This window comes from Solitalea longa, from assembly GCF_002920915.1.
Lineage (GTDB): Bacteria > Bacteroidota > Bacteroidia > Sphingobacteriales > Sphingobacteriaceae > Solitalea > Solitalea longa.
On record NZ_PQVF01000009.1, the window covers coordinates 1 to 57,671 of the forward strand.

The 57,671-nt window shown below is 39.4% G+C and carries 58 protein-coding genes (1 of these 58 running past the window's edge); 36 read left to right on the plus strand and 22 right to left on the minus strand.

The features are described from left to right. The first annotated feature begins 443 nt into the window (after nucleotides 1–443). On the plus strand, nucleotides 444–1,193 hold the full coding sequence (locus C3K47_RS13205; protein WP_103789625.1) for a hypothetical protein: 750 nt from the start codon (nucleotides 444–446) through the stop codon (nucleotides 1,191–1,193). A 91-nt stretch (nucleotides 1,194–1,284) separates the two neighbouring features. Here C3K47_RS13205 and C3K47_RS13210 read toward each other — a convergent pair whose 3' ends face one another. From C3K47_RS13210 to lpdA, 4 genes are all read right to left on the minus strand, one after another. Further along, complete coding sequence (locus tag C3K47_RS13210) at nucleotides 1,285–1,821, minus strand: sigma-70 family RNA polymerase sigma factor (RefSeq protein ID WP_103789626.1); 537 nt, start codon at nucleotides 1,819–1,821, stop codon at nucleotides 1,285–1,287. Nucleotides 1,822–1,923: 102 nt separating this feature from the next. Beyond that, nucleotides 1,924–2,367 (minus strand): SRPBCC family protein, encoded by a 444-nt coding sequence (locus C3K47_RS13215; protein WP_103789627.1) that lies wholly within the window; start codon nucleotides 2,365–2,367, stop codon nucleotides 1,924–1,926. Nucleotides 2,368–2,427: 60 nt separating this feature from the next. Further along, entirely contained in the window at nucleotides 2,428–3,441 is a 1,014-nt protein-coding gene (gene murB / locus C3K47_RS13220; protein ID WP_103789628.1) for a UDP-N-acetylmuramate dehydrogenase, read from the minus strand. 138 nt (nucleotides 3,442–3,579) lie between these two features. Further along, on the minus strand, nucleotides 3,580–4,983 hold the full coding sequence (lpdA, locus tag C3K47_RS13225) for a dihydrolipoyl dehydrogenase (RefSeq protein WP_103789794.1): 1,404 nt from the start codon (nucleotides 4,981–4,983) through the stop codon (nucleotides 3,580–3,582). A gap of 225 nt (nucleotides 4,984–5,208) precedes the next feature. On the opposite strand from lpdA, the gene C3K47_RS13230 reads away from it, so the two are divergent. The 22 genes from C3K47_RS13230 to C3K47_RS13335 all read left to right on the plus strand — a co-directional run bounded on the left by C3K47_RS13230 (nucleotide 5,209) and on the right by C3K47_RS13335 (nucleotide 26,000). After that, entirely contained in the window at nucleotides 5,209–5,643 is a 435-nt protein-coding gene (locus C3K47_RS13230; protein ID WP_103789629.1) for a CBS domain-containing protein, read from the plus strand. A 42-nt stretch (nucleotides 5,644–5,685) separates the two neighbouring features. Further along, nucleotides 5,686–6,108, plus strand: coding sequence for an NADH-quinone oxidoreductase subunit A (locus C3K47_RS13235; protein ID WP_103789630.1), 423 nt, complete (start codon nucleotides 5,686–5,688; stop codon nucleotides 6,106–6,108). A 65-nt stretch (nucleotides 6,109–6,173) separates the two neighbouring features. Continuing rightward, nucleotides 6,174–6,812 carry a NuoB/complex I 20 kDa subunit family protein gene (locus tag C3K47_RS13240; protein WP_103789631.1) on the plus strand — a complete coding sequence of 213 codons (639 nt, stop codon included), beginning with the start codon at nucleotides 6,174–6,176 and terminating at the stop codon, nucleotides 6,810–6,812. A 17-nt stretch (nucleotides 6,813–6,829) separates the two neighbouring features. Further along, on the plus strand, nucleotides 6,830–7,273 hold the full coding sequence (locus C3K47_RS13245) for a hypothetical protein (protein WP_103789632.1): 444 nt from the start codon (nucleotides 6,830–6,832) through the stop codon (nucleotides 7,271–7,273). Between the two features lie 31 nt (nucleotides 7,274–7,304). Next, on the plus strand, nucleotides 7,305–7,628 hold the full coding sequence (locus C3K47_RS13250) for a hypothetical protein (RefSeq protein ID WP_103789633.1): 324 nt from the start codon (nucleotides 7,305–7,307) through the stop codon (nucleotides 7,626–7,628). Nucleotides 7,629–7,640: 12 nt separating this feature from the next. Beyond that, a complete protein-coding gene (gene nuoC / locus C3K47_RS13255) occupies nucleotides 7,641–9,389 on the plus strand; it encodes an NADH-quinone oxidoreductase subunit C/D (RefSeq protein ID WP_103789634.1) in 1,749 nt (582 codons plus the stop codon). 3 nt (nucleotides 9,390–9,392) lie between these two features. Beyond that, nucleotides 9,393–9,896 carry an NADH-quinone oxidoreductase subunit NuoE gene (gene nuoE, locus C3K47_RS13260; RefSeq protein ID WP_103789635.1) on the plus strand — a complete coding sequence of 168 codons (504 nt, stop codon included), beginning with the start codon at nucleotides 9,393–9,395 and terminating at the stop codon, nucleotides 9,894–9,896. 4 nt (nucleotides 9,897–9,900) lie between these two features. Next, a complete protein-coding gene (nuoF, locus tag C3K47_RS13265) occupies nucleotides 9,901–11,175 on the plus strand; it encodes an NADH-quinone oxidoreductase subunit NuoF (protein WP_103789636.1) in 1,275 nt (424 codons plus the stop codon). An 85-nt stretch (nucleotides 11,176–11,260) separates the two neighbouring features. After that, entirely contained in the window at nucleotides 11,261–13,960 is a 2,700-nt protein-coding gene (nuoG, locus tag C3K47_RS13270) for an NADH-quinone oxidoreductase subunit NuoG (RefSeq protein WP_103789637.1), read from the plus strand. After that, nucleotides 13,953–14,915: an NADH-quinone oxidoreductase subunit NuoH gene (gene nuoH / locus C3K47_RS13275; protein ID WP_103789638.1), complete on the plus strand. Its 963-nt coding sequence runs from the start codon at nucleotides 13,953–13,955 to the stop codon at nucleotides 14,913–14,915. Before nuoG ends, nuoH begins: the two co-directional genes overlap by 8 nt. Nucleotides 14,916–14,958: 43 nt before the next feature. After that, complete coding sequence (nuoI, locus tag C3K47_RS13280) at nucleotides 14,959–15,474, plus strand: NADH-quinone oxidoreductase subunit NuoI (RefSeq protein ID WP_103789639.1); 516 nt, start codon at nucleotides 14,959–14,961, stop codon at nucleotides 15,472–15,474. Nucleotides 15,475–15,476: 2 nt separating this feature from the next. Further along, on the plus strand, nucleotides 15,477–16,004 hold the full coding sequence (nuoJ, locus tag C3K47_RS13285) for an NADH-quinone oxidoreductase subunit J (RefSeq protein ID WP_103789640.1): 528 nt from the start codon (nucleotides 15,477–15,479) through the stop codon (nucleotides 16,002–16,004). Beyond that, nucleotides 16,001–16,327: an NADH-quinone oxidoreductase subunit NuoK gene (gene nuoK / locus C3K47_RS13290; protein WP_103789641.1), complete on the plus strand. Its 327-nt coding sequence runs from the start codon at nucleotides 16,001–16,003 to the stop codon at nucleotides 16,325–16,327. Before nuoJ ends, nuoK begins: the two co-directional genes overlap by 4 nt. Beyond that, on the plus strand, nucleotides 16,324–18,198 hold the full coding sequence (gene nuoL / locus C3K47_RS13295) for an NADH-quinone oxidoreductase subunit L (protein ID WP_103789642.1): 1,875 nt from the start codon (nucleotides 16,324–16,326) through the stop codon (nucleotides 18,196–18,198). Before nuoK ends, nuoL begins: the two co-directional genes overlap by 4 nt. Continuing rightward, nucleotides 18,195–19,739, plus strand: a complete 1,545-nt coding sequence (locus C3K47_RS13300) for a complex I subunit 4 family protein (RefSeq protein ID WP_103789643.1) — start codon at nucleotides 18,195–18,197, stop codon at nucleotides 19,737–19,739. The genes nuoL and C3K47_RS13300 overlap by 4 nt, the downstream gene beginning before the upstream one ends. 7 nt (nucleotides 19,740–19,746) lie before the next feature. Beyond that, nucleotides 19,747–21,174 carry an NADH-quinone oxidoreductase subunit N gene (locus tag C3K47_RS13305; protein WP_103789644.1) on the plus strand — a complete coding sequence of 476 codons (1,428 nt, stop codon included), beginning with the start codon at nucleotides 19,747–19,749 and terminating at the stop codon, nucleotides 21,172–21,174. A gap of 171 nt (nucleotides 21,175–21,345) precedes the next feature. Continuing rightward, on the plus strand, nucleotides 21,346–21,639 hold the full coding sequence (locus C3K47_RS13310; protein ID WP_103789645.1) for a hypothetical protein: 294 nt from the start codon (nucleotides 21,346–21,348) through the stop codon (nucleotides 21,637–21,639). Between the two features lie 232 nt (nucleotides 21,640–21,871). Then, the gene (locus C3K47_RS13315; RefSeq protein WP_103789646.1) at nucleotides 21,872–22,669 is read left to right on the plus strand and encodes a DUF4382 domain-containing protein; all 798 of its coding nucleotides are present in this window, start codon (nucleotides 21,872–21,874) and stop codon (nucleotides 22,667–22,669) included. A 149-nt stretch (nucleotides 22,670–22,818) separates the two neighbouring features. After that, nucleotides 22,819–23,136: a hypothetical protein gene (locus C3K47_RS13320; RefSeq protein ID WP_103789647.1), complete on the plus strand. Its 318-nt coding sequence runs from the start codon at nucleotides 22,819–22,821 to the stop codon at nucleotides 23,134–23,136. A 14-nt stretch (nucleotides 23,137–23,150) separates the two neighbouring features. Then, nucleotides 23,151–23,972, plus strand: coding sequence for a hypothetical protein (locus C3K47_RS13325; RefSeq protein WP_103789648.1), 822 nt, complete (start codon nucleotides 23,151–23,153; stop codon nucleotides 23,970–23,972). A 1-nt stretch (nucleotide 23,973) separates the two neighbouring features. After that, nucleotides 23,974–24,651: a response regulator transcription factor gene (locus C3K47_RS13330; protein ID WP_103789649.1), complete on the plus strand. Its 678-nt coding sequence runs from the start codon at nucleotides 23,974–23,976 to the stop codon at nucleotides 24,649–24,651. 14 nt (nucleotides 24,652–24,665) lie between these two features. Next, on the plus strand, nucleotides 24,666–26,000 hold the full coding sequence (locus C3K47_RS13335) for a sensor histidine kinase (RefSeq protein WP_103789650.1): 1,335 nt from the start codon (nucleotides 24,666–24,668) through the stop codon (nucleotides 25,998–26,000). On the opposite strand, the gene C3K47_RS13340 is transcribed toward C3K47_RS13335, so the two are convergent. Beyond that, on the minus strand, nucleotides 25,997–26,413 hold the full coding sequence (locus C3K47_RS13340; RefSeq protein WP_103789651.1) for a DUF1801 domain-containing protein: 417 nt from the start codon (nucleotides 26,411–26,413) through the stop codon (nucleotides 25,997–25,999). The two genes, C3K47_RS13335 and C3K47_RS13340, sit on opposite strands and share 4 nt — an antisense overlap. A 96-nt stretch (nucleotides 26,414–26,509) precedes the next feature. Beyond that, nucleotides 26,510–27,373, minus strand: coding sequence for a helix-turn-helix domain-containing protein (locus C3K47_RS13345; protein WP_103789652.1), 864 nt, complete (start codon nucleotides 27,371–27,373; stop codon nucleotides 26,510–26,512). 230 nt (nucleotides 27,374–27,603) lie between these two features. Between C3K47_RS13345 and fucP the strand changes: the two genes are divergently transcribed. From fucP to C3K47_RS13375, 6 genes are read left to right on the plus strand one after another with little or no spacing between them, the layout of a single operon-like run. Further along, on the plus strand, nucleotides 27,604–28,884 hold the full coding sequence (gene fucP, locus C3K47_RS13350) for an L-fucose:H+ symporter permease (RefSeq protein ID WP_103789653.1): 1,281 nt from the start codon (nucleotides 27,604–27,606) through the stop codon (nucleotides 28,882–28,884). Nucleotides 28,885–28,920: 36 nt separating this feature from the next. Continuing rightward, nucleotides 28,921–30,561 carry a UxaA family hydrolase gene (locus C3K47_RS13355; RefSeq protein ID WP_103789654.1) on the plus strand — a complete coding sequence of 547 codons (1,641 nt, stop codon included), beginning with the start codon at nucleotides 28,921–28,923 and terminating at the stop codon, nucleotides 30,559–30,561. A 23-nt stretch (nucleotides 30,562–30,584) separates the two neighbouring features. Beyond that, nucleotides 30,585–31,349 carry an SDR family NAD(P)-dependent oxidoreductase gene (locus tag C3K47_RS13360; RefSeq protein ID WP_103789795.1) on the plus strand — a complete coding sequence of 255 codons (765 nt, stop codon included), beginning with the start codon at nucleotides 30,585–30,587 and terminating at the stop codon, nucleotides 31,347–31,349. 28 nt (nucleotides 31,350–31,377) lie between these two features. Continuing rightward, on the plus strand, nucleotides 31,378–32,238 hold the full coding sequence (locus C3K47_RS13365) for a fumarylacetoacetate hydrolase family protein (protein WP_103789655.1): 861 nt from the start codon (nucleotides 31,378–31,380) through the stop codon (nucleotides 32,236–32,238). Between the two features lie 14 nt (nucleotides 32,239–32,252). Then, the gene (locus C3K47_RS13370; protein WP_103789656.1) at nucleotides 32,253–33,089 is read left to right on the plus strand and encodes an amidohydrolase family protein; all 837 of its coding nucleotides are present in this window, start codon (nucleotides 32,253–32,255) and stop codon (nucleotides 33,087–33,089) included. Next, complete coding sequence (locus C3K47_RS13375; RefSeq protein ID WP_103789657.1) at nucleotides 33,086–33,868, plus strand: L-fucose dehydrogenase; 783 nt, start codon at nucleotides 33,086–33,088, stop codon at nucleotides 33,866–33,868. The genes C3K47_RS13370 and C3K47_RS13375 overlap by 4 nt, the downstream gene beginning before the upstream one ends. Before the next feature lie 140 nt (nucleotides 33,869–34,008). Here the strand turns inward: C3K47_RS13375 and C3K47_RS13380 are convergent, their stop codons facing one another. The 6 genes from C3K47_RS13380 to C3K47_RS13405 all read right to left on the minus strand — a co-directional run bounded on the left by C3K47_RS13380 (nucleotide 34,009) and on the right by C3K47_RS13405 (nucleotide 40,571). Beyond that, a complete protein-coding gene (locus tag C3K47_RS13380) occupies nucleotides 34,009–34,995 on the minus strand; it encodes an NAD-dependent epimerase/dehydratase family protein (protein WP_103789658.1) in 987 nt (328 codons plus the stop codon). Nucleotides 34,996–35,072: 77 nt separating this feature from the next. Beyond that, nucleotides 35,073–35,645, minus strand: a complete 573-nt coding sequence (locus tag C3K47_RS13385) for a Crp/Fnr family transcriptional regulator (RefSeq protein WP_165784703.1) — start codon at nucleotides 35,643–35,645, stop codon at nucleotides 35,073–35,075. 89 nt (nucleotides 35,646–35,734) lie between these two features. Then, nucleotides 35,735–36,106, minus strand: coding sequence for a type II toxin-antitoxin system death-on-curing family toxin (locus C3K47_RS13390; RefSeq protein ID WP_103789660.1), 372 nt, complete (start codon nucleotides 36,104–36,106; stop codon nucleotides 35,735–35,737). Further along, nucleotides 36,103–36,291, minus strand: coding sequence for a hypothetical protein (locus tag C3K47_RS13395; RefSeq protein ID WP_103789661.1), 189 nt, complete (start codon nucleotides 36,289–36,291; stop codon nucleotides 36,103–36,105). Before C3K47_RS13395 ends, C3K47_RS13390 begins: the two co-directional genes overlap by 4 nt. A gap of 118 nt (nucleotides 36,292–36,409) precedes the next feature. Then, complete coding sequence (gene odhB, locus C3K47_RS13400; protein WP_103789662.1) at nucleotides 36,410–37,642, minus strand: 2-oxoglutarate dehydrogenase complex dihydrolipoyllysine-residue succinyltransferase; 1,233 nt, start codon at nucleotides 37,640–37,642, stop codon at nucleotides 36,410–36,412. 145 nt (nucleotides 37,643–37,787) lie between these two features. Then, nucleotides 37,788–40,571, minus strand: coding sequence for a 2-oxoglutarate dehydrogenase E1 component (locus C3K47_RS13405; protein WP_103789663.1), 2,784 nt, complete (start codon nucleotides 40,569–40,571; stop codon nucleotides 37,788–37,790). A 194-nt stretch (nucleotides 40,572–40,765) separates the two neighbouring features. Between C3K47_RS13405 and C3K47_RS13410 the strand changes: the two genes are divergently transcribed. Then, a complete protein-coding gene (locus tag C3K47_RS13410; protein WP_103789664.1) occupies nucleotides 40,766–41,515 on the plus strand; it encodes a hypothetical protein in 750 nt (249 codons plus the stop codon). A gap of 2 nt (nucleotides 41,516–41,517) precedes the next feature. Here C3K47_RS13410 and C3K47_RS13415 read toward each other — a convergent pair whose 3' ends face one another. Beyond that, a complete protein-coding gene (locus C3K47_RS13415) occupies nucleotides 41,518–42,432 on the minus strand; it encodes a MerR family transcriptional regulator (protein WP_103789665.1) in 915 nt (304 codons plus the stop codon). Between the two features lie 395 nt (nucleotides 42,433–42,827). Between C3K47_RS13415 and C3K47_RS13420 the strand changes: the two genes are divergently transcribed. The 4 genes from C3K47_RS13420 (at nucleotide 42,828) to C3K47_RS13435 (ending at nucleotide 46,287) form a co-directional block, all read left to right on the plus strand. Continuing rightward, on the plus strand, nucleotides 42,828–43,484 hold the full coding sequence (locus C3K47_RS13420) for a TetR family transcriptional regulator C-terminal domain-containing protein (protein ID WP_103789666.1): 657 nt from the start codon (nucleotides 42,828–42,830) through the stop codon (nucleotides 43,482–43,484). Nucleotides 43,485–43,496: 12 nt separating this feature from the next. Beyond that, nucleotides 43,497–44,813: an ABC1 kinase family protein gene (locus C3K47_RS13425; protein ID WP_103789667.1), complete on the plus strand. Its 1,317-nt coding sequence runs from the start codon at nucleotides 43,497–43,499 to the stop codon at nucleotides 44,811–44,813. A gap of 34 nt (nucleotides 44,814–44,847) precedes the next feature. Beyond that, on the plus strand, nucleotides 44,848–45,765 hold the full coding sequence (locus C3K47_RS13430; protein ID WP_103789668.1) for an NAD-dependent epimerase/dehydratase family protein: 918 nt from the start codon (nucleotides 44,848–44,850) through the stop codon (nucleotides 45,763–45,765). A 78-nt stretch (nucleotides 45,766–45,843) separates the two neighbouring features. Next, nucleotides 45,844–46,287, plus strand: a complete 444-nt coding sequence (locus C3K47_RS13435) for a CBS domain-containing protein (RefSeq protein WP_103789669.1) — start codon at nucleotides 45,844–45,846, stop codon at nucleotides 46,285–46,287. Between the two features lie 38 nt (nucleotides 46,288–46,325). On the opposite strand, the gene C3K47_RS13440 is transcribed toward C3K47_RS13435, so the two are convergent. Next, nucleotides 46,326–46,673: a (2Fe-2S) ferredoxin domain-containing protein gene (locus tag C3K47_RS13440; RefSeq protein ID WP_103789670.1), complete on the minus strand. Its 348-nt coding sequence runs from the start codon at nucleotides 46,671–46,673 to the stop codon at nucleotides 46,326–46,328. Nucleotides 46,674–46,765: 92 nt separating this feature from the next. Between C3K47_RS13440 and C3K47_RS13445 the strand changes: the two genes are divergently transcribed. Continuing rightward, nucleotides 46,766–47,680 (plus strand): TIGR01777 family oxidoreductase, encoded by a 915-nt coding sequence (locus C3K47_RS13445; protein WP_243392554.1) that lies wholly within the window; start codon nucleotides 46,766–46,768, stop codon nucleotides 47,678–47,680. A gap of 6 nt (nucleotides 47,681–47,686) precedes the next feature. Beyond that, nucleotides 47,687–49,000, plus strand: coding sequence for a cryptochrome/photolyase family protein (locus C3K47_RS13450; protein WP_103789672.1), 1,314 nt, complete (start codon nucleotides 47,687–47,689; stop codon nucleotides 48,998–49,000). Here C3K47_RS13450 and C3K47_RS13455 read toward each other — a convergent pair. The 8 genes from C3K47_RS13455 to ggt all read right to left on the minus strand — a co-directional run. Further along, a complete protein-coding gene (locus C3K47_RS13455) occupies nucleotides 48,983–49,498 on the minus strand; it encodes an FKBP-type peptidyl-prolyl cis-trans isomerase (protein ID WP_103789673.1) in 516 nt (171 codons plus the stop codon). The two genes, C3K47_RS13450 and C3K47_RS13455, sit on opposite strands and share 18 nt — an antisense overlap. 65 nt (nucleotides 49,499–49,563) lie before the next feature. Continuing rightward, the gene (locus tag C3K47_RS13460; RefSeq protein ID WP_103789674.1) at nucleotides 49,564–50,049 is read right to left on the minus strand and encodes an FKBP-type peptidyl-prolyl cis-trans isomerase; all 486 of its coding nucleotides are present in this window, start codon (nucleotides 50,047–50,049) and stop codon (nucleotides 49,564–49,566) included. Between the two features lie 147 nt (nucleotides 50,050–50,196). After that, complete coding sequence (locus tag C3K47_RS13465; protein ID WP_103789675.1) at nucleotides 50,197–50,700, minus strand: FKBP-type peptidyl-prolyl cis-trans isomerase; 504 nt, start codon at nucleotides 50,698–50,700, stop codon at nucleotides 50,197–50,199. 202 nt (nucleotides 50,701–50,902) lie between these two features. Beyond that, the gene (locus C3K47_RS13470; RefSeq protein WP_103789676.1) at nucleotides 50,903–52,696 is read right to left on the minus strand and encodes an acyl-CoA dehydrogenase family protein; all 1,794 of its coding nucleotides are present in this window, start codon (nucleotides 52,694–52,696) and stop codon (nucleotides 50,903–50,905) included. 103 nt (nucleotides 52,697–52,799) lie between these two features. Then, nucleotides 52,800–53,975 (minus strand): acetyl-CoA C-acyltransferase, encoded by a 1,176-nt coding sequence (locus C3K47_RS13475; RefSeq protein WP_103789677.1) that lies wholly within the window; start codon nucleotides 53,973–53,975, stop codon nucleotides 52,800–52,802. Nucleotides 53,976–54,063: 88 nt separating this feature from the next. Further along, nucleotides 54,064–56,469, minus strand: coding sequence for a 3-hydroxyacyl-CoA dehydrogenase/enoyl-CoA hydratase family protein (locus C3K47_RS13480; RefSeq protein WP_103789678.1), 2,406 nt, complete (start codon nucleotides 56,467–56,469; stop codon nucleotides 54,064–54,066). Between the two features lie 56 nt (nucleotides 56,470–56,525). Further along, on the minus strand, nucleotides 56,526–56,972 hold the full coding sequence (locus C3K47_RS13485; RefSeq protein WP_103789679.1) for a MarR family winged helix-turn-helix transcriptional regulator: 447 nt from the start codon (nucleotides 56,970–56,972) through the stop codon (nucleotides 56,526–56,528). Nucleotides 56,973–57,182: 210 nt separating this feature from the next. Continuing rightward, nucleotides 57,183–57,671: the 3' portion of a gamma-glutamyltransferase gene (gene ggt / locus C3K47_RS13490; RefSeq protein WP_103789680.1), read on the minus strand. The gene runs 1,239 nt beyond the window's last position; 489 of the gene's 1,728 nt are visible here — the last part of the coding sequence; its start codon lies beyond the right edge, outside the window; its stop codon occupies nucleotides 57,183–57,185.

Below are 57,671 nucleotides of genomic sequence, written 5' to 3' on the forward strand. Positions count from 1 at the left end.
TAACACTAAAAAAAGTAACTTCGAAAAACAGCCTGTATAGGTTAATTAGGATTAACAACATCCAGTGTATAGTTAATCCAGGATTTATTCACTAATCTGTATAGTTATTTCAGGACGGGTCATTTAGAAATCAACCACAGTATTACACCGAGTATGCGTCGAGTATGCGTCGAGTATACGTCTAGTATGCGTCGAGTATATCCCGAGTATAAACTGAGTATTTAACTCGGGACAAGTTTGTGAAACTCTTTGGTTAAAACTTTTATTTCATTTAACAAACTTTAAGCTTTATGCTCCATCTCCACTATATGATAAGCCTACTCTTTTCGTAACTACCGACCTTGTATAGAGACCGCTCCAAAATGGAATCATATATCTGCCTCTCCTTCTTACCGATAATCCACTGAAAATTACTAACTTAACACACAACTAATTGTATAATCATGAACGACAACAAAACAGATAACACAAATGACAACCTGGAAGAAAAAGCCCAGGAGTTAAAAAAAGACCTGCAGGATAATGCAGATGCAGCAAAAGAAACCCTCAAAGCCGAAACTGATAATTTAAAGGAAACTGCTACAGACAACGTTTCATCAGCAAAAGAAACAATAAACGATTTAGGAGAAACAATCGCGGATAAAGCATCAGCTATAAAAGATACAGCTGCAGAAAAAGCTGCAGAGGCAGGAAATACTGTGGAGAATATTGCAGAAAAGGCTACAGACTCTTTAGGAAACATTAAAGAAACTGTAGCAAGTGCAGCAAGTGGTGCAGCTGCGTATGCTGCCGACAAAGTGGAAGACCTGAAAGAAACCTTTAGTAGTGAAAACCTCAACAATTTAAAAGATAAAGCTGCCGATAAAATTGATGATCTTTCGAATGCCGCGGCCGAAAAAACAGAGCAGATAAGTGCCAAGGCTTCTGAGATTGCCGGTAAAATTAAACAAGAGGCAAACGAAAAAGTGGAGGATATAAAAGAGGCATTTAGCAAAGAAAACATCGATGAGTTTAAAGCTAAAGCTGAGGCTAAGTTTGAGGACCTGAAATCAGACGTGGCCGAAGCAGCTGAAAACTTTAAAAACAAGGCTGAAGAAGTTCTAAATGTTGATTTTGATAAAAAAGTGGAAGAAACAAAGGTCGCTTCCAAAGGCTTTTGGGGAAAAGTAAAAAGCCTTTTTGGAGGGAAATAAATTAAAAATAAAGAAGGGTAGTAAACAATTGATTACTACCCTTAACTAACTTAAATAAACACACAAATTATATCAATTCTACCTATCAGAATTAATCTTCATAAACTACCTTACCGGTTCTGCCGGCAGAATAATCCTTTAATTGCCCCTTTAACAATTTACGCGCAACATGAATACGAGTTTTTACCGTACCAATTGGAATCTTTAATTCTTCTGCAATTTCATGGTATTTATAACCTTCGAAATACATAGTGAATGGCGTATAATATTCTTCCGATAAATTCGAAAGCGCCTGATTGATGTCTTCAAGAACAAATTTACCCTCAGCATTATTACTGGCGGCACTATATAACAAATTGGCAGGTAAAATATCATCTGACTGAATAACCACATTATTAACCTTCACCAATCGCCGATAGTTGTTTATGAAGGTGTTTTTCATGATGGTATATAACCAGCCCTTTAAATTCGTCCCCTCTTTAAATTTATTGTAATAGGTAATGGCCTTTAGTAAAGTATCCTGAACAAGGTCATTTGCATCGTCTGAATCCTTAGTAAAGTGCAGCGCATATAACTTTAGCGAAGAAGACTGGCGGAGTACGAGTGTGTTAAATTCGATGCGAGTCATATTGTTTAACCTTTCATGTATATTGTTAAACAAATTTACGTAATACTTAAACAAAGTCAAATCTTTTGTTTAACATTACTGTTACACATTTAAACAATATGTTTAAACATCTAAATATTTCTTATAAATCGGTTTTCGATATAAAAACGAAGAATACAATAAGGGATAAATAAATAGTCCAATAATAAAACTGCTGGGTTCAAAGTTTATATCATCAATTACTTCTGTGCATTTCTTATCCTCCACCCATTTAATTGTGTGCACATGCTTCCATTTCTTCAAAAAGAATGGCAGCACAAACCCTTCATCTGTAAAGGAATAGCATGAATGCGTGCAATTATCATCCGTGATTTTACTGAACCATTTTTGCTTAAAAAAGGGAAACTTAATGACAAGATGAACCTCATCTCCGGTTTTGCAACCATCAAATCGTAAAAGCTCAGTTTTTAATCCTGGAGGTTGTAAGGCAACGAAAAGTGCTTTGTTAAACTGGGAGAACACCTTTTCGGGAGGTTGTTTAACATTGGTGGTAATATAAATATGCATTTGAAGCTAAATATCACTAATTATCTTTGAACTAGTGATATTTAGCTTTCTATAAGTTCATTAAAAAATATTGACCTCTCGCTCAAGCGAAACACCAAACTTCTCTTTAACTGATTGAATAATTACTTCTGAAAAATCAAAGATCTCTTGTCCTGAAGCACCACCGTGATTTACCAGAACTAAGGCTTGATTTTTCCATGTGCCTGTATTTCCTACCACCATACCTTTCCAGCCGCATTGCTCAATCAAATAACCGGCAGCCAGCTTTACACTTCCGTTTGCAGTAGGGTAGTTTACTACATCAGCATGCTTTTGTTTAACCGTTTCAAATTCAGCTGATGAAATTATCGGATTTTTAAAGAAACTACCGGCGTTGCCAATCGTTGATGGATCGGGTAATTTAGAAACCCTGATATGAGAAACAACCTTACTCACGTCATTTATAGTTGGGTTTTCAATTCCTCTTGCTACAAGTTCAGCTTCAATTGCGCCATAAGAGGTATTTAAATTGGACGTTTTTGATAGTTGAAGGGTAACGGAAGTCACAATGTACTGACCTTTAGCTTTGCCTTTAAAGATACTTTCACGATACCCAAACTCACACTCCTGCTTATTAAAGCTTTTAATTGTACAAGAACTAATTTCAAAGGCTTCCAAAGAATAAAAAACATCCTTCAGTTCCACACCATAGGCTCCAATATTTTGTATAGGAGAAGCCCCTACCGAACCAGGTATTAAACTCAGGTTTTCAATACCGGAATAACCGTTATCAACACAATAGTTCACTAAATCATTCCATACTACACCCGCTCCGGCTTTAACAAATACTTCATCTCCTTCTACCCTATCTTGGATACCTTTTATGCTCATCTTAATAACCAAGCCATTAAAATCACGGGTAAAAAGCATATTGCTTCCACCTCCTAAAAAAAGCAAGGGCTGATTTACTACATCCTTGTTTGAGAATAAGTTCACAAGTTGATCAGGGTGTGATATTTCTACGAAGCTGTTTGCATAAGCATCAACGCCGAAGGTATTTAGTCGTTTTAAAGAATGATGATGATGGATGACCATGAGACGTTTGGTAATTTGAAACTAGGTGCGAAGGTAATAAAAATAGAATAGTCCATAGACCATAGTCGATATTCAATAGCAGATTAAACCATTGAATCAAAACTATGGACCATGGACTATGATCTGTTTATTTATTGCTTAAATATGCAATGCTCTGTTAGCAGTTGCAGCTAAAGCAGCCTCTTTAAATGATTCGGTATAAGTTGGGTGCGCATGACAAATCCGACCAATATCTTCTGCCGAAGCACGGAACTCCATAGCAACAACAGCTTCTGCAATCATATCAGCAACACGAGGACCGATCATGTGAACACCTAAAATCTCGTCAGTTTCAGCATCCGCCAAAACTTTAATTAAGCCATCAGTATCCATACTTGCACGGGCACGGCCACTTGCTTTGAATGGGAAAGAACCTGATTTGTATTTAATTCCGGCCTCTTTCAACTCTTCTTCGGTTTTACCAACTGAAGCAACCTCTGGCCAGGTATAAACCACACCCGGAATCAGGTTATAATTCATATGAGGTTTTTGGCCGGCAATAAGTTCAGCAACATAAACACCTTCTTCCTCAGCTTTGTGAGCAAGCATGGCTCCACGAACCACATCACCAATAGCATAAATACCAGGAACAACTGTTTCTAAGTGATCATTCACTGCGATCTTCTTACCGCGCTCTTCTACGGTAATTCCAATATTTTCTAAGCCTAAGTTTTCGGTATATGCAGTACGTCCTACTGCCACCAAGCAATAGTCACCTTTAAATTCAACCGCTTCACCTTTTGCATTTTCGGCAGTAACTGTTACCTCTTTACCTTTAACTGAAGCACCAGTAACTTTATGGTTCAACATAAACTCAAAGCCTAAGCCTTTTAATGAGCGTTGCAATTGCTTACCTAACTCTTTATCCATAGTTGGGATAATAGAATTCATGTATTCAACAACCGTAACTTTTGCACCCAAACGTGCATATACTGAGCCTAATTCAAGACCAATTACACCCCCACCAATTAGGATCAAATGCTTAGGAACTTCTGTTAAGTTTAAAGCCTCGGTAGAAGTAATAATGCGTTTTTTATCAAGTGGTATAAAAGGCAAACTGGCTGGCTTAGAACCGGTAGCTATAATAGTTTTAGCTGTTTCAATTACTTGCTCTGTTCCATCAGCCTTTGCAACTTTTATGGTGTTTTTATTTACAAATGAACCGTGTCCGTAGTACGTATCGATCTTATTCTTTTTCATCAAAAACGTAATTCCATCAGTGGTTTGCTTTACCACTTCGTTCTTACGGTTTATCATCTGCTCAAGGTTAACTTTTAAGTTGCTTAGCTCAATACCATGTGTTTTAAATGTATGAGCCGCATTATGATAATGCTCTGAAGAATCTAATAATGCTTTTGAAGGGATACAGCCTACGTTTAAACAAGTTCCACCAAATGTGTTGTAACGCTCTATGATAGCTGTTTTTAAACCCAACTGAGCACAACGAATTGCCGCAACATAACCACCCGGACCGGAACCGATTACTACTACGTCGTATTTCATTTTAAAAATTGATTTATAATTAGAGATTTTTTTTACAGGATAAATTTCGGGCGTAAAAGTAGGGAATTGATTATTAGGATAAAACCTCATTTTGGAATAACTCACCAAAAACAATCAATTGCTTAACAAATAGTGTTCGTATTAGTTTGATATTCAAACTAAAAAACTTAAATTCATACAGTTAGTACCAATCAATAAACTTTACTTTCTCATAATTCAACCGCCATGGGAAAAGTCAGAAACATACTTCAGGTCAAAGGCAATGCTGTATACTCCATAAGCTCGGGACATACGGTTTATGATGCGTTAGAGCATTTGGTAGAAAAAAACATAGGAGCTTTAATGGTAGTTGATGAGGGTAAATTCATCGGTATTTTCACCGAACGCGATTATGCCAGAAAAGTGATCCTCAAAGGTCGCTCATCTAAAGAAACGCTGATTGGTGAAATCATGACTGAATCTCCTGTGATCGTTAATTCTAATGACAATATTGAACATTGCATGCGCCTAATGACTAACAAATTCATCAGGCATTTACCTGTGGTCGATGAGGAACAATTAGTAGGGCTGGTTTCTATAGGAGACGTGGTAAAATACATCATCGACGAACAAAAGTATATCATCGAAAATCTTGAACACTATATAACTGGTCAGAAATAATTCCACCCCATTTATCAACCCATTCGCAAGGAGGCGATTTGCATGCACAACCCAACATTACTCATCGTTGTATTGTGGCCATTTATGGTTTATGCAGCAATTGTTTTAGTGCTCGTTTCAATCATTCTCCTTCTTTCTTATTTACTTGGTGAACACCACAAAGAAAAAGCCACCGACGAGCCTTATGAATCAGGCATACTTGAAACAGGCTCGGCACGTTTACGTTTTTCGGTGCATTTTTACCTGGTTGCCATGCTGTTTGTGATCTTCGATGTTGAAACCATCTTCATTGTTCTTTGGGCATTGGCATTTAAAGAATTGGGTTGGGCAGGTTATCTGTCCATTTGTGTGTTTATTGGAATCCTTGTAGCGGTTCTAATTTACGAATGGAGTATTGGCGCTTTGGATTTTGGCCCTTCGGGTAAGAAGATATTGAAGGCATATAAAAAGAAAGTTAGAAGTTAGAAGTACGATTTTAGAAGTAATGAAAAATCGTTGTAATCACAAATAAATTACTGTAATCAACTAAAATGAAATGGTGGCTTACTAAAGCAGATGACCCTACGGGTAAAAGTAAAGGCGAAAGTTCTATGGAGGAATCTATACAACAAAGCGTTTTGCTTACTACCGTTCAGGATCTGGTTGCCTGGGGCCGAAAAAACTCCATGTGGCCATTTCACTTTGGACTGTCGTGCTGTTTTGTTGAAATGGCCACCAGTATAACCAGCAAGTACGATGTGGCTCGTTTTGGTGCCGAAGTTATTAGAGGAACCCCACGAGAAGCCGATGTAATGGTGATTGCCGGTACTGTTTTTATTAAAATGGCACCGATCATAAAAAGGTTGCATGAACAAATGATGGAGCCGCGTTGGGTAATTTCAATGGGTTCATGTGCAAATTCAGGAGGAATGTATGATATTTACAGTGTAGTACAAGGAGTTGATAAATTTCTACCAGTGGATGTCTACGTACCCGGTTGCCCGCCACGCCCTGATGCCTTTATGAATGGATTGATCTTACTCAGCCAATCGGTTGGGAAAGAGCAACGTCCGCTAAGCTGGGTTATTGGAGAGCAAGGAGTAATAAGGCCTGAAAAACCCTCGATCAAAGAGTTAAAACGAGAAGAAAGAGCTAAAATGATAGATTTTCGTTCTCCGGATGAAATATAATTTTAAAAACCAAATCTATGTTACCTGTACAAAAACAACTTTTACTCAAAAAAACTTTTTACCTACGATTTCTGCTACCGCTTATTTTCCTGATTAGCAGCTGCAGCCCATTAATAGCTCCTTATAACGAGCACGTTTATCGCGAATTAGCCTCCCTTAAAGTAGAAACAACCACGCTTGTAGGTAAAGCCAGTGAAGAATACAGTTCACATGAAGCAGAGGTGCAAGCACTTGATAAGGATTTAAGCAAACTCTACGAATACATGAAAGCTCTTCCTAAAAACACTGAGGCGACGAAAATGATGGAGATAATGATAAAAGGTGAAGGTAGCTGGGGAGGAATAAAGAATCTTTGGAAAACCAAAGGAAAACTGAGTCCTGCTGCCGTAACTGAATTTCAAGACGCGGTGACCACGGGCTTTAATGATATGATAGAGCTCGAATCAAAAAAAATTAAATAGAAATCAATAAAACTAAACACACTGAACTAACATGCCCAATTTTCAAGAAATATTCGATGAATTAAAAACAGACGTTTTAGACTTAGCCAAGCTTACTTTTAAGAATTTTAAAGATGATGCTTCTAAAGATGTGAATGATTTTTTGGCTCAGTCGGAAGATAAATTAAAACGTTGGACAAACTTGGCGGCCAATAATGATATTACCAAAGATGAATTTGCGGTTTTGGTAAAGGGGTTAAAAGATGGCGCTGAAATGAAGTTGCTAAAACAAACAGGTTTAGCTAAAGTTCGAATTGATGAATTTAAAAACTCACTCATCAACCTGGTGACAGATACTGTATTTAAATTTTTATGATGATTTAAAACGATGACTCCGACCGAAAAGTTGGCGACCGAACTTATGCTTAAATTTGGCGATTCGGTTTTGACCCAACAGCAAACTGCTGATGAGGTTGCCACTTTTTGGGTCGCCAAAACACATATTTTACCCGTTCTTGCCTACCTGAAAAAGGAATCTCCTGAGCCATTCCCTTTACTTTATGACCTGTTCGCTCTTGATGAACGGTCGCGTTCGGATCATAAAACCTACCCTTCAAAAGATTTTACAGTTGTTTATCACCTGCTATCGTTTAAACGAAATCAATTCATCCGCTTAAAAATAGCTCTTAAGGGTGAGTATCCTTCAGCTCAAACATTGACTCACCTGTGGCCATCTGCCAGTTGGTACGAGCGTGAAGTTTACGATATGTTCGGAATTCGTTTCGAAGGACACCCGCATCTGCAACGAATACTTATGCCATTAACCTGGCAGGGCCATCCCCTCCGTAAAGAACACCCTGCCAGAGCCACTGAAATGGGACCATTTAAACTATGGGACGAAAAAGTGGATACCGAGCAAGACGCCTTACAGTTTAAACCCGAACAATGGGGACTGCAGCGCCATAGTGATGATGCCGATTTCATGTTCCTGAATATTGGCCCTCAGCATCCGGGAACACATGGTGTCCTCCGCATTATTTTACAATTAGATGGGGAAGATATCATTGATGCTGTACCCGACATCGGCTTCCACCATCGCGGCGCCGAGAAAATGGGAGAGCGTCAATCCTGGCATACATATATTCCTTACACCGACAGGATTGATTACCTGGGCGGAGTAATGAACAACCTGGCCTATTTACTGGCTGTTGAAAAGCTCGCGGGAATTGAAGTGCCTGATCGAGTAAAAGTAATTCGGGTGATGATGTGTGAATTCTTTCGTATCGCAAGTCACTTAGTTTGGTACGGCACCTTTGCCCAGGACTTAGGGCAACTTTCCCCTGTTTTTTACATGTTCACCGACCGGGAAAAGATATTTGATATAGTGGAGGCCATTACCGGAGGACGAATGCATCCCAATTGGTTCAGAATTGGAGGTGTAGCTCAGGACTTACCTAATGGCTGGGATAAAATGGTGGCGGAGTTTATTGCCTATTTCCCAAAACGCTTAAAAGAATATCATAATATGGTGATGCGTAATTCCATTTTTAAAGCTCGCACCGTTGGAATAGGTATTTACACATTAGAAGAAGCGATTGAATGGGGTGTTACAGGTCCGGGATTACGTGCGTGTGGCTTAGAATGGGATATGCGCAAAAAGCAACCTTATTCGGGCTATGAAAATTTTGAGTTTGATATCCCCATAGCACAAAATGGTGATTGCTACGACCGTGCAGTGGTACGGGAGCAGGAAATGATCCAAAGCCTTAGAATTATTGAGCAATGCTTAAAGCATATGCCCGAAGGGCCTTACAAGTCGGACAATTCACATGCTACCCCGCCTTTGAAAAAAAACACCATGCAGGACATCGAAACACTCATTAATCATTTTTTAAATGTTAGCTGGGGGCCCGTGATCCCTAAAGGCGAAGCAATGAGTTGTATTGAGGCCACTAAAGGATGGAACAGTTATTACATGGTAAGTGACGGCAACACTTCACCCTATCGCTCACGTATTCGCACTCCGTCGTTCCCCCACATGCAAATGTTGCCTTACATCAGTAAAGGTTACACAGTTGCCGATTTGCTTTCCATTTTAGGAAGCATGGATTATGTACTTGCCGATATAGATCGATAGAAAATGAAGGAGGACTTAGAAAATAAGAACACAACAACAGTAGGGCTTAATGAACAAGAGCGAACAGCCATTGATCATGAAGTAAGCCTGGTACCTTATCCCAAAGCGGCCTGCATTGAAGCGTTAAAGATTGTTCAAAACAACCGTGGATGGATCTCAGATGAAGCCTTATCAGCCATTGCATTGTACTTAAATATGTCGGCAGCGGAGTTGGACAGTGTTGCAACTTTTTATAACCTGATCTTTCGTAAGCCTGTGGGGCAGCACATTATTCTTCTATGCGATAGTATTAGCTGCTGGGTAATGGGCTATAGGGTGCTTTATAATGAGTTAAATAAACAACTGAATATCCAATTTGGAGAAACCAGTCCCGATGGCATGTTTACCCTCCTACCTAATGCTTGTTTAGGATGTTGTGACCATGCGCCGGCGATGTTAATCGATGACGATTTGTACAGGGATATTAAACCGAATGAACTTGAATCGATATTAAAAAAATATAACTGATCACATGGAACGACCATTAACAAAAAACATTCATTTAAACCGTCCGCCACTCGATGCAAAAGAGTATGAGATGGCGGGAGGTTATTTGGCGGTTAAGAAGGCTTTGTTAAAAATGGCGCCCGTTGATGTAATTGAGCTAATTAAAGAGTCGAATCTAAAAGGACGAGGAGGGGCTGGGTTTAATACCGGCATGAAATGGAGTTTTGTACCAATGGGCGAAAAAGCTCCTTCTACGAAATATCTTGTTGCTAATGCTGATGAAATGGAGCCGGGTACTTTTAAAGATCGGTTATTGCTCGAAGGCAATCCACATCAGTTATTGGAAGGAATGATTGTAGCGGCCTATGCAATTCAAGCTAATACCGGATATGTATTTCTGCGCTTTGCCTATAAAGAAGCTGCAAAAAGAATTCTTCAAGCCATTAAAGAAGCCTATGAGGCAGGTTTCCTTGGCGAAAATATTTTAGGCAGTGGATTTACCTTTCATCTGCACCTGCATACAGGTGTTGGTCGTTACATGTGCGGCGAGGAAACCGCCTTGTTAAATGCGCTGGAAGGTAAACGTGCTACTCCTCGGGCCAAGCCTCCATTTCCACAGGTAAGCGGCTTATTTGGCAAGCCTACCATAGTAAACAATGTGGAAACGCTTTGCAATATTCCGCATATCATTAACAACGGAGCCGATTGGTTTAAAAGTTTGAGCCATAGTGAAGACGGGGGCACTAAACTTTACGGAGTAAGTGGAAATGTTAATGCCCCTGGCTGTTGGGAATTGCCGATGGGAATAAGTATGCGTGAACTTATTGAAGAATATGCGGGCGGCATGAAAGAAGGATACAAATTCAGAGGAGTACTACCAGGCGGCGCTTCCACCGATTTTCTGACAGAACTGCACCTGGATATAAAAATGGATTTTAAATCGGTTTCAATGGCAGGAAGCCGACTGGGTACAGGAACGATGATCGTCCTGGACGACCGAACCTGCCCGGTAGGGTTTGTTCACAACCTTGAACAGTTTTTTGCTCACGAATCATGTGGCTGGTGTACCCCCTGCCGTGAGGGATTGCCTTGGGTGGAAAAAATATTATGGTCGATAGAACAAGGTAAAGGATCATTAACAGACCTCGACTTATTGGAGGAACAGGCCCGCTTATTAGGTCCGGGAAATACATTTTGCGCGTTGGCTCCCGGCGCTGCTGAGCCTTTGCAAAGTGCTTTAAAATATTTCAGAGAAGATTTTGAACAACATATTCATCAACATAAATGCCCTTATGACTAATGCTCATAAAGCCACTGATTCATATTCTAAAACTAAAGAATAGCTTCATCATTGTGGCTTAGCGAGTAGATATACATTAAAATTTATGGCAACGCTCTACATTGATAACCGGCCATATGATGTAAAAGAAGGCAAGAATCTGCTTGAGACCTGTCTTACATTGGGTTTTGACTTGCCTTACTTTTGTTGGCATCCCGCAATGGGCTCGGTAGGGGCATGCAGACAGTGTGCCATTAAAATTTTTAAGGATGAGAATGATACTGCCGGACGACTGGTCATGTCGTGTATGGAACCGGTTGGCAAGGAAACGAGGATATCTCTTGATCACCCTGATGCTGAAAAATTCAGAAAAAGTGTAATTGAATGGCTGATGACCAACCACCCTCATGATTGTGCGGTTTGCGATGAGGGTGGTTCTTGTCATTTGCAGGACATGACCGTTATGACTGGCCACAATTACCGTCGCTTTGAATTTCCAAAACGCACCTATGTCAATCAATATCTGGGCCCTCTGATTAATCATGAGATGAATCGTTGCATTCAATGTTACCGTTGCGTACGATTTTATAAAGATTACGCCGGAGGCAAAGATCTTGATGTATATGCGGCGCATAACCATGTTTATTTTGGAAGAGAAAAAGATGGTATTTTGGAAAGTGAGTTCAGTGGAAACCTCGCTGAAATTTGCCCTACAGGTGTTTTTACTGATAAAACCCTTAAGCAACACTACAGCCGAAAATGGGATTTCACGTTTGCGCCCTCGGTTTGTCAGCACTGTAGTTTAGGTTGCAACATTATCGCAGGCGAACGATACGGAGAACTGCGACAAATCACCTCGAGATATAATGGGGATGTTAACGGATATTTTATTTGCGACAGAGGCCGATTTGGATATGAGGCTGCAAACAGCGTCGACAGGATCTATCAACCGGCACTTAAGGAAGAAAACGTTTCGCTTAATCAGGAATACATTATCAATGATATTGCAGCCTTACTCAGCACATCCAATTGTGTAGGCATAGGTTCTCCAAGAGCTTCCCTTGAATCAAATTTCGCATTACAACAACTGGTGGGAAATGGCAATTATTATTCAGGCTGGTCAGACGAGGAACATCGACTTAATAAAGCGGCATTAAATATTTTGCAAAATCGCACTGCCGAAATTGTTTCATTAAAGCAAATTGAACAATACGACAGCATTTTAATTTTGGGAGAAGACCTGACCAATACGGCACCGATGGCGGCATTAACTGTTCGTCAGGCTGTACGAAAAAAGCCAGTTGAAAATGCTCAACAAAACATAAATCTTGCCACATGGCATGATGCCGCATTAAGGGAATACATCCAGCAAAGGCATAGTGATTTGTTTATTCTGCATCCTCATAGCACTAAACTTGACGAAATCGCCACACAAGTCTCTTATTCTACTCCTCATGAAATAGCTGCTAAAGGATTTACCATTGCTGCAGCAATCGATGCAACAGCAGACCAGGTTATAGATCAAATCGCTACTTCTCTTTTAAACGCCCAAAAACCACTGATCATAACTGGTACCAGTTTGTTTAATGAACCCCTTTTGGCAGCCGCCGAAGCCATTGTTAAAGCTTTGAAAAAAAGAGGTAAGCAACCGGGTATTTTTATTACCCAAGCCGACTGTAACAGCATGGGATTGGCTATGATGAATGTACCACCACTAAGCTCGGCATTTAGTAAACTTTCCGACAGTACTCTTATCATATTAGAAACTGATCTATACAGAAACCTTTCAACAGAAAAAGCCGATGAAATAATGAATCTGCCAAAACGGATCATTGTATTTGATCATATAAAATCTACGACAAGTGAAAAAGCCGATATAAAAGTTCCCGTAGGAATGTTTTCTGAGGCCGATGGAACCATCGTAAACAATGAAGGACGAGCACAGCGTTTTTTCCAGGTTTTCGTTCCTAAAAATGAATGGTTAAAAGAAAGCTGGCGATGGCTGAGCCTATTAAAGGCTTTAAAAGATGGCAAAGCCATTGACGAAAATCTCTCCATAAGCAATATCCAATCGACACTGGTGGAAGCCTTGCCTCAATTCAGAGGCATAGAAGATGCGGCTCTTTCAGAAGACTTCCGGCTCAACGGACAAAAAGTTCCTCGGGCACCCCACCGTTACAGTGGCCGAACAGCTATGCTGTCCAACGAAAACGTAAGTGAGCCCAAACCTCCGCAAGATATAGATTCGCCAATGTCGTTTACCATGGAAGGCTACAGGGGTATCCCTCCTTCATCAGTAACGCCTTTCTTTTGGTCACCGGGATGGAACTCAGTTCAGTCTATAAATAAATTTCAGATCGAAATTGGCGGGCCATTGCATGATGGCAATCCGGGAGTTCGTTTGGTCAATTCCAACTCATCAATAACTCCTATAGATTTCGAGCAAAAAACTGAAAAGATATCACTTAAGGAATTTGAATGGCAGCTAGTACCTGTTTACCATATTTTCGGATCAGAAGAATTAAGTGCTAAAGCACCGGCAATTGCCGAACTTACTCCTAAACCTTACCTCGGCTTAAATCAATATTCATTAGCAAAACTTAACCTGCAAGAAAATGATATGGCAACCATTGAACATCATGGAAGAGCATATCAACTTCCTGTAAGATTAAGGGCTGAAATTAATAATGAGGTTGCGCTTATTCTTTTTGGATTGCCTCAAACAGCATTTTTTGTTAAGCCCGTAATAATTAAAATAAGACCTGCATCGAATGGTATAACAAACAACAATAGTAAACATGAGTGAAACCCTAAACTATTGGCTTGTCATTGTGGGTATTTTATTTGTACTCCTAAATATTGCTGCCTTTTTAATTTGGGTTGAAAGGAGAATGCTGGCACTTTGGCAAGATCGTTTAGGACCAAACCGTGCCGGCCCTTTTGGCTTGTTGATCATACTTGCCGACACTTTAAAATTGTTTTTTAAAGAAGACTGGATTCCTCCCTTTGCTGATCGACACGTATTTGTGATCGCTCCTGCAGTGATTGTTATTAGTGTTTTGTTGAGTTTTGCCATTATCCCGTTTGCTCCTGCCATTCAAATTGTTGATTTAAACATCGGTTTATTATTTTTTCTTGGCATGTCGTCACTAGGCGTTTACAGCATTGTTTTAGGCGGATGGGCTTCAAACAATAAATACTCCTTGCTTGGCGCACTAAGGGGTGCTTCTCAGATGATTTCTTACGAAGTTTTTATGGGTCTTTCGCTAATGGGAGTTGTCATGCTGTCGGGCTCATTTAGTTTACGAACAATTGTAGAAGCCCAAAAAGACTACTGGTTCGTATTACTTCAGCCGGTTGGTTTTGTTATTTTTTTCATTGCCGGAATTGCTGAAACCCATCGCTTGCCTTTTGACATTCCGGAAGCTGAAAGCGAATTGGTTGCAGGTTTTCATTCCGAATACTCTGGAATGAAGTTCGGAATGTTTTTCATCGGTGAGTATTTAGGGATCACTTTAATATCGTCAATAACTGTCGCATTATTCTTTGGAGGATGGCTTGGGCCGGCATTTTTGCCACCGCTGGCATGGTTTGCTATTAAAACGGCTGGCTTTATCCTGTTCTTCATTTTATTACGAGCCTCCTTACCCCGCCCACGGTACGATCAGTTAATGGAATATGGCTGGAAGATCCTGCTGCCATTAACGCTACTGAATTTGCTGGTAACGGGAGGAATTATTTTGTTTTTAAATCAACCATAATTCATGGACTATCAACTATTGACTACAGACTAATTATCAGGTTATGCTTAGTATAATTCGCAGCATTTGGCTAACGTTTCTTCATCTTTTTCATAAGACAGAAACAATACAATATCCTGAGGAAAAAGTTCAGTTACGCCCTAGGTATCGCGGACGGATTGTGCTTACCCGTGACCCTGATAACCAGGAGCGTTGTGTGGGATGCTATTTATGCGCCGCCGCTTGTCCAGTTGATTGCATTGCACTACAAGCTACTGAAAACGAAGAGGGCCGACGTTATCCCGAATTCTTCAGGATCAATTTTTCCCGTTGTATTTTCTGTGGTTTTTGTGAAGAGGCCTGCCCTACTTATGCCATTCAACTTATTCCTGATTTTGAAATGGCCGAATACGATCGTCAGAATTTGGTTTACGAAAAAGAAGATCTGTTGATAAACAGCCAGGGGAAATATCCTGGCTATAATTATTATAAAGTTGCAGGTTTAGATGCCGGAGTTAAAGGCAAGGGAGAAGGCACAAATGAAGAGCCTCCGGTTGACCGACACAGTTTATTGCCTTAGTAATGAATGTATTTTTTTACATAGCCGCAGCCGTAGCCATTATTTCAACATTAATGGTGATTACCCGCAAACATCCGGTGCATGCCCTGCTGTACCTTATTGTTTCGTTTATGGCAGTTGCTATTATTTTTTTCCAGTTAGGAGCTCCTTTTGTGGCAGCGCTCGAAATTGTGTTATATGCTGGAGCCATTGTGGTGCTGTTCATTTTTGTGGTAATGATGCTCAACCTGGGACGAGAAACAAGCCTGCAGGAAAAAACGTGGCTCAACCTTGCTACCTGGCTGTTGCCGGGTGTATTGGGAGCCATATTACTTATTGAACTAATTTACCTGATCAGCACACAGCCAAATGAAACCTTAACAATTGCCGAAATTGAACCGAAAGCGGTTGCACTTTCACTATTTGGCCCTTATGTAATTGGAGTAGAACTGTCGGCAATGCTTTTAATGGCGGGTGTTATTGGCGCGGCCCATATTGGCAGACGAACCATAAAACATTATCACCGCTTTTTACAGGAGGAAACAAAATGATCACGGCCGTTTCATCAGGGAATATTTTTTTACTGGCAGCTATTCTGTTCGGCCTTGGAGCCACAGGGGTTGTGATCCGCCGCAATATTTTGTTTATGCTTATTTCGGTAGAAATTATGCTTAATTCAGCAGGATTGGCTTTTATCGCTGCAGGTACCAAATGGGTACAAGCCGATGGACAGGTGATGTTCCTGTTTATATTAAGTATGGCTGCTGCAGAAGTGTCCGTTGGGTTGGCGCTGATCATGCAAATTTTTCATCAACATAAAACATTAGACGTAGATGAATTGGAACAATTAAGAGATAATAATAGAATTAAATGAACACTGTAATTTGGCTACTTCCGGCATTACCATTACTCGGCTTTTTGCTGCTGGCATTTTTGGGGGCACAATTGAACAGGACTACAGTGGCCTGTATTGGAATTGGTAGTGTTTCATTAGCCGCAATCTTAGGTTTATACCTGGCGATCAACTTTATAAGCGCAGCTCCCGCAAGCGGTTACATTTCACAAACGCTTTGGAATTGGATGCAGGTCGGCTCATTTAAAGCCGGCATTACATTACATTACGATGCTCTTTCATTGGTATTTGTTTTTGTCATCACCTTTGTTGGTGCGCTTATTCATATCTATTCTGCAGAGTTTATGGGTCACGACGAATCCTTCGCAAGGTTCTTCGCCTATTTAAACCTTTTTGTTTGTTCTATGCTCATCCTGGTTTTAGCCGACAACCTGGTACTAATGTACCTCGGCTGGGAAGGTGTGGGATTGTGCAGCTATTTACTCATTGGTTTTTGGTACAAAAATTCAAAAAATGGCATAGCAGCTCAAAAGGCTTTCATTATTACCCGTATTGGTGATACAGCGCTAGCCATTGGCATGTTTTTACTATTTAAAGAACTTGGCAGCCTTATTATAACTGATATTTCACAACACGCTTCCGAAAAGCTAACCAAAGGATCATCGAACGCCAACTTAATCGCATTGCTTTTATTAGGAGGAGCTGTAGGCAAATCGGCTCAGCTGCCATTACAAACATGGTTGCCCGACGCCATGGCAGGCCCCTCGCCGGTAAGTGCGCTTATTCATGCGGCCACTATGGTTACAGCAGGCATTTATTTAATTGCCCGTATGCACGCAATCTTTGAGCTTTCGCCAATTGGCATGCATGTGGTTGCAATTGTTGGCGCAGCAACATTGTTAATTGCTGCTACATCTGCACTGGCACAGCAAGATATAAAAAGAGTGCTTGCCTACTCTACAATTAGCCAGTTGGGTTACATGTTTTTAGCACTGGGCGTAGGAGCATGGTGGGCAGCCATTTTTCATTTTATGATTCATGCTTTTTTTAAAGCGCTGTTATTTCTTGGCGCCGGAACTGTTATTGAGGCTCAACATCATGAACATAATATGCTTAATATGGGAGGATTGAAAAACAAGCTTCCCACCGTTTTCAAAACCTTTGTTATTGGTTCGGCAGCATTGGCGGCATTACCTTTAGTAAGTGCCGGTTTTTACAGTAAAGACGCTATTATTTGGTACTCATTAACCGCCCAAAATGGGTCTCCTTTACTATGGCTGGTAGCGATTATTGGCTCATTTATTACTGCTTTATATACCTGCCGCATGGTGGTTCTTACTTTTTTCGGAACGTCTAAAACCGAACTCAGCTATCTGCCAGGCCCAAAAATGCATATTCCTTTAGTTGTACTGGCCTTTCTTTCCGTAGTCGGCGGTTTTATTGAGCTACCACATAATTTCGGTCATGTTACATTGTTCTCGCATTTAGTAGAAAATGTTCTTCCCGCTACTCAACAAAAAATCGACCCCTCCGAATTCCTCTTTCAACTGATCGCCGCTGGAGTTTGTTTAAGTGGCATTTTCCTCGGTTGGAAATTATACAATGGAAGCCGGGAAAAAATAGTAAATCTTGAATCAGGAGGTGTTTTTAAATTCTTTTTAAACGGATGGTATTTCGATGCACTGTATAAAATTCTATTTCAACAACCTTATTATTTCATGGCCCGCATCAATAAAAACGACGTTATTGATAAACTGAATGGTGCAATTGTTTTTACAAGCAACTGGCTAAGTAATCAACTGGCGAGTTCGCAAACGGGTTCCATGCGCTGGTATATAATGGGAATTATTGCCGGCGCCATAATGATCTTAACACTTCAACTGGTTTTATGATACTCGTCTGGCTGATCATTATCTTAATGTCGGGCGGTATTTTAGCCTGGATCTGTGGATATTTTCTAACTCATTTATCCAAGTGGATAGCCCTTGTTTCCTGCTTAATTTCATTGATCATTACTGGTCGGCTTTGGTTTGATCTTTATAATAGGATCGACTTACAAAACCAAACCGGTTGGCTCATGGAGTTCAGCGTTCCATGGATAAAACCCTTGGGAATCACCTTTCATTTAGCGTTAGATGGATTGAGTTTAACTTTATTATTGCTCACCTTTTTCCTGGGCCTTGCCGCCATTCTTTGTTCCTGGCGAGAAATCACATCGAAACAACCGTTCTTCTATTTTAATCTCGTATGGGTTTTAGCTGGAATAACAGGCGTTTTCCTTGCCATGGATCTTTTCCTGTTCTATTTTTTCTGGGAGGTAATGCTAATACCCATGTATTTCATGATCAGCATTTGGGGCAGCGAGCGGCGGATCTATTCATCTTATAAATTCTTTTTATTTACCCAGGCAAGCGGCTTGTTGATGTTATTGGCCATTATCACCTTATATTTTATCCATGCACATACTTCGGGATATTACACATTCGATTATGATCAGCTGTTAACATCATCCCTTAAAAGTAACTATAGCTTGTTTATAGCTATTGGCTTTTTTATTGCCTTTACGGTGAAGCTGCCCTTGTTTCCGTTTCATACATGGCTGCCCGACGCACATTCAGAAGCACCAACAGCAGGAAGTGTGATCCTGGCCGGACTAATGCTAAAAACTGGAGCATATGGCCTAATTCGATTTGTGCTCCCTCTATTCCCTACCGAAGCTATTCAAATAAGTGACTGGGCGCTTATGCTAGGGGTTATCTCGATTTTATACGGAGCCTTGCAAGCCTTTGGACAAACGGACTTAAAACGATTAATAGCGTATACCAGTGTTAGCCATATGGGCTTTATTGTTTTGGGTGTATTTTCTTTTAATGAACTTGCTTTACAGGGAGTGGTTTTGCAAATGATCACCCATGGTATTAGCACTGCGGCTTTATTTATTTTAGCAGGATTTCTAAAAGAACGATTGCATACCCGCGACATAAACCAAATGGGAGGCTTATGGAGCCTTGCACCACAAATGGGCTCAATAGGTTTGTTATTTGCTATGGCCAGTTGTGGATTGCCTGTGCTTGGAAACTTTATCGCCGAGTTTCTGATTTTACTTGGTGCATTTCAATTGCACCCGGTATATACTTCAATAGCCAGTATCGGCTTAATCCTTTCAGCTATTTATTCAGTAAGAATGATGCAAAAGGTATTTTTTGGTGAGGTGCAAAACGATCATGTGACTTTCCACGATTTTAACAGTCGTGAAAAAACCATTATGGCGCTGCTAACAATTGCCATTGTATTTGTGGGTTTGTACCCACAGCCTTTTATAAATATGCTTCAACCTTCAATAAAAAGCAGCCTTAAACTTCAAACCGAAATAAAAAACAGCAACAGTAATGAGATAAGCCCTCAAAAAGGATCGATCATTCACCATAAATAACAGGGTTATGCCAGCAATAGATCTGATAAAACTTATGCCATTAATCATTACTTCGTCAGGAGCATTGATCATTATGCTTATGCTGGCGGTAAGATCTGGTCATAAAACTGTTGAAATAGCTTGTTTGTTGGTTTATTCTATTGGCCTGGCTTACCTGTCGAAACCCACTTTTGTTTTTGAAGATAATTTATTTGTGGTGGATGGATTTGGTAAACTTTTCATGGGATTAATTCTGTTTTCGGGACTGATCATCACCTTTATCTCTTATGCTTACTTTAACGAAAAAGAAGAGAACCCTAAGGTTTATTATGTTTTACTTTTACTAGCCACTTTAGGTGCTCAAACCCTGTGTATTAGCCATCATTTTATTAGTTTGTTTTTAGGGCTCGAAATTTTAAGCATGGCCCTTTATGCGCTTATTGCTTATTTAAGAACTCGAAATTATGCCATTGAGGCAGGAATGAAATACCTGATAATGGCGGCCTTTTCATCGGCATTTCTGCTTTTTGGCATGGCGTTGATCTATTCCGAAACCGGTACGATGGACTTTGCGGCAATTGCCAATATCATAAAATTACAATCGAAGATTTCACCTTATCTGATCATGGGATTTGGGCTGTTAATGGTGGGTGCAGGTTTTAAACTATCCATAGTACCTTTTCATTTATGGGCCGCCGATGTATACCAGGGTGCTCCAATGCCGGTTACTGCATTCATAGCAACCATATCAAAGGGTGGCATGCTCATTATTCTGTTTCGTCTTTTGGGCCTAACCCGACTGATATCCTTAACGCCCATATTTACCCTAATGCTTATCATAGCTCTTGCTTCCATGCTGGTAGGCAACTTACTGGCCGTTCGGCAACGTAATCTCAAACGAATCCTGGCCTATTCATCCATCGCCAATATGGGTTATTTAATGGCCGCCTTGCTAAGCATTGACGAAGACGGACTGCAAACAGCCACTTTATATACCATGATCTATTTTGTTGCATTGCTAACTGCATTTGGCGTATTGTCTATGCTGTCGACCAAAGAGCGCGATGCTGATGACTTGAATGACCTTAAGGGAATGTTTTGGCAAAAACCATTAATGGCCTCCATTATGACTGTTTCCATGCTCTCATTGGCTGGAATCCCCTTAACTGCAGGATTTATTGGCAAATTTTATATTCTAAAATCAGGCATAGACACCGGGCAATGGTTGCTTATGTTTACACTTATTTTGGCAAGCATCATTGGCTTATTTTATTACCTGAAAATTATTGTGGCTTTATTTACTGAGGCACCTTCTTCTGCAGCAGTACCCGAAAAAGGTCATCCGGTTTATTATTTTATAAATTTAGTGGTCATGTTTTTATTAACCATAAGCCTGGTGGTATTGGGCGTTTATCCCCAACAGTTAATTTCTATTCTTCACACTATACTCTCTTAAAAAAAATAAACTTCTGTTTATCAATCATTTATTTTCTTAATTTTAATTCAGCGTCTTTATATATGTTAGCTTAACCAGCTTTTTATTTGATAGGCCCAACCAAAAACGTTTATAAACCTTGTCAACCAACTATTCTTTTTATAATAGTATCTTAGCTTCATAAATTACATTATGAAAAAGTTATTCACCCTTTGTTTATTGGCATTAATTTGTTTTGTGGCCCAATCGCAAAACGCGCCAACCCAAGCCGTAAAAAAGAAACCAAGTTTGGTTTATATCTGCCCAAGCTGTGGTTATACTTCAAACAAACCCGGCAAATGTTCCGACCACCGTACACTTGTGCAAGAAGGCTACTACTACTGTAAAATGTGTGATGGTGTAGTTGCTAAAAAATCAGGAAAATGCACCAAATGCGGCATGAATATGGCCAAAATGGAACGACCAAAAGACAAGATGAAATCGTAAGGGTTATCCATTAGCCGCTTATTAATCAAATAACAAATACGGTCGGAAGCTAAAAGCTATCCGGCTTTTTTATTAATATGCGCTCTATTTCTACTTTACATGGCAACTTATATTAACTATTAATTATTTCCCATAAATATTTTTTATAGCCGATTAGTTTTTCATGTTCATTTCATCTTGGAGTTACAGATTTGTACCATAAAACAATTAAATCAAACCAAAAACTCTGAGTATGAATAGAAATGTGAAACTTTTATTCTTATTAGTTACAGCCACTTTAGGATTTTCCGCTTGCTCGAAAACTGAAAGCGGAAACGCTCACCTGCAAGTTAGAATGACCGATGCACCGGGTAACTATGAAGAGATCAATTTAAGTGTAAAAGAGATTGTTGTTAAAGTAAATGAATCGACAGACAACTCGTACGTATTAGAAGCAAACAAACAATTTAACATTTTGGATTTTAAAGTTGGATCAGCAACTCCCGACATTTTAGTTGCTGATGAAGAAATTCCAACAGGTAAGATAAAAGAAGTACGATTGGTTTTAAACGAAACTGGAAATACGATTAAAGTTGACGGACAGCTTTATGACCTTAAAATCCCGAGCGGTTATTCATCGGGTTGGAAAGTAAAACTCACCGAAGAGCCTTCGTTAACGCCGGGCATTTCTTATTCATTGATATTGGACTTTGACGCTGCGAAATCAATTGTAGCAGCAGGCAATGGAAAATTTATTTTGAAACCAGTGGTAAGAGGCCTTGCCATTGCCACCTCCGGCACATTAACAGGAACAATTAATCCGGCAAATAAACAAGCCAAAGTTTACGCAATTACTCCAACCAACGACACTATTGGCACTGTTTCGGACTCGGAAACGGGCTATTTCTCTATCGGTGGATTAAGATCGGGTTCTTATAAGGTAGCTATTGATGTACAAGACACTACCTATGCGGACACTACTCTTAATAACGTTGGAATAGAAGCTGGAAAAACAACAGCTTTGGGAACAATCAAAATCAATCTAAAATAGTTCCAGCGTAATTTAATAACGGGGTTCTGTCTTGCTATGAGGCAGGACCCTTTTTTACACTTGCCAAAAGTTCATAAGATGATGAATTGAACTTAAAGACAGTAAATTGATTACGTGTTTATCTTTCAAACTTTATATGTTTGCATGCAATGAACAATGTTGTTTTTATCCGGCTACTAGTTTGCGCTTTTTTTCTTTCAGTTAATTTCCACGCGTTTGCAATAGAAGACAATGCTTCTGTAAACTCAACTGATAAATTAAAACTGAAATTAGTTTCATCTAGCGCTGACTCAATTGGAAAAGGCAGAGAGAAAGGAGATAAAAAAGAAGGCAAAGAGAAGGAGATAAAAGAAGTTCCAAAGTCGCGCAGGCAAGACAAACCCGAAGCGATAAAGCCACCGGTAAAAGTTAAACCAGTAAAAGTGGCAAAACCTAAACCTGTAAAAGTCAATTTCCGTAAACATTAGAAATTGCTCTTTTCATGAAATACCTCCTGTTTTTTTATTTGTTCATTTTATCAACTGCTGAATGCTTTGCCCAATCAGATACTAGCAAGGCAACCCTAACTCTAGCCGCAGTTTTCAGCAGCAATGCAAACTACTATGGACAAACCAGTGACGAACAAATGCCATTGGGACTTGTTAATGCTACTTACCGTTTTCCAATAGGATTATATTTTTCATCGAATATTTACCACCTATTTAACACACCAACTCCGCCCATTTTATCGCTCGAAGCAGGCTATGATGCAACATTTAGCGAGAAACTAAAAGCTTCGGTAAGTTTTAATCATTCATTTTTTCCAAAAAACTCACCGGTTTTACAAGCTTCAAATTATAATACACTGGGAGCTTCGCTTACTTATAGCTATTGGTTAAGCACAACTTTAGGAGCTGATTATGCATTTGGAAAGCAACAGGACGTTTTTATCACCTTGGGCAATTCAAAGTCTTTTGAGTTGGGCAGCCTGATCGACCAAAACGATGCCATTTCAATTGAACCGGCCATTGAGCTTGTTGGCGGAACCCAGCAGTTTTATCAAACTTACATTACCTATAAAAACAATAAGAACAAGTCGCCGAAGAATAATGGCTCTAACAACAGCAATTCAACGGAAATCACCTACGTGCCCAACTCCAGGTTTAGCTTTTTATCGTGCAACTTTAAATTACCCCTTAACTATAGCAGAGATCGATATTTAATTGAGACCTCTTATCAGTTTTCAGTTTTAGGAAAAAATGATGAAATTCCATTGGGAACATCTCATTCTTTCTTAGGCTTAAGTTTCTATTACCAATTTTAATATGAAAGTGCTCATAGTTGAAGATGAATCAGCTCTTGCTGCAGAAATTGAAACCTTTTTAAAGAAAGCGTTTTATCTATGCGATTGTGCCATTAATGGAAAACAAGCGCTGGAAAAGCTGGGGATCAATGAATATGATTTCATTTTACTCGACCTCGGTTTACCCGATATTGATGGTCTTGACCTACTTCAGCAAGCAAAAAAAATCGGCACTGAGGCTGCCTTTATTATTTTAACCGCGCGCGGAAATATTGAAGACCGTATTCAAGGCCTTGATTTGGGCGCCGATGATTACTTACCCAAACCGTTTTCTTTGCTCGAGCTTCAATCAAGGATGCATGCCATCTCCAGAAGGAAATTCGGTGTTCAGGAAAAACTAATAGAACTGGGTGAATTTAATATCGATCTGAAAAAACGCCTGGTTATTCATGCGGTAAACGAAATAGAATTGTCGCGCAAAGAATTTGACCTGCTTAGCTATTTGTTGCTGCATAAAAATCGTCCTCTTACGCGTATGCAGTTAAGTGAGCATATTTGGGGCAATTTTGCCGACGACGATTATGATTCGAACTATATTGATGCGACGATAAAAAATATCAGGAAAAAATTAGGTGCTTTTGGTTCAACCGAATGGCTCGAAACCATTAGAGGTGTGGGCTATAAAATAAAAATGCGCTAACCATTTTATACAACGTGAAGCTATTAACAAAACTCACTCTCTTTATCACGCTTTCGAAATTGGTGATCGTGGCCTTATTTGTTGCCCTATTACCAACTCTGATTGAGAATATTGCTTTTCAGTATACCAATTATTACCTGCGTGAACAAAAGGATAAAGTAATGAGCGTTGTTAACCGCAATGGCGTTGATTTTTACCTTCAGGGCGACAGCAGTTATGGCAGCTATACCATGCTAAAGGAAGAGTATATCTCTCTTGAACCTGCCCAACAACAAACCAAGCGCGACACTATAGAAACCACCCAACGGATTGTTGAAAGAGATACTTTAAATTACAGGGTGTTGAGCCATACGTTTAACTATAGCCACAAAAACTATATTCTTGAAATTGGAAAAACAACCTCTTCTATAAACCAATACAATGATGATCTGCAAAGGGTGGCGCTGTATGTATTAATTACCCTTGTGATTATTACCATCGTTATTGACCTGGTATTCACCCGATTTTTACTTCGGCCATTGGGTCTGATCATTAAAACTAAATTGTTAAACAGGCGGTTCCCTTTTAAAGAACAACCTCCGGCTATTAAAACCACCACTGTTGATTTTAAGCTTTTGGATGATTCATTCATTAAGTTAATGGACCAAATACACGAAACTTTTGAAAAGGAACGTGAATTTACCGCCAATGCTTCCCATGAGCTAATGACGCCCATCAGTATTTTACAAACTAAAATGGAAAACCTGATGGTGGAAAGTGAGCTTGATGAACAATTTCAATCGAGGTTATTGGAAATGATGAAAACACTTAGCCGGTTAAAAAAGATTGTTCATTCATTATTGCTGATCTCGCGAATTGAGAATGAGCAATTCGCCCGCGCGGGTTCTATAGCTGTAAAAACCTTGCTAAATGATGTAGTTGAAGATCTGGATCATCGACTGGAAGAAAAAGCCTTAACAATAGTGATGAATGTTTCAGATGAAGTGACAATCAATAATATAAACAGTGATTTAATTTTTCAACTGATCTACAACCTGATCAACAATGCAATCAGGTACAATAAATCTGGTGGAACAATTGAAATAAATGAAGTGTTTGAAGTCGATAGTTATTCTATCAACATAAAAGACACCGGTATTGGCATACCAGAACATGAACTTTCGACTATTTTCAACCGATTTAAAAAGGCAAACCGCTCGGGCAATGAAGGCTATGGATTAGGCTTAGCCATTGTTAAAAGCATTATTAACTATCATAACCTTCAGCTAAAAGTACAATCTGACGTTGGCCAGGGTACTGTTTTCTCAATATTTTTTCCTTTAGAAATGATGGACAGAAGTAACCATTAACCATAAAGTTCCTGCATATACCTCATCGATTCTTTCACCATTTCCTTTAGCACTTCAGCGTCAACATCGCTAAGTTTATTGATGTAAATACAGGACTTGGCGGCTTTATGCTTACCCAACTTTGATAACAGTTCATTTCTTTTTTCTTCGCTAAGCATTACATAAAAACTTATGCTTTGTTTTCGGGGAGAAAAGCCGGCCAAAGGAGCATCTCCTTCATGTCCACTTGCATATTTGTAATGATAACTACCAAACCCAATTATAGCCGGCCCCCACATGGTGGCTTCAAATCCGGTCGCTTCTTCTAAAATTTTAACCAGCGCATAGCTATCATTGCGCTTTTGCTCATCATCCACCGTATTAATAAAGTTCACAACACTTTCATTGGTAGGAACTGTCTTTTGTGTTGCCATAAGCTAATTTTATATTAAAATACACGTTGTGCGATTTGATTTTAAACGCGATAATTTTCAACGTTAGTCAGCCTGAGCGGAGTCGAAGGCACTGACCTACCCAAACGTTTGCTGATATTTCAACGGGCTTTTACCGGTAATTTCTCTAAAATACTTATGAAAACTGGCAAAATTGTAAAATCCGCTTTCATAACACACTTCTTTAACGGTAAGCTTATTTTCAATAAGCAGTTTGCAGGCATGACCTACCCTAATTTCGTTAATAAACTGTGTATAGGTTTTTCGGCTGCGTGATTTAAAGAATTTACAAAATGAATTAGGACTGATCTTAGCCACCGCAGCAATTTCCTTCAATTCAATCTTCTTTTTATAATTGGCAATTGTATAGTTATAAATGGCTTGGATCCGATCTTTTTCCGATTCGAGGAAATCATATTTAAAGCCCATAGAAACCAAATAACTCACTTCTTTACAGGCGCTGATCTCTGTTAAAGCCTCCAACAGCAGAATTACCTTGCGGCTATTTTGTGCCTTAACAATCCGCTCTATCAAACTGGCAACATAGTCTTTTGTTTTTCCGGCAATCTGAATCCCTCGTCCCGCTTGTTCAATCAGCTTTTTTAGCTCCTGATTCTCGGGAATATTTAAAAAATCTGCACCCCAAAAATCCTGTTTAAAGTGTACCACAAAAATATCAACCGGATTTTCCGTAGGATTTTCAAAATAGGCCGGATCAAAACGCCAGTAATGAGGCAAATTGCTGCCTACCAAAACCACATCACCCTCCTTAAAATATTGAATGCTGTCGCCTATAAATTGGGTTCCATTACCTTTTCTGAAATAAATTAATTCAAGTGTTTCATGGTAATGCCATCGATTATTAATATCGGGTTGGGTATCATTCCGAGCGCTGAATGACTGCGCCAATCCGGTGGTAACGTTTAAAAGGCAAGGTTTCATATAATCAAAGGCCGAAATAAAATTTAGCTTTATGCGCAATATGCCGAATTATTCCGATACATTATGACAAAATCGCATAATAAATAGGCAATCAAATAAACTTTTAAATACTACTTATCTCCTTTATTTGTGATAACAACAACCAATTTAAATTATATTGAACCAGGTAATCGGAATTAATTATTTCGGATTGGCTGGCTCTGTAACCAAGTATCAACCTAAATCAGATTATGAATATTACAACCGAGCAAAGCATTGATCAGGTAAATTCAAAGAACAAGAGTAGAAGCTACCTGGTTCCTTTAATTCTTATAACAAGTCTTTTTTTCTTTTGGGGCTTTGTTCATAATCTCGATCCGGTATTGATACCTCACCTGCGCAAAGCATTTCGATTAAACGATCTTGAATCATCATTGGTTGACTTTTCGGTATTCATTGCTTATTTCGCTATGGCCCTACCTGCAGGTTTCATTATGCGTAAATGGGGTTACAAAAGCGGCATCATCATCGGCTTAGTATTGTTTGCAATCGGTTCCTTCCTGTTTATTCCGGCTGCCAATACCATGCAATACGCTTTTTTCCTTGGGGCACTATTTATTATCGCCTGTGGATTAACCTTTCTGGAAACTGCCGCGAACCCGTATGTAACCATTTTGGGCCCAGCAGAAACAGCAACCCAACGACTCAATTTCTCCCAATCGTTTAACGGACTGGCTGCATTCATTGCACCGGTTATAGGCGGAAAGTTTATCCTATCGGGAAATGAAGTTAATCCCAGCTCCTTATCAGCGACTGAATATCAGAACTACCTGATTCAGGAGGCTTCTACTGTAAAATTACCATATACCATATTAGGTGCAGCCATTGTTCTCATCACCATCCTTTTCATTTTCACCAAACTGCCCGACATCAAACATGAGGACGAAACCGCCGAAGGTTCAACTATAAGGCAAGCTTTTAAGCATAAGCACTTGCGTTGGGCCGTAATAGCACAGTTCTTTTATGTAGGAGCGCAAGTGTGTGTATTAAGCTTCTTCATTCGCTTTATTACCGTTTCGGCTCATATGAATGAAAAATCAGCAGCTGTTTATTCAGGTTTTGCAGGACTGGCATTTATGATCGGTCGTTTTGCAGGGACATCGTTTATGCAGTTTATAAAGCCTAATAAACTACTGATGGTTTATGCAACAGCCAGCATATTATTAAGCGGAATTGCCATTTTTTCCTCGGGCATGATAACCGTTTACGCACTTATTGGTATTGCTTTTTTTATGTCGATCATGTTCCCTACCATTTTCTCATTAGGAATTGTAGGCTTGGGCAAAGACACCAAAATAGCTTCTTCATTATTAGTTATGTCGATAGTTGGCGGAGCCATTTTGCCTTTATTTCTGGGATATATTTCAGATCTAACACATAACATTCAATACGGCTATGTGGTTCCCTTAATCTGCTTTATAGTAATACTTTACTTCGGATGGAAGAAATGGGAACCAGAAACCTCGAACTAAGGCCATCTGATGGTTAAAGAATAATTATTTGTAATGATGAAAAATCAGGTATTAAGAATACACCCAAACGATAATGTGCTGGTTGCGCTTAAAGACCTTAGCAAGGGTGCTGTTATTCATTTTGAAGGTAGCGATTACCTGCTTACCGATGACATTGGAGCAAAGCATAAATTGTTTATGCAAGATATGCGACCAGGTGATGAAGTAACCATGTATGGCGTTTTAGTGGGCAAGATTCAATGTGAAGTAAAGAAAGGAAGCCGAATGACCACCGAAAACACCAAACACGCTGCCGAACCTTTTGCCTTTAGAAACAACTCTTATAGTTGGAATGCACCAGATGTCCAAAAATTTAACCAGCGAACTTTTAAAGGATATCTTCGCTCAAATGGCGAAGTAGGAACGGCAAATTATTGGTTGTTCATTCCAACTGTTTTTTGTGAGAACAGAAACCTCGATATTATTAAAGAGGCTCTATACAATGAACTGGGCTATGCCGTTGGTGACAAATACAAAAACTTTACTCACCAGCTGGTAGAATCTTATAGAGCAGGAGAATCAATAGATGAAATTGACTTTACTACCAGCAGTAGTTCTCCTTCACAACGAATGTTTGAAAATGTTGATGGGATAAAGTTTCTAAATCATAATGGAGGTTGTGGAGGGACCCGACAAGATGCCAACACCTTAAGTAAGCTATTGGCGTCTTACGCCGACCATCCCAACGTAGCAGGTGTAACTGTTTTAAGTTTGGGTTGCCAACATTTACAGGTAGATGACTTCATACGCGATCTGCAATTGCGAAATCCTTCTTTTGACAAACCCTTATTGATCTTTGAGCAACAGCAAACACAAAGCGAAGAGCAACTAATAAAAGATTCCATTAAGAGCACTTTTTTAGGCTTAATAGAAATTAACAAGCTGGTTCGCACCGAAGCACCTCTATCAAAATTATGCATTGGCGTAAAATGTGGTGGAAGTGATGGTTTCAGTGGTATTTCTGCGAATCCGGCAGTTGGGCATTGTGCCGACCTTTTGGTAGCATTAGGCGGCAAGGTTCTTCTGGCTGAGTTCCCTGAACTTTGTGGGGTTGAGCAGGAAATGATCGACCGTTCGATAGACCGGCCCACTGCTGAAAAGTTTATCCGCTTAATGACTGATTACGATAAGCTGGCACATCAGGTAGGTTCGGGTTTTTATATGAACCCTTCGCCGGGAAATATTAAAGACGGATTGATTACCGATGCGATAAAATCGGCGGGAGCAGCACGTAAAGCAGGGCTATCACCTGTTGTGGATGTTTTAGACTATACTGAACCGGCCACGAAACCAGGCCTTAGTTTGGTTTGCACACCGGGAAACGATGTGGAAGCAACTACAGGTAAAGCTGCTTCGGGCGCTACCTTGATCTTATTTACTACCGGTTTGGGCACTCCAACCGGAAACCCGGTTTGTCCGACCATTAAAGTTGCTACTAACTCGAACCTTGCAAAACGCATGGCCGACATTATCGACATCGATACCGGGCCAGTAATTGAAGGCGAAAAAACCATTGCCGAAATGGGTGAGGAAATTATGGAGTATTGCATTAAGGTGGCAAGTGGGGAGGAAATTCCGAAAGCAGTTCAATTAAACCAAGATGATTTTATTCCATGGAAAAGAGGTGTGAGCCTTTAATCCGCTTAATTAATAACAACAACATGTTCACATTAACTGATAAAAAGGCAATTGTTACCGGTGGCGGAAGCGGTATTGGAAAAGCAATTGCAGTTATTTTGGCAAAACAAGGTGCCGAAGTACATATTCTCGAACTTAATGCCGAAAATGCAAAGCAGACGATAGCAGAAATTGAAAGCATTGGTAAAAAAGCATATGCCCATAGTTGCGATGTTGCAAACCTTCAGCAGGTGAAAGCCGTTTTCGAATACATTGGTAACATTCATATATTGATAAACAATGCCGGCATTGCCCATATTGGCAAAGTTGACACTACCGGAGAAGAGGATTTCGACCGGATCATGAATGTTAACGTTAAAGGCGTTTATAATTGCTTAAATCAAGCTATTCCGCAGTTACGCAAATCGGGCGGCGGCGTAATTATCAATATGGCGTCTATCGCTGCGTTAGTGGGTATTCCTGACCGTTTTGCTTACAGTACTGCTAAAGGTGCGGTGAAAGCTATGACAATGAGCGTGGCAAAAGATTATATTGGCGAAAATATTCGTTGTAATTCTATTTCACCGGCGCGCGTTCATACGCCTTTTGTTGATGGTTTTCTGCAGAAAAACTATCCTGACAATATTGAAGGGATGTTCGAAAAACTTTCGAAAACGCAACCAATTGGCCGCATGGCTAAACCTGAAGAAGTGGCGGCTTTGGCACTTTACCTTTGCAGCGACGAAGCCTCTTTTATTACCGGCTGCGATTACCCGATTGACGGTGGTTTTACAACTTTGAATAATTAGAACATTACACGAACGATTTAAATAAACAATGAAACTTATACGATTTGGCAAGGCCGGAGAAGAAAAACCGGGAGTGATCATTAACGAGAAATACTTTGATGTTTCTGCTTTTGTAAATGATTATGATGAAAAGTTCTTTGGTACAGACGGCCTTGAAAAGCTGGAAAAACAGATTGAAAATGCCACTCTTCCTGAAGTTGATCCATCAGTACGCCTTGGCGCTCCTTTAGCCCGTCCTTCTAAAATTATTTGTGTAGGCTTAAACTATAAGGATCATGCGCATGAAACCAATGCGCCGATTCCTAAAGAACCGATTCTCTTTTTTAAATCAACATCGGCTATTGTTGGACCTAATGACGATTTAATTATCCCTAAAAACAGTAAAAAAACCGATTGGGAAGTAGAGTTAGCCATTGTTATTGGCAAAAAAGCGACTTATGTTGAGGAGAAAAACACTCTTGATCACATTGCTGGTTATGTATTACACAATGATTACAGCGAGCGTGAGTTTCAGTTGGAACGTAATGGTCAATGGGTAAAAGGAAAGAGTTGCGACACCTTCGCTCCTATCGGACCCTTTATTGCCACCAAAAATGAGATAGCCGACGTACATAATCTTCGTTTATGGTTAACCGTTAACGGACAGATGATGCAAGACGGTAATACTTCAAACCTGATCTTTAACGTACCTTTTATCGTTAGCTATATCAGCCAGTTTATGACACTTTTACCTGGTGATGTAATTACCACCGGTACTCCTGCAGGCGTTGGATTGGGACAGAAGCCGGAACCTTGGTATTTAAATCCTGGCGATGTGGTTGAGCTTGGTATTGAGGGATTGGGCAGCAGCAAACAACAGGTAAAAGCCTTTGAACCTTCTTCAAACTAAGATCGAAGGATTGTATGGCTATTGATGCTCATGTTCACTTCTGGAAATTCGATCCGGTTCGCGATAGCTGGATAGATGGGACTATGCAGGTTATCCGCAGAGATTTTTATCCGGCTGACCTCGCTCCTGTTTTTACAGAAAATGGAATAAGTGGTTGCATAGCCGTTCAGGCCGATCAAAGCGAAGCTGAGACCGAATTTCTGCTATCCCTTGCCCATGAGCATAGTTTTATAAAAGGTATTGTAGGCTGGATCGATTTTAAGCATGATAACATAGCAAAACGCTTGGCTCATTACAGTTCGACTAAGCTTATCAAAGGCTGGAGGCATATTGCCCAGGCCGAGCCGAGCGGTTTTCTGATAAATGAACGCTTTCTAAACGGATTATCATTACTGAAACAATATAATTACACCTACGACATTTTAATTCAGCATAAGCAATTAACGGATGCTATTAAACTGGTTGACAGGCTTCCGGAACAGGCTTTTATCATAGATCACTGTGCTAAACCCAATATAAAAAACAATGAATTGGAGGAATGGAAAAAGCATTTGAAAGTGTTGGCACAGAATCCTAATGTGTATTGCAAACTTTCGGGTTTGATGACTGAAGCGCAATGGAACAACTGGACACCCGAACAGGTAGTTAAATATATTGATGCGGTTTTCAATACGTTTGACATTAACCGTATCGTTTTTGCCAGTGATTGGCCGGTAATGCTTTTAGCCGGAAATTATCCACAATGGAAAAAACTGATTGAGAAATACATGGCACAATTTAATGCCGAGGAACGTGATCTTGTTTTTTCACAAAATGCCACCAGGTTTTATAATTTATATAAAGACAGATGAATCTTAACCTCGAGAATAAATACATTATAGTAACCGGTGGAGCCAAAGGTATTGGAGCGGCCATTGCCAAAACATTGGCAGTTGAAAAGGCTATTCCTATTATTGTTGGCCGTAACAAAACCGACAATGAAAATTTAATTGGTCAATTCAAGGCTTTAGGTTTAAAGGCTGATTATGTTACTGCCGAACTAACCAACCCTGATGATTGCCGGGTAGTAGTTGAAACCGTTTTAGAGCGATACAAAAGAATTGACGGACTAGTTAACAACGCCGGGGTTAATGATGGTGTCGGCTTAGAATCCGGCAATTATGAAGCCTTTATGCAGTCCTTACATAAAAACCTGGTGCATTACTATTTGATGGCACATTATGCCTTGCCGGCTTTGAAAGCAAGCAAAGGGTCCATAGTAAATATTGGCAGCAAAACTGCCGAAACCGGCCAGGGAGGAACTTCAGCATACGCCGCTGCTAATGGTGGTCGTAATGCGTTAACCCGCGAATGGGCTGTTGAATTACTGCCATATGGCATCAGGGTAAATGCGGTAATTGTGGCTGAAGCCTTTACGCCTCTCTATCAAACATGGATCAACACCTTCGACAACCCTGAAGAGAAATTAAAAAGCATTACCGCTAAAATTCCATTCGAAAAGAGAATGACGAAGGTGGAAGAAATAGCCGACATGGCTGTTTTTTTACTTAGCGAACGATCAGCACATACAACCGGACAATTAATCCATGTTGATGGTGGATATGTGCATTTAGACCGAGCAATTTCCTAGTATAACTGAATAATAGTCTGTGTAAGTAAAACGGCCGATTCTTTAATTAGAAAAGGCCGTTTTCTTTTCACTTCTAATATCCTCTGGAGGCAATACGGTCTTCAATATCCTAATGCCAAGAGTTTTAACAAGATTTCAAACTAAGCTTTTACGGATTTTAAAAACCTGAAAGTTTCCAGCATGCTGATTTCCACTGAGGCCGCTTCAAAACCAAGCTCCTTTTTAGCTTTTAACACATTTACCTGCGGCGAGGCATCCCAAAGTTCTTTGATATCTTCTACGGTTAGCAAAGGTTCTTTGCCGGTAAGAAAACTAACCTTCTCCCCTAACCAAGCCATACAAAACAGCAGGAATTTTGGAGCCATTGAAGGCTTTTTTAAATTAAGTTGAGGAAGATGTTGATAGGCCAGATCAAAAACTTGTTCAACGCTATACTTTTGAGGATGTGATATGATGTAGCGTTCACCATTCCTTCCATGTTCAATGGCCAAAAGAGCAGCACGAGCAACATCAGTGGCATTTATAAACAAGAAATTGAACCGAGGCAACATTGGTAAATTTTTATTGGCAATATCAGCAAACACTCTAAGCGTAGGAGTTAGTGCATTAAAATGAGGACCGATAATAGCAGATGGCAATAAAGTGCAGATCGTTAAGCCTCGCTGTTGCGCAGTTTGTAAAGCCTTTTGTTCCGATAATGATTTCGAATAAGGATAAGGTCGTTGTTTCAGTTGGTTCCAACTGCTTTCATCCATTGGCATCTGACTATCATCAAGAGCGGCAATACTACTGATATAAATAAGTTTCTTTACGCCTGCATCAGCAGCCGCATTCACAATATTTATGGATAGGTTTACATTTTGATCGATTATATCTTTTTGAAGATCTTTTGCCCAACGCTTAAAAACGGCGGCAGTATGAATGATCACATCTGCTTGATTAAATACCCTTGCTAACTGCTGTACCGAATCATAATCAAGTGTTACTATTTCCGTTGGAAGATCCGCAAGTACGGAAACATCTGCATTTCTTCGCACGCCAGATAATACCTCTACATTTTGAGTTAGCAGATATCTGACAATGTTATTTCCTAAATGACCATTTGCGCCTGTTACTAATATTTTCATATAGATTGTTGTTTTTGTTGAGCACAAAGCTTGAAAAACAAAAACAGGCTGCAGTTAACAAATGGTAAAAAAGGAAGCTAACGTACTTGCTTCCTGATTCGACTGAGCGATTGAGGAGTGATACCCAAATAAGAAGCAATTATTGATTGAGGAGCACACAAAGCAATATCACCTTGCTCGGTTATAAACTTTAAATAACGAGCAGTGGCATCCACTCCCAAATATGCATTACGGGTATATATCTTTTCCATTAACGCTTTTTGGGCAATTTGCAGCATGGTTTCCTTCCATTGTGGAATGGAGGCAATAAGCAGGTCTATGCTTTTCTTTGATAATACTATTAAAGTTGAATCACAAACCGCTTGAATGCTTTCGGTAGCAGGAGTAAGGTTGTTAAAGCTTTCCAGATCAGCAATAAATTGATTTTCCTTAATAAAATAATGCGTTTGCTCTTCACCATCATTATTATGGATTAAAGTACGAACAAGTCCTTCGGTTATAAATAAGATCTCCCTGCAAACAGCTCCACGCTCAAGTAAAAATTCGTTTTCCTTTACTTTACGTACTACCAATTGCGCTTCAATTAGTTGTAGTTCATCACTGCTGAATTTGTTGAATTGACTAAGTAGATTGAATAAGGCAGAATGCATGTGGAGGTGTTTGGGTTTTAATAAAGATTGCATCGTTTTGAGGATACCAGAAAGCAATCTTTCTATAGTTGAAAAAACTGCTTTTTAAACTATTTCAAGTGCCTATTGATCCAATGTTTTATTTCTTCAATTCTAAATTTTCCGGTACTCGCGGCAATTACCATTTCATACTTTTCGTCCTGACTTGCAAAGACGTCCATCCCATTTTCCATTAGAATCAATCGCATTAATACATAAGAAGTACGTTTATTACCATCTATAAAAGGGTGATTAATAACAATACTTTCCAAAATGGCTGCCGCCTTTTCAATAGGGGTTGGATATAATTCTTGTTGATCAAAAGTTGCAAATGGACGAGAAATAGCAGACTGAAGAGCTCCTATATCTCTAATTCCTTTGCTGCCCCCAAATCGATCAATGAGAATATTGTGAATATTCTCAACATCATTTAAGCTGATCATTTGGCAAGCCTGTCTAATAATTCTTTGTCTTCAGATAAGATCTGACGCAGATTACTTGCCAACTTAATTTTGTCAGCTGATTTAGATTGAAGCTCCTGAAGAAATGAAAGAACATCTTGAAGAACCTCTTCAGGAACGCTATCAAGCACTTTTTGAATTTCAATTTTTATTTGGGTCTTAGTCATATTCAAATCTAAGAAAAAGTAATGACTAGAAAATTATGATAAACCAACCTTAATATATTAAAACAAAAACGGCCTTCCTCATTACTGAAGAAGGCCGTTTAATATTCTATTTCAAAGATTACACGCCTAACAATAAACGGGTAGGATCTTCTAATAATTGTTTAACACGAACCAGGAATCCTACTGACTCACGGCCATCGATAATACGGTGATCGTAAGAAAGCGCCAGGTACATCATAGGTTTAATAACCACTTGACCATTAACCGCCATTGGACGCTCAACAATGTTGTGCATACCTAAAATAGCCGATTGAGGTGCATTGATAATTGGAGTTGACATCATAGAGCCAAATACACCACCATTAGTGATAGTGAAAGTTCCACCAGTCATTTCATCAATTGAAAGCTTGTTCTCACGAGCCTTAAGAGCTAATTTAATAACTTCCTGTTCAATTTCAGCCAAAGTCATTGATTCGACATTACGAATTACCGGAACAACCAAACCTTTAGGAGCCGAAACAGCGATAGAACAATCTACAAAGTTGTTGTAAACGATTTCTTCCCCATCAATACGTGCGTTTACAGCAGGGAATTCTTTCAATGCTTCGCAAACAGCTTTGGTAAAGAATGACATGAAGCCTAAGCCTACACCATGTTTTTCTTTGAATTTATCTTTGTATTTAGCACGGATCTCCATCACCGGCGACATATCCACTTCGTTGAAAGTAGTTAACATCGCGGTTTCATTTTTAACAGCTACTAAACGCTTAGCAACTGTTTTACGAAGATTCGACATTTTCTCACGTTTCTCTGAACGAGGTCCAGCAGGAGCAGCAGAAGCAGCAGGGGCAGCTGGAGCAGAAGCTTTAGCAGCAGGAGCCACAGCAGTTGCTTTTTGAGCCTTTTCTGCGTCTTCCTTAGTTACACGACCATCTTTACCGGTACCGTTAACATCTTTAGGGTCGATACCCTTTTCAGCTAAAATTTTACCGGCAGCAGGAGATGGATGTCCGGCAGCATAACTATCGCCTGCAGCAACTGGGGCAGCAACAGCGGCAGGAGCGGCAGAAGCAGCAACTTTTTCTTCTTTAGCAGGAGCGGCAGCAGGAGCACCTGCGCCTTCTTCAATAGCACAAATTACAGCGCCAACAGGAATGGTATCGCCTTCGGCTGCTAATGTTTTTAATATACCTGCTTTTTCAGCAGTTAATTCAAACGTAGCTTTATCTGATTCCAACTCGGCAATGATCTCATCCATTTCAACAAATTCGCCATCATTTTTGATCCAGCGAGATAAAGTTACTTCGGTTATTGATTCGCCCACTGTGGGCACTTTCATTTCTAAAGCCATTTGTTATTTTATTATTTCGAGTTACGAGTTACGAATTGCGAGTTGCACCATAACTATGTAATTACTTTTTAATTATTATTAGTTAAAAGATTGCCAATCATTAATTACGATTAATTCGTAACCCGTAACTGACAACCCGTAATTATTAGTCTACCTTAACGGCTTTTTCAGTCGCTTTTTTCACGTTTTCTTTAACAACTGATTTTACTTTGCTTGCAAATGCTTTAGCAATGATATTTAACTGTTGAGCTACATGAAGTTTTGAGTAACCTGTAGCAGGTGAGCTCGACGACAAACGACAAATAGCTTCAAGCGGTTCACGGCGTAAATGGCGAACTAACCAAGGCCAAGCGCCCATATTTTCTGGTTCTTCCTGTACCCAGAACCACTCTTCGGCATTGCTGTATTTCTCTTTAATAGCATTGTATTGCTCGTAAGGGAACGGATAGATCTGTTCTACACGAACTAAAGCAACATCGCTACGTTTATCTTTTTGTTGCTGATCAAGCAACTCATAGTAAATTTTACCCGAACAGAATAATACGCGCTTAACGTCTTTAGCTTTAACAAAGTTATCGTCGATAATTTCTTTGAACCCACCTTTGGTAAAATCAGCTAAAGGGCTAACACAAGCGGGGTGACGCAATAAACTCTTAGGAGAGAAAATGGTCAATGGCTTACGGAACTCGTTTTTCAACTGACGACGCATGGCGTGGAAGATCTGTGCTGGTGTGGTTAGGTTAGCCACATACATATTGTTTTCGGCACAAAGCTCCATCATACGCTCAATACGAGCTGAAGAGTGCTCAGGACCCTGACCCTCGAAACCATGTGGTAACAACATTACTAAACCGTTGCTGCGTTGCCATTTAGTTTCAGCAGCCGCAATATATTGGTCGATAACAATTTGGGCTCCGTTAACGAAATCTCCGAATTGCGCTTCCCAAATGGTTAAGGCATTAGGAGAAGCCATGGCGTAACCATATTCGAAACCTAAAACACCGTACTCAGAAAGATGTGAGTTATAGATTTCAAATGGCGCATCTTCTGTTCCAACTGATGTTTGAATAGGGCTATACTCTTCGTCTGATTCTTCAACTTTAACAATTGCATGACGATGAGAGAAGGTACCACGCTCAACGTCCTCTCCGGTGAAACGAACACGATGACCTTCATTAACCAACGAAGCGTAAGCTAACAACTCACCCATTGCCCAATCAAGGGATTTGGTTTCGTTGATCATTTTCTTGCGATCAGTGAAAAGCTTCTCAACTTTATTGATGAACTTTTTATCTTTTGGAAGATCCGTGATCTTATTACCCAGCTCTACCAATGTTTTTTCGCTTACGCTGGTATCAATAGATTTCACAAAGTCTTCAGGTGTTGCGAAACGCATACCTTTCCATGGGCCCTGTAAAACAGGTGTGCCAAATACCGGCGACTCTTGTTTTACCTCATCCAAACGATCCTGCAACATTTTACGGAAACTCTTATCCATTTCCTTCGCCAGGCTGGCATCCACATCACCTTGAGCTAATAATTTAGCATTGTAGATTTCACGAGGATTAGGGTGTTTCTCAATCGCCTTATATAAAGTTGGCTGAGTGAAACGAGGCTCATCTCCTTCGTTATGGCCGTAGCGACGATAACAAAGAATATCAATGAACACATCATTTTGGAATTTCTGACGGTATTCCATCGCTAGATTAATCGCGTAAACTACCGCTTCAACATCATCACCATTTACATGGAACACTGGAGAAAGGGTAACTTTTGCAATGTCGGTACAATATGTACTTGAACGGGCATCACGGTAATTAGTGGTAAAACCTACCTGATTATTGATAACAAGGTGTATGGTACCACCGGTTTTATAAGCATCCAATTTAGCCATCTGCAATACTTCGTACACAATGCCTTGTCCTGCTACTGAAGCATCACCGTGAATTAATATTGGAGCTAATTGGGTATAATCATTATTGTATTTCTGATCGATCTTAGCGCGGGCAATACCGGTTACCACGCCGTCAACTGTTTCCAGGTGAGAAGGATTTGGACAAAGGCTCAAGTGAACATCTTTGCCTTGGCTGGTTTGCATATCGGTTGAAAAACCCATGTGGTATTTTACGTCACCACCAAAAGGAGCACTTTCATCGTAGTTTTTACCCTCAAACTCCGTAAAAATATCTTTATAGGTCTTGTTCATGATATTGGCCAACACATTTAAACGACCACGGTGGGCCATACCAATAACAAATTCCTTGATACCTAACTCAGCACCTTTTTCGATAACCGAATCTAAGGCCGGAATTACCGTTTCAGCGCCTTCTAGAGAGAAGCGTTTTTGTCCTAAAAATTTAGTGTGAAGGAAGTTTTCGAAAACTACCGCCTGATTTAACTTATGCAGTAAACGTTGCTTTTCATCAGTAGAAAACGATTGCTTGTTACGGCTGCCTTCCATACGATCCTCGAACCACTTCATCTTCTCAGGATTACGGATGTATTTATACTCAGCCCCTACTGATTCACAATAGGTTTCTTCTAATAATTGACGAATATTGTTAAGCGTTGTTGGACCTAAACCTACTTCAATACCAGCATTAAAAACGGTATTTAAATCTGCCTCGCTCAAGCCAAAAGTTTCCAGTTCTTTGCCCGGGTAAAACTTCATGCGTTCGCGCACAGGGTTGGTTTTGGTGAATAAATGGCCGCGTTGGCGATAGCCATTGATCATATTTAACACCTTCATTTCTTTATCAAAGTGTTCGTTGCTGGCCGGTACTTCTCCGCCATCGGTTTTGCCTAGTTCAAAACCTTCAAAAAATTTCTGCCAGCTAAAGTCAACTGAAGCAGGATCATTCTTGTACTGTTGATAAAGTGATTCGATATACGAAGAGTGTGCGTTGGTAAGATACGTGAGGTTATCCATTCTGCTTACTTATGTTCCAAAAATTCTGTCGGGTAGCAAAAGTAACTATCTTATGCCTTACAGGCAAGCCGATATTTAATAAAAATCTGAATTTAACTACTTCTATATAAAAGCTTAAAAAAGCTTTTCAGACCCAAAGCAACTATTGTTATTTATCTTTCTTCTTAGTTATAAATCAGATCAATTTATATTGAATGAAAAACACTCCTATTTGCTTTATAACAATTATAGTTTGGTTTGGCAGCTCGTTAAGCATTAAGTCTTTTGCACAAACTCAGGGCAACTGGTATCTCTCCGGCCATGTTGATGCAGGAAAAACCGCGAAATTTTTAGCTACATCACTTATTCATTCCGCTTTAAATTTAGAGTCAGAAGAAGAGGACCCGGATGAAACGGCGAAGTTCCGTTTTGGATTTGATGCCGGTTATCAGTTTAAAGTAAAAGAACAGGTAAGCGTTGACGCCGGTATAAACATTGATTTTTATAACATCCGCAATCACCCCACTTATGCCTATGTTATAGAGGATGATTTTCTTTTTAAGCAACGAAACACTGCTTTTTCAGCAGAAATACGCCCCACCTACTTTTTTGGCCACCATAATGATACCCGATTTTTCTTATCCTTAGGGGTTAAGATGACCAAATGTTTTACGAGGGTATTCTATTCGGAATTGAGTTATGAAGACGAATCAGTGCTTCCTCGTTACCTGTCAAAATCAAATGCAATAAGTGCCGATGCCCCTGTTTACGTTCATCTTGTACCTGCAGTGGGTTTTAATTTTGGAGGAGCACAAAGCCAAAGTTTTTCGGTTTCCTTAGAATGGGAAAAAACACGCTGGGATAATTCATTCAACAACCTTAACCTTTCAAATTTTGGTCTTCCGAGCAATTACCAATTTGAGTCTAAGGGTATTGTTTCAATGGTATTAAGGTTAGGATTTTAGGCTTAGCAGGTAAAATACAAACGCTGAACCTCAGCATTGGTATTAATAAAATCGATCATTTGAGGTACATCCTTTATAATCGTTAAGCGCGAATGAGGTTTAATGCTTCCGGTTACAGCTAAATTTCCCGAAACCGCAAGTGTCCAGTTAGGCAGATTTTCTAAAATCTTGGAAATAATCAGATTTACATCGCCAAAAGCGTTATCCGATATCAAAAAAGTTAAGGCGTAATCCGGATCATAATAGTTGGCCACACTTAGCAAATCTTCAAAAGGTAAATTAGCTCCTAAATACAAAACGTGATGCCCACGGGCTTTGATCATATAATTGGCAAAAAGTAAGCCCAATTCATGAACCTCGCCTTCTGGCAAAAACAACATGTATTTTTTAGCATGGCTGGGATTAGAAGGCTGGAGGCTATTGATTGCGGTAATTAACTTTTGCCGGATAAGGTGGGTGATAAAATGTTCGTGTGCCGGATTAATAGTTCCTGCCTGCCACATAATACCGATCTTACGCATAAAAGGATGAATGACCTCGAGCATAGTCCTTTCCATACCCATAGAATCAAGACTGGTTTGCATTGTCTCTTCAAAAACTGCCTCATCAAGCGTCAGCATTGCATTACACAACGAACCAATAGTACATGAACAGCCATTAATCTCACATTCCGATAATTTTTCGATGTATTTATTGATCTCCTGATCACTCATTTTGGCAATTTCAGAAATACGCATGCCTGAATCGAGCAATAAGGAAATGTTGAGGAATTTCTTCAAGTCGTTATCATCAAAATACCTGATATTGGTACAGGTTCTTTTAGGAGTTATTAAATTATAACGTTGTTCCCAAATTCTAATGGTATGCGCTTTAATACCCGTTAAACACTCTATATCACTGATCGAGAACTTTTTCACTATCCTAAAATTTCTGCAAGTTTAACAATTGTTTTATTAAAGTTGTTTAAACAACATTAATCGAGTGTAAATTATGCCTTCCTATTCAGCTAACCATTCATTAAAAAAGCATTATTAAATGCCTGTTTTTTGGGGTAAGCGTTAAACAATACCGTAGATCAGAAATGCAGCTAAATTTCTTATTCTCAATTTATTCTGAAATACATTCCGCAGCAAATTTTTCAGCTCCAGGCATTTATCAATTTAACACAAACAGCTGAATATAGTACATTCACAAAAGACTAAACAAACATTTTTATACTTTGTTTTAATTCACTGATTACTAACAGATTTTAATTAGATTTCAATCAAACTAAACCAGTTAAAACATGTTATAAAACTAAATACGCTCAACTATGAATAGGGAAAAAATTAAAACAGCTTACATCGATTATGTTTTAAGCAATAACGAACAGCCCAAGTCGGTTTATGTTTTTGCTAAAAGTTTAAAATTGAAAGAAGAAGAATTTTACCATTACTTCAATTCTTTTGAATCGATTGAAAATGGCATTTGGCTGGATCTTATAAGACAAACGGCTGATAATGTAAAAAGCGAGGAAGTGTATGAAGGCTATTCAGCTCGTGAACGCATATTATCGTTCTTTTTTACATTAATTGAATTGATGAAAGCTCAACGGAGTTTTATCATCTATTCAATAAAACATTCCGGTAAAGGCTTTACTACTCCGGGGATCTTAGAAAAAGCAAAGGAACAATTTGAAGGGTTTGCGTTAGAAGTGTTGAGTCATGGCATAGAAAACAATGAGATCGTTGAGCGCAAGTTTATTTCTGATAGATATAAAGATGCTTTATGGCTTCAGTTTGTCTTTATTGTAAATTTTTGGATCAATGATATCAGCGAAAACTTTGAAAAAACCGATGAGGCTATTGAAAAAGGGATCAATGTAACACTGGATCTGATGAGCCGTGGACCAATTGACAATTTGCTGGAGTATGGTAAATTTTTAGCACAGCAAGGCAAGAATAAAATTAAATTCCCATTCACTGCCTGATCCATCAAAAACATGAAAGAACAAACAAGTATTCCGGTTTCAAAGGTCGAGCGTTCGGTAAAGTTTGTAACCACGGGGGCTAAAGTTGGGGTAAACTACCTGAAACATTATTCCCGAAAATTAGTGAACCCCGATGCAACAAAAGACCAACTGAATGAAGACAATGCATCCGATATATACATAGCTTTAAGCCAGTTAAAAGGCAGTGCCCTTAAAATTGCGCAAATGCTCAGCATGGATAAGAATATACTTCCCAAAGCTTACGCCGAGCAGTTTTCTCAGGCCCAATACAGTGCCCCTCCTCTTTCGGGACCGCTGATCATCCGCACTTTCACCAAATACTTCGGCAAAGCTCCTGAAAAGATCTACGATTCCTTCAAGCTCAAATCAACACATGCAGCTTCCATCGGACAGGTTCACCAGGCAACCCTAAATGGTAAAAAGCTAGCTGTTAAAATTCAATATCCCGGTGTTGGCGACAGCATTAACTCTGACCTGAAAATGGTCAAACCATTTGCTTTCCGGCTTTTGGGCATGTCTGAAGCCGAATTGAATGTATACATCAAGGAAGTGGAAGAAAAACTACTGGAAGAAACTGATTACGAACTGGAAGTAAAACGTTCACTTTTCTTTTCAAAAGCCTGTAAGCACCTTGATAACATTATTTTCCCTAAGTATTATCCCGAACTATCGAGTAAGCGGATCATTACTATGGATTGGATAGAAGGAATACATTTGAGAGAGTACCTGAAAACAGACCCTTCTCAGGCTGAACGAAATCGTATTGGACAGGCTCTTTGGGATTTTTATAATTTCCAACAACATGAATTACGTCAGGTGCATGCAGATCCTCATCCCGGTAATTTTCTGATCACCCCTGATAGAAAACTGGGAATCATTGATTTTGGCTGTATAAAAGAACTCCCTGATAATTTTTATTACCCATTTTTCGCTTTTGTTTCTAATCCATTGGGTGATAGGAAAAAAACTATCAATTATTTTAAACAATTAAAGATGATCTTTGATGATGACAGTCCTGAAATGGTGGAATTCTATTATCAAAATTATAGCGAAATGATCGGTCTTTTTGCGCGTCCTTTTGTACAAGGTGAATTTGATTTTAGCAAACCCGGCTACTTTAATGAATTGTTTGTTTTAGGCGAAAAAGTGTCAAAAATGAAAGAATTTAAACAAGCCCGAGGGGTTAAGCATTTTATATATGTGAATAGAACCAATTTAGGTCTTTATAATATTTTACACGATTTAGGGGCCAAAGTAAGAACCGATACTTTTAAGCCCCACCTTATAAAAGAGGATAAGGAGCAGTAATACATTATTGATTCTAAATCCTTTAGGAAAGACCATGAAGATACTTATAGTAGGAATAAATAATTACGTTGGCACGCGCTTATTACCCGTATTAATTGAAAATGGCCATGAGGTGTTATGCCTGGTTAAAAGCAAAAGCTGTTTTGCCCGGAAACATAATCTGAGTGAGCAATCAAATATAACCGTCATAGAAGGCGATCTATTGAAACCTAAATCTCAAATTGATATACCTGGAGATATTGAGACAGCTTTCTTCTTTACGAATTCGAACAATAATTGTTTAAATGAATTTGCGAACCTGGATGAATTACTTGCCAAAAATTCAGTTGACCGATTAGAGCAAACCAAGTGTAAGCAGATAGTTTATTTAAGTCAAGCGGCCCCATTCCATCCCAACTTAAAGATTGAAAATATACTCACTTCTGGAATTATTCCTGTTACTATTCTAAGAGCAGGATTTATTGTTGGCACACAAAGCCCAACATTTGAAATAGTACAGAAACTGGCCGAAAAGTTTCCGATCCTGTTAGCTCCAAAATGGTTAAATCGCTCTTGCTTTCCCGTTGATATCCGCAATGTCTTAGCTTATTTATTGGCGGTGGCAGGAAACATTCAAACACTGAACTGCAGCTTTGATATCACCGGACCAAAAGCTATAACTATTAAGCAGATGATAACTGATTACGCTATGGCTTTGGGTTTAAAACGAAGGCTAATTAATATACCATTGGATTTGACACTATTGTCATCGGCTGGCCTGAAATTAATGAACTCTGTAAGCTTATATCAAGCTAAAATGCTGATCAACAACCTAAACGCTACTCCAACAACAGTAAATGATACGATCAAAAAGGTGATCGATATTTACCTATACAGCTATACCGAATCGCTGAACTTTTATTTTACTTCATTAAATACCGGTCATAATCCGCTTGCTTTTAGCCGTAATTAACTACCAAAAAACAATGCATCTCCCTATGTTATAGGCTATTTGCTCAAAAAAAAGTATATTTAATAAAACACTTGGGTTATGCTTAAGGTAGAAGATATTTTGGCAAAAAAAGGCAACAACGTTTACACGATCGATGCCGATGAAACCGTTTACGATGCCCTTGAAGATTTAATTGAAAAGAATATTGGGGCTTTAATAGTTACGGATCATGGACGACATATTGGGATATTTTCCGAAAGAGATTATGCCCGTAAAATAATTTTAAAAGGTAAATCTTCAAAGGAAACACGCGTTCGCGAAGTGATGAGTGACCAGTTGATTACAACCTCACCCCAATCACAGGTTGAGGAGTGCATGGAGGTAATGACCAAAAATCACTTACGGCATTTACCTGTTGAGGATAATTTCAAGCTGATTGGAATGGTATCAATTGGTGATGTGGTAAAATACCTGATAGAGGTTCACGAAATGATAATTGAAGATCTGGGCCATCAAATAAGAGATTGCAAAACCGACTTTTAAACAACAGGCTGAAGAAATTCTTCAGCCTGTTCCATTTTTTATTTAGCCTGCAACTGATCCAACAGTTCCAGGTCCATTACCAAACGACCTACCACTCGGTTATTTACAATGTGCTCCTCTACAATTTCTTTCACGTCTTCCAATTGCACCTTTGCATAAAAAACACCTTCGGGATAAACAACAACAGAGGGACCTAACTCGCAAGTTTCCATGCAACCAGCTCTCTGTGCCCTTATCTCGGTATTCAATCCCTTATCTTTAATCAATTTCTTAAATTCTGCAACAAGGGCTAAGCCGTGTTTTTCTCCGCAGCAAACCCTGGTTCCAGGCGCCCGCTCATTTGTGCAAACAAAAATATGTTTGGTGTATTTGGTTTTATATTCCATCCCTGTTCTTAAATTTCTTTTTCAACGGAAACAAAGTTATATCTTATTAGTTTTATAAATACCGAAACTTATAAACAGCGCTTCAACTCATAATGAAAAACATATTAATTGCTGGAGGAAGTGGCTTAATTGGGAAACAATTAACCAAACTATTAATTCATAAAGGTTATTCTGTTGGTTGGTTGACTCATTCAGCTATAACTCCTTCCTCATCTGTTCAACTATTCAGGTGGAATCTGGAGAATGAGCATATTGATAAAGAAGCCATTGATTTTGCTGATGCTATTATCAATCTGGCCGGAACAGGAATAGCTGAAAAACCCTGGACTGCAAAACGTAAACAGGAAATTGTGAATAGTAGAGTTAACAGTATAGAACTGTTGATGGCCTCCATTAAAGCTTCAGCCAAACAGCTGCACTGTTTTGTTTCTGCGTCAGCAATTGGCTACTATGGCAATAAAGGCGATAAAATAGTATTTGAGAACGAAGAACCCGCTGCTGATTTTTTAGGCCAATGCTGTATTACCTGGGAGAATGCTGCTGACGAAGTCTCAAAATTGAATATAAGAACTGTAAAGCTTCGCACAGGTATTGTATTAAGTAAGCAGGGCGGAGCGCTCCCAAAAATATTAAGGCCCTTAAAGCTCGGTTTAGGAGCTGCTTTAGGCAATGGAAATCAATGGATGAGTTGGATTCACATTGTCGACCTGTGCAATATGTACATCTATGCCATAGAAAATCAAGATCTTACAGGTACTTTTAACGCAACTGCCCCTAATCCTGTTACCAATTTTCAATTCAATAAAATAATTGCGGAAAGCTTGAATAAATCAATTTGGTTGCCAAACGTTCCTGAATTTGTATTATCAATTGCATTAGGAAACCGCAAACAGCTGCTACTGGACAGCACCCGTTGTTCATCGCGGGCCATTGCTCAAACAGGATTCAAATTCAGTTATCCTGAATTCGATAAAGCCATTAAGCAACTTCTTTCCTCATCTGTTTAGTTTTTGATGAAAAAAAATAAAGTAAATATCTTTTGGTTTCGCAGAGATTTAAGGTTGAACGATAATCCAGGCCTCTATCACGCACTCAAAAGCGGACTTCCGGTTTTACCCCTTTTTATTTTTGATACTATTATTTTAAATAAACTTGAAGATCGTGCTGATGCCAGAGTAAGCTTTATCCATCAAGCTCTAACGCAATTATCTAATGAATTAGCCTCGTTTAATAGCAGCTTGATTATAAAACACGGTTCTCCCAAAGATGTATGGCTCGCTTTGCAGAACGAATACTCTATTGAAAATGTATTCATTAATCATGATTATGAACCTTATGCCATGTTGCGTGATGAGGAAGTAAAAGAGTTGCTAAAACAGAAAAATATTGAGTTACTCGATTTTAAAGATCAGGCAATATTTGAAAAGAACGAAGTTTTAAAAAATGATGGAAAACCCTATTCAGTTTTCACACCCTATAAAAACAAATGGTTAAAGAAGCTTAACGATTTTTATCTACGCACTTATCCGAGTGAAAAACACCTTTCCTATTTTTTTAAAACACCAAAAAGCCCAATTCCTTCATTAAAAGCTCTTGGATTTGAGCAAAGCTTCAGTGAGTTCCCTGAAAAGGAATATGAAAACATATTTGCCAATTACGATAAACATAGAAATATTCCTTCAATAAAAGGCACTTCTCATATCAGTGTTCATCTCCGTTTTGGCACAGTTAGCATTAGGGAATTGGTTCGAAATGCCCAGGAAAGAAATGCAGAAACTTGGTTAAACGAGCTTATTTGGCGTGATTTCTACTTTATGATTATATGGCATTTCCCTCATGTTATCGATCGGTCGTTTAAACCCGAATATGATCAGATAAAATGGAGAAACAATGAAGAGGAATTTAGGTTATGGTGCGAAGGGAAAACTGGATACCCGATTGTTGATGCAGGTATGAGGGAATTAAACACTACCGGCTTTATGCATAACAGGGTTAGGATGATTACTGCCAGTTTTCTTACCAAACACCTGTTAATTGACTGGAGATGGGGAGAGACTTATTTTGCCAAAAAACTATTAGACTTTGAGCTTTCAAGCAATAACGGGGGTTGGCAATGGGTTGCGGGCTCGGGATGTGATGCCGCTCCATATTTCAGAATCTTTAACCCTCATGAACAAACAAAAAAATTTGACCCCCAATTAGAATACATAAAAAAATGGGTACCTGAATTTGATCAACCCAACTACCCATTTCCCATTGTTGAGCACCAGTACGCTCGCCAACGTTGTTTAATGGTTTACAAATTGGCACTAAAGAGCCTGAAGTAATTCTAGTTCGAATATGAAATTAGAATTTGCAGGCGCAATCACTTTCCCCTTATCATCAACTATCGAACGTGCACCAAATGCATATCCGGAAGGAATATATAAAATCACCTTACCCCCGGGTTGAATTAGCGGAATTCCGATTTGGAAACCGGCAATCACATTCCCTAAAACCAAAGATATTGGTTTACTAAGTGTAGTACTATCTACCACTGTTCCATCTAGTAATAAAGCTTTGAACTTAACCTGAACTCTGGTACTTGCATCATACACAATTCCACCTGAACCTGGCTTAACTATATTATAATAAACACCATTTTCTTCACGTAAATAGGGTAATTCATGCTGATTAAGAAAACTTTTGATTAGAGTGGTATCAGCAGCCAGCTGTGCATTAAATTTTTGTTGCGCTTGGCGTTGCTCTTCGAGAGGGTCATAACTATCTTTCTTGCAGGATGAGAAAATTACGAAGGCGAGTAAGAAGAAGAGAAGGTTTTTCATAATGGAACTTATTAGGTTACCTATAATTTACCTAATAAATTCCATTATTCCATGTTTGTAACATGTTATTTATCAACTTTCTGCAGTTCAACATTAAAGATTAAAACTGAGTTTGCAGGAATTTTTCCGGTAGCATATGGGCCATAAGCTAAACCTGAAGGAACTAACAGTTTTATTTTACCACCTTCTTTAATTTTCGGAAGTCCCAATTGAAAAGCAGGTATTAAATTCTTAAGCAAAAAGGTTGCGCCTTCACTTGAATCAAATGGATTTATCCCGTTGATTAAGTACCCTGAATAAGCAATAGTAACCGTTGAATCAACAGTTGGATTATTTCCCGTCCCTTCTGTTTCAATGCGATATTTTAAACCTGATGGGGTGGCAATTACATTATCAAGATCATTTGCTTTTACATAATTGGCAATAATTGCACTGTCAATTTTTAATTGCTTCGCATAATCATAGGGTTCATAATCATCGTTACTGTTTAAACATGCCGTAAAACCAAAAGCAATTGCTAATAATGATAACAGATAAATAATCTTCTTCATAATCTTTAAAAGTGTATAGTAATTGGAAATTCTACGATAGCCTTGAATTAAACACATTTCTTCGAAAATGTGTTGAGGCTCATTGAAAACTAGGAGGTATCAGAAAAAAGGTCCGATTGTTACCGGACCTCAATTTCTGCGTATTATTTAATATTTTACAATTTCGACCAACTCAATATCGAAAACCAATGGCGTATTAGGCGCAATACTTCCGCTCCCACAGTTTCCATAAGCTAAATGAGATGGAACCATTAAACGAATTTTTCCACCTTCACCAACTAATTGCAGGCCTTCTGTCCATCCTTTGATAACGCCTGATAAAGCAAATTGTGGTTTATATCCGGCCGAATCAAATGCTTTGCCTGTTTCATCTGTTATTAAAGAACCTCGATAATCGGCTGTAATTGTAGAGGTTGCGCGAGGTTTTTGACCTTCACCAGCATTATAAATGTAATAAGAAAGACCTGAGGCTGTGCGTTTAACTCCGGTCATGTTTTTTCTTGCTATAAACTCACGAATCGCTTTTTGATCAGCAGAATCTTGAACTGCAGAATATTCACTATTGCACATAGCTGCATACGGGTCCGTACCACACATGCTCATCACAAAACCAATTGCGACCAATAATACAGGGAGGATTAATCTCTTCATGCTTCGTTAAATATCATTTTTTTTCAGAATGCAAATATGCTCTGAATCGGATAGTTATAAAAATATTTTTTGTTTTAATATTAAATAAAATACAAAATCTATTCGAGAACCATCTTTTATTATAAAACTAATTAGCTGATCACCGAACAAAAAAGCGGCGTAAACTTAAGGTTTAACGCCGCTTTCATCAACATAGTATTAATTAGAAACAATATTTATTTTCATCAATAATGGTTTTAGCCACACGCTGACGGGCATCTTTTGTGTTGAAAGGCTCCGTTTTGGTGAAACGTTTCAAACCCATCATCATCATACGTAGCTCATCACCTTCGGCAAATGAGTTTAATGCTTCTTTACCGTGCAACCACACCTGATCCATGGCTTCGTTCAAATAAATACGGGTCATGTCTATTTGATTTGCGCAAGCTTCTTCACCTCGTATGCCCACCAATTTTTCAGTACGTAATAAAGCTGACTCGGCAACGTATGCCAAAGAAGCCATGTCAGCAATGTTCATCAACACTTCCTGCTCTTTGGCCAGGGTCATCATTAACTTTTGAACGGCAGCACCGGCAACCATTAAAGTGGCTTTTTTAATGTTTTTGATCAATCGTTTCTCATAAGCGAATAAACCTTCATCAGAAACATTGAAATCAGGAATTGACATCAGCTCTTGAGCAACAGCCTGTGCAGGGCCCATCAGGTTCAATTCACCCTTCATGGCTCGTTTCAGCATCATATCAACTGTTAACAATCGGTTGATCTCGTTGGTTCCTTCGAAAATACGGTTGATACGTGAATCACGATATGCACGGTCCATTGGAGCTTCAGCCGAGAATCCCATTCCTCCATAAATCTGAACCCCTTCATCAGTTACATAATCCAACGCCTCTGAGCCGTAAACTTTCAAGATTGCACACTCAACAGCAAATTGCTCAGTGCTCTTCAATTTGGCTTTTCCAGGTTCCATACCATCTGCCACCAATGCATCGTACGCGTCATCAATATTTTGACCTGCACGATACATAGCCGACTCTACCGCATAGATTTTAGTAGCCATTTCTGCCAACTTATGACGAATTGCCCCAAATTTGGAGATTGGCAACTTAAACTGGATACGCTCATTAGAATAGTTGACTGCTCTGCTTACAACGGCTTTTGAAGCACCAATTGCAGCTCCTGCAAGCTTAATACGGCCAATATTTAAAATATTTACAGCGATTTTAAACCCATTCCCTCTTTCCGAAAGCAAGTTTTCAACCGGTACATGGCAATCATTAAAAAAGATCTGACGGGTTGATGAACCTTTTATTCCCATTTTATGCTCTTCAGGGTTCATTGTAATTCCACCAAAACTACGCTCAACAATAAATGCCGAAAGGTTTTCACCGTCATCAATTTTAGCGAATACAATAAACACATCTGCAAATCCACCGTTGGTGATCCACATTTTTTGTCCATTGATCACATAATGCTTACCATCCGACGTTAAAACAGCTTTGGTTTTGCCTGAATTGGCATCAGAACCAGAGTTAGGCTCGGTTAAACAGTAGGCAGCTTTCCATTCGCCGGTGGCTAACTTAGGAACATATTTAGCTTTTTGCTCCGCATTACCATAATACAAAATCGGAAGAGTACCAATTCCAGTATGCGCTGACATGGCCACTGCAAAGGAATGACCAGCGCCTACAACTTCGGCAACAAGCATCGAAGTATTGAAATTCTTGCCAAAGCCTCCGTATTCTTCTGGTACCGAAACGCCAAGAATACCTAGCTCACCCGCTTTATCCATTAAACTTTCCATCAAACCTTCTTCATGGTTATCGATGGCATCCAGCTTAGGATAAACCTCTGCTTCAAGAAAATCTGAACACGTTTTAGCGATCATTAATTGTTCTTCATCCCATTGCTCAGGAATGAAAATATCAGCAGCTTCAGTTTCTTTGATCAGAAACTCCCCGCCTTTAATTTTGTTTAGATTTGAGATTTCAGACATAAGATCTTAGTTTTTTGTTATTGATTGATTTGAAATCTGTGATTTGAGATGTGAGAAAATCATATGAAAATTCTCATATCCAAATCTCCTTTCTCCTATCCCTTTACATTAATTCAAAAATACCCGCAGCACCTTGCCCTGTTCCAACACACATGGTTACCATACCATATTTTTGCTTACGAGCTTTCAGTTCATTTAATACCTGAACGGTTAACTTTGCTCCGGTACAGCCCAAAGGGTGACCTAAAGCGATAGCTCCACCATTAACATTCACCACATCCGGATTTAATTCTAATTTTCGGATGATGGCTAATGACTGCGAGGCAAAAGCTTCGTTCAGCTCAATCAGATTGATATCATCCTTCTTCAAACCTGCTTTGTTTAAAGCTACCGGAATTGCTTCAATTGGACCAATTCCCATAATTCGAGGAGGCACGCCAGCTACTCCGTAACTTACCATCCGGGCAATTGGCTCAACATTCAGTTCTTTCAGCATTTTCTCTGAAACAACCAGTACGAATGCAGCACCATCGGAGGTTTGTGAAGAGTTTCCTGCTGTAACGCAACCATTAGCAGCAAATACAGGTTTAAGTTTAGCTAACTTATCAACCGAAGTATCAGCACGAGGACCTTCATCCGTATCAACTATGTAATCGCGAGTTTTTTTCTTCAAATTATCATCAAGAAATGTTTCATTCACTGTGATTGGCAACACTCCCGCCTTTAAGGCTCCTGATTGTTGTGCTTTGATCGCTTTTTGGTGCGAATTATAAGCGAATAGATCCTGATCATCACGAGAAACATTGAACTCTTTTGCAACGGCCTCGGCGGTTAATCCCATTCCCCAGTAATAGTCAGGATTTTCTTTGGCTACATCGAAATTGGGTACGATCTTCCAGCCGCCAAAAGGCATTCCCGACATCACTTCCACACCTCCGGCAATAATACAATCGGCCATACCGGCTTTAATTTTTGCGGCTGCAATGGCGATGGTCTCCAAGCCTGAAGCGCAGTATCGGTTAACCGTCATACCGGGAACTTTATCCGTTTTCAGACCCATCAATGAGATCATCCGACCGATATTTAGTCCTTGCTCGGCTTCCGGGGTAGCATTACCTACAATTACATCATCAATTTTTTCTTTATCTAAATTCGGCACCGAGGCCACCATATGACTCACTACTTCTGCAGCTAAATCATCGGCCCGCATAAAACGAAATACTCCACGAGGAGCTTTTCCAACTGCGGTACGGTATCCTGCTATAATGTATGCTTCCATTGTTTTGTTAGATTCAAGAGTCAGGAATCACGATTCAAGACTCGGGGTTAACTTAAATGTCTTTATTCTTGTAACTTTTGTTTTGGCTCTAATTTCTCAGTGGCTTACCCTTGGTTAGAATTGACTGAATACGCTCCAGGGTTTTCTTCTCCGCACAAAGGGATAAGAATGCTTCACGCTCAAGATCTAACAGATATTGCTCACTTACTATGCTTGGTGCAGACAAATCACCACCACACATTACCCAACCTAATTTTTCTGAGATCTTTTTATCATGCTCTGAAATATAATTACCTGAGTACATGGTATTGGCTCCAGCGTAAACCATTCCTAAGCCTGACTTTCCAAGCACTTTAATATCCTTCCGCTGAACAGGTTGAACGTAACCTGCTTCGGCGAGCTCAATAGCTTTTGCTTTAGCATCAGCAATTAAACGACTGCGGTTCATCGAGATATCAAACTTATCTTTTTGAAGATAACCAAGATCAAAGGCCTCTAAACCAGAAGTTGAGACCTTGGCCATTCCTATAGTTAAGAAACGATCTTTCAGTACATTTTGTTCAATTTGGCCATCGCCAAAAGCGTCCGAAGCTCTTAAGGTAAACTCCTTGGTACCACCTCCGCCAGGAATCAGACCAACTCCAAACTCAACTAATCCCATATAGGTTTCGGAATTTGTTTGAACAAAATCGGCATGTAAACACAATTCGCAACCTCCTCCCAATGTTAAGTTGTGCGGAGCCGCAACCACCGGAATTGATGAGTAGCGCATACGCATCATCGTATTTTGGAACTGACGAATAGCAAAGTCTACCTCATCCCAATCCTGTTCAATAGCCATCATAAAGATCATACCCACATTGGCTCCTGCTGAGAAGTTAGAACCATCATTGCCAACAACCAAGCCACGGAAATCTTTCTCTGCAAGTTCAATGGCTTTATTTAAACCTGATAGCACCTCGCCGCCGATGGTATTCATTTTCGTATGGAATTCCACATTTAAAATGCCATCGCCTAAATCAGTTACCGTGGTTCCGGCATTCTTCCAAACTGTTTTGTTTGGACGAACCGCATCTAAAATGATATAATCTGAAATTCCTGCGATTGCTTTATAGCTTTTTGAAGGAATATCGTAATACAACTTCTGACCATTCTCAATTTTGTAGAACGATGCATTTCCGGCAGCAAGCATTTCGGTTACCCAGGCTGCCGGAACATGATCATACTTTTTCATCATTTCAACACCTTCGGCCACGCCTAAGGCATCCCAAACTTCATAAGGACCCAATTCCCACCCGAAACCTGCACGCATTGCATCATCAATACGATATAATTCATCAGATATCTCAGGAATACGGTCTGAAACGTACTCGAACAACCCTGCAAATGAAGCTCTAAAGAATTCCCCGGCCTTATCGGCTCCTTTTGCGTATGCTTTCATACGAGCTTTTAAATCCTCAATCGGTTTAAGCATTTCTAATGTTGCCGATTTTACTTTTTGCTGAGGCTCGTATTCTAATGTTTTAAGATTTAATGAAAGGATTTCAGACTTACCGTTGGCTCCTTTTATCTTTTTATAAAACCCTTGTCCGGTTTTATCACCCAGCCAATTGTTCTGCTCCATTTTAGCCACATACTCAGGTAACTTAAACAGTTCGCGGGCTTTATCTTGTGGACAATTATCATATAACCCTTTGGCCACTTTAATCATGGTATCCATACCCACCACATCAGTAGTTCTGAATGTAGCCGACTTTGGACGACCTAATACAGGGCCGGTATATTTATCTACCTCATCAACGGTTAATCCCATTTTTTCAACCAAATGGAGGGTTGCCATAATGCCATAAACCCCAATGCGGTTAGCAATAAAAGCTGGAGTGTCTTTACACAATACCGTTGTTTTTCCAAGGAATTTATCACCGTATTCGAGTAAGAAATCAACTATTTCGGTTTTGGTATATGGAGTTGGAATAATTTCAAGTAAGCGCAGGTAGCGTGGAGGGTTAAAAAAGTGAGTTCCACAGAAATGTGCTTTAAAATCATCACTTCTCCCCTCGGCCATCATATGAATAGGAATTCCTGATGTGTTAGAAGTAATCAATGTTCCGTCTTTACGGAATTTCTCTACCTGTTCGAAAACCTTTTTCTTCACATCAAGGTTTTCCACTACTACTTCAATAACCCAATCGCATTTCGCGATATCCTTCATGTTATCATCAAAGTTTCCGGTAGAAATTTTATTAAGCGATTCTTTATTATAAACCGGCGATGGATTGGTTTTAACAGCATTTTCTAATGAACCGTTAACGATCCGGTTTCGAACCGATTTATTTTCCAAAGTAAGACCTTTGGCAGTTTCGGCAGGTAGTAATTCTTTCGGCACAATATCAAGCAACAGTACTTCCAACCCAATGTTAGCAAAGTGGCAGGCAATCCGGGACCCCATGATCCCCGAGCCCAACACCGCAACTTTTTTAATTATTCTTCTCATGTTATGATTATACTGATTGTTTTATTTTAATTTAAACTGATGGATCCAGCATTTGATTACTTCAGTTCCTCTTCTTCAGGCATGTAATCTTGTGCCAGTTTATTTATTTTCAGCAGGGCTTCTATACAAATATTCTTTTCCTGTTCAGAAAGGTTCTCATCTAAATATTCGTTGAATTTCTTAACAACCCTGCTTGCAATCTTTCTTTTCTCGATTCCCAAGGGTGTTAAAAAAATCTTTACCAAACGTTTATCGGAAGTATCGGTTTCACGGTAAATCATTCCCATATCTTCCATACTATTTAACAGTCGGGATAAACTGGTAGCCTTTTGTCCTAACAAACCGGCTAGCTGCGAAACAGTTGTCCCTTCTTTGGCCACATTCATTAACAAGTACCCTAAAGCATGTGTGATTCCGTATTCAGATGCTATCTGGTTATATTTATTGGCAATACTTTGCCAGCTAATTTTCAGATAGTAGTCAATAGTGTTAAGTTCTTTCAAGGACAAAATGGTTTAAGTTGATGTTTTAAAATCTTTATGTTAAATTGGTCTTGCCGAACACATTACTATGCGCGCATAGCGAATGTAGTAAAAAGAAAGTTATTATGCAAGCATAAGAAAATATAATTTTTTATTTTGTCAAACACCACAATAAAAGGCTTATGCAATTGCGCATAAGCCTTTTACCTAATAATATATTTTTACATTAACCTACCAACCTTGCGCATTATCATCTCCACGCTTATCGGCTCCGGTTTGATACAAACCAGAGGGTGTTCTTAAGATCGCATCCGTTCTGCCAATACCATTTCTAACCTCGGTTGCATAACCCTTTTGTTTGAGCTGAAAATTAGTTGTGCTATCAACACCTATTTCTTCATACTGAACAACATCCGGTAACCATTGAAAATGAACTCTGCCTGCATCAATTGCCTGTTGCATACCCATATTATAATCGACAACATTGATAATGGTTTGAAACACGGTGGTTATAATTGTTGATCCTCCCGGAGTGCCTACCACCATAAATAAATGACCGTCTTTCTCAACAATGGTTGGTGTCATAGAACTTAACATGCGTTTACCTGGTTGTATGGAATTGGCTTCACCTCCCGTTACTCCATACAAGTTAGGAACACCCGGCTTGGCACTAAAATCATCCATTTCATCATTCAATAAAAAACCCGACCCTTGAACAAA

Excerpts from the sequence above, each read along its gene's own strand:
- nuoC (WP_103789634.1), top strand. The coding sequence starts at position 7,641 with ATGACTCCGACCGAAAAGTTGGCGACCGAACTTATGCTTAAATTTGGC.
- C3K47_RS13360 (WP_103789795.1), top strand. The coding sequence starts at position 30,585 with ATGTTCACATTAACTGATAAAAAGGCAATTGTTACCGGTGGCGGAAGC.
- C3K47_RS13385 (WP_165784703.1), bottom strand. The coding sequence starts at position 35,645 with ATGCATTCTGCCTTATTCAATCTACTTAGTCAATTCAACAAATTCAGC.
- C3K47_RS13215 (WP_103789627.1), bottom strand. The coding sequence starts at position 2,367 with ATGCATATTTATATTACCACCAATGTTAAACAACCTCCCGAAAAGGTG.
- C3K47_RS13450 (WP_103789672.1), top strand. The coding sequence starts at position 47,687 with ATGAAAAAAAATAAAGTAAATATCTTTTGGTTTCGCAGAGATTTAAGG.
- C3K47_RS13425 (WP_103789667.1), top strand. The coding sequence starts at position 43,497 with ATGAAAGAACAAACAAGTATTCCGGTTTCAAAGGTCGAGCGTTCGGTA.
- nuoJ (WP_103789640.1), top strand. The coding sequence starts at position 15,477 with ATGAATGTATTTTTTTACATAGCCGCAGCCGTAGCCATTATTTCAACA.
- odhB (WP_103789662.1), bottom strand. The coding sequence starts at position 37,642 with ATGGCTTTAGAAATGAAAGTGCCCACAGTGGGCGAATCAATAACCGAA.
- C3K47_RS13365 (WP_103789655.1), top strand. The coding sequence starts at position 31,378 with ATGAAACTTATACGATTTGGCAAGGCCGGAGAAGAAAAACCGGGAGTG.
- C3K47_RS13430 (WP_103789668.1), top strand. The coding sequence starts at position 44,848 with ATGAAGATACTTATAGTAGGAATAAATAATTACGTTGGCACGCGCTTA.
- C3K47_RS13370 (WP_103789656.1), top strand. The coding sequence starts at position 32,253 with ATGGCTATTGATGCTCATGTTCACTTCTGGAAATTCGATCCGGTTCGC.
- C3K47_RS13305 (WP_103789644.1), top strand. The coding sequence starts at position 19,747 with ATGCCAGCAATAGATCTGATAAAACTTATGCCATTAATCATTACTTCG.
- nuoI (WP_103789639.1), top strand. The coding sequence starts at position 14,959 with ATGCTTAGTATAATTCGCAGCATTTGGCTAACGTTTCTTCATCTTTTT.
- C3K47_RS13205 (WP_103789625.1), top strand. The coding sequence starts at position 444 with ATGAACGACAACAAAACAGATAACACAAATGACAACCTGGAAGAAAAA.
- C3K47_RS13210 (WP_103789626.1), bottom strand. The coding sequence starts at position 1,821 with ATGACTCGCATCGAATTTAACACACTCGTACTCCGCCAGTCTTCTTCG.
- C3K47_RS13455 (WP_103789673.1), bottom strand. The coding sequence starts at position 49,498 with ATGAAAAACCTTCTCTTCTTCTTACTCGCCTTCGTAATTTTCTCATCC.
- C3K47_RS13355 (WP_103789654.1), top strand. The coding sequence starts at position 28,921 with ATGAAAAATCAGGTATTAAGAATACACCCAAACGATAATGTGCTGGTT.
- nuoH (WP_103789638.1), top strand. The coding sequence starts at position 13,953 with ATGAGTGAAACCCTAAACTATTGGCTTGTCATTGTGGGTATTTTATTT.
- C3K47_RS13465 (WP_103789675.1), bottom strand. The coding sequence starts at position 50,700 with ATGAAGAGATTAATCCTCCCTGTATTATTGGTCGCAATTGGTTTTGTG.
- C3K47_RS13375 (WP_103789657.1), top strand. The coding sequence starts at position 33,086 with ATGAATCTTAACCTCGAGAATAAATACATTATAGTAACCGGTGGAGCC.
- C3K47_RS13310 (WP_103789645.1), top strand. The coding sequence starts at position 21,346 with ATGAAAAAGTTATTCACCCTTTGTTTATTGGCATTAATTTGTTTTGTG.
- C3K47_RS13320 (WP_103789647.1), top strand. The coding sequence starts at position 22,819 with ATGAACAATGTTGTTTTTATCCGGCTACTAGTTTGCGCTTTTTTTCTT.
- nuoK (WP_103789641.1), top strand. The coding sequence starts at position 16,001 with ATGATCACGGCCGTTTCATCAGGGAATATTTTTTTACTGGCAGCTATT.
- C3K47_RS13435 (WP_103789669.1), top strand. The coding sequence starts at position 45,844 with ATGCTTAAGGTAGAAGATATTTTGGCAAAAAAAGGCAACAACGTTTAC.
- C3K47_RS13390 (WP_103789660.1), bottom strand. The coding sequence starts at position 36,106 with ATGATCAGCTTAAATGATGTTGAGAATATTCACAATATTCTCATTGAT.
- C3K47_RS13330 (WP_103789649.1), top strand. The coding sequence starts at position 23,974 with ATGAAAGTGCTCATAGTTGAAGATGAATCAGCTCTTGCTGCAGAAATT.
- C3K47_RS13410 (WP_103789664.1), top strand. The coding sequence starts at position 40,766 with ATGAAAAACACTCCTATTTGCTTTATAACAATTATAGTTTGGTTTGGC.
- C3K47_RS13315 (WP_103789646.1), top strand. The coding sequence starts at position 21,872 with ATGAATAGAAATGTGAAACTTTTATTCTTATTAGTTACAGCCACTTTA.
- C3K47_RS13345 (WP_103789652.1), bottom strand. The coding sequence starts at position 27,373 with ATGAAACCTTGCCTTTTAAACGTTACCACCGGATTGGCGCAGTCATTC.
- C3K47_RS13240 (WP_103789631.1), top strand. The coding sequence starts at position 6,174 with ATGAAATGGTGGCTTACTAAAGCAGATGACCCTACGGGTAAAAGTAAA.
- nuoE (WP_103789635.1), top strand. The coding sequence starts at position 9,393 with ATGAAGGAGGACTTAGAAAATAAGAACACAACAACAGTAGGGCTTAAT.
- lpdA (WP_103789794.1), bottom strand. The coding sequence starts at position 4,983 with ATGAAATACGACGTAGTAGTAATCGGTTCCGGTCCGGGTGGTTATGTT.
- C3K47_RS13405 (WP_103789663.1), bottom strand. The coding sequence starts at position 40,571 with ATGGATAACCTCACGTATCTTACCAACGCACACTCTTCGTATATCGAA.
- C3K47_RS13250 (WP_103789633.1), top strand. The coding sequence starts at position 7,305 with ATGCCCAATTTTCAAGAAATATTCGATGAATTAAAAACAGACGTTTTA.
- nuoG (WP_103789637.1), top strand. The coding sequence starts at position 11,261 with ATGGCAACGCTCTACATTGATAACCGGCCATATGATGTAAAAGAAGGC.
- C3K47_RS13340 (WP_103789651.1), bottom strand. The coding sequence starts at position 26,413 with ATGGCAACACAAAAGACAGTTCCTACCAATGAAAGTGTTGTGAACTTT.
- C3K47_RS13245 (WP_103789632.1), top strand. The coding sequence starts at position 6,830 with ATGTTACCTGTACAAAAACAACTTTTACTCAAAAAAACTTTTTACCTA.
- C3K47_RS13325 (WP_103789648.1), top strand. The coding sequence starts at position 23,151 with ATGAAATACCTCCTGTTTTTTTATTTGTTCATTTTATCAACTGCTGAA.
- C3K47_RS13235 (WP_103789630.1), top strand. The coding sequence starts at position 5,686 with ATGCACAACCCAACATTACTCATCGTTGTATTGTGGCCATTTATGGTT.
- C3K47_RS13460 (WP_103789674.1), bottom strand. The coding sequence starts at position 50,049 with ATGAAGAAGATTATTTATCTGTTATCATTATTAGCAATTGCTTTTGGT.
- fucP (WP_103789653.1), top strand. The coding sequence starts at position 27,604 with ATGAATATTACAACCGAGCAAAGCATTGATCAGGTAAATTCAAAGAAC.
- C3K47_RS13300 (WP_103789643.1), top strand. The coding sequence starts at position 18,195 with ATGATACTCGTCTGGCTGATCATTATCTTAATGTCGGGCGGTATTTTA.
- C3K47_RS13380 (WP_103789658.1), bottom strand. The coding sequence starts at position 34,995 with ATGAAAATATTAGTAACAGGCGCAAATGGTCATTTAGGAAATAACATT.
- C3K47_RS13230 (WP_103789629.1), top strand. The coding sequence starts at position 5,209 with ATGGGAAAAGTCAGAAACATACTTCAGGTCAAAGGCAATGCTGTATAC.
- C3K47_RS13445 (WP_243392554.1), top strand. The coding sequence starts at position 46,766 with ATGAAAAACATATTAATTGCTGGAGGAAGTGGCTTAATTGGGAAACAA.
- nuoL (WP_103789642.1), top strand. The coding sequence starts at position 16,324 with ATGAACACTGTAATTTGGCTACTTCCGGCATTACCATTACTCGGCTTT.
- C3K47_RS13475 (WP_103789677.1), bottom strand. The coding sequence starts at position 53,975 with ATGGAAGCATACATTATAGCAGGATACCGTACCGCAGTTGGAAAAGCT.
- C3K47_RS13440 (WP_103789670.1), bottom strand. The coding sequence starts at position 46,673 with ATGGAATATAAAACCAAATACACCAAACATATTTTTGTTTGCACAAAT.
- C3K47_RS13420 (WP_103789666.1), top strand. The coding sequence starts at position 42,828 with ATGAATAGGGAAAAAATTAAAACAGCTTACATCGATTATGTTTTAAGC.
- C3K47_RS13480 (WP_103789678.1), bottom strand. The coding sequence starts at position 56,469 with ATGAGAAGAATAATTAAAAAAGTTGCGGTGTTGGGCTCGGGGATCATG.
- nuoF (WP_103789636.1), top strand. The coding sequence starts at position 9,901 with ATGGAACGACCATTAACAAAAAACATTCATTTAAACCGTCCGCCACTC.
- C3K47_RS13470 (WP_103789676.1), bottom strand. The coding sequence starts at position 52,696 with ATGTCTGAAATCTCAAATCTAAACAAAATTAAAGGCGGGGAGTTTCTG.
- murB (WP_103789628.1), bottom strand. The coding sequence starts at position 3,441 with ATGGTCATCCATCATCATCATTCTTTAAAACGACTAAATACCTTCGGC.
- C3K47_RS13395 (WP_103789661.1), bottom strand. The coding sequence starts at position 36,291 with ATGACTAAGACCCAAATAAAAATTGAAATTCAAAAAGTGCTTGATAGC.